51 protein-coding genes and 2 pseudogenes (1 of these 53 running past the window's edge) are annotated in these 54,592 nt (G+C 57.2%); 36 read left to right on the top strand and 17 right to left on the bottom strand.

Annotated elements, in window-relative coordinates; translation table 11 throughout:
• Positions 1-133 precede the first annotated feature (133 nt).
• Positions 134-1,192: an IS701 family transposase gene (locus tag ACUHMQ_RS02785; RefSeq protein WP_445293921.1), complete on the bottom strand. Its 1,059-nt coding sequence runs from the start codon at positions 1,190-1,192 to the stop codon at positions 134-136.
• Between the two features lie 74 nt (positions 1,193-1,266).
• On the opposite strand from ACUHMQ_RS02785, the pseudogene ACUHMQ_RS02780 reads away from it, so the two are divergent.
• The 5 genes and pseudogenes from ACUHMQ_RS02780 to ACUHMQ_RS02760 all read left to right on the top strand — a co-directional run.
• Positions 1,267-4,071, top strand: a pseudogene (locus ACUHMQ_RS02780) (Tn3 family transposase); the annotation flags it as partial.
• A 397-nt stretch (positions 4,072-4,468) separates the two neighbouring features.
• On the top strand, positions 4,469-5,902 hold the full coding sequence (locus tag ACUHMQ_RS02775; RefSeq protein WP_445293920.1) for a hypothetical protein: 1,434 nt from the start codon (positions 4,469-4,471) through the stop codon (positions 5,900-5,902).
• A gap of 9 nt (positions 5,903-5,911) precedes the next feature.
• Complete coding sequence (locus ACUHMQ_RS02770; protein WP_445293919.1) at positions 5,912-6,751, top strand: cbb3-type cytochrome c oxidase subunit I; 840 nt, start codon at positions 5,912-5,914, stop codon at positions 6,749-6,751.
• A gap of 113 nt (positions 6,752-6,864) precedes the next feature.
• Positions 6,865-7,314: an RrF2 family transcriptional regulator gene (locus ACUHMQ_RS02765; RefSeq protein ID WP_445293918.1), complete on the top strand. Its 450-nt coding sequence runs from the start codon at positions 6,865-6,867 to the stop codon at positions 7,312-7,314.
• Positions 7,315-7,350: 36 nt separating this feature from the next.
• Positions 7,351-7,806 carry a radical SAM protein gene (locus ACUHMQ_RS02760; protein ID WP_445293917.1) on the top strand — a complete coding sequence of 152 codons (456 nt, stop codon included), beginning with the start codon at positions 7,351-7,353 and terminating at the stop codon, positions 7,804-7,806.
• On the opposite strand, the gene ACUHMQ_RS02755 is transcribed toward ACUHMQ_RS02760, so the two are convergent.
• A protein-coding gene (locus tag ACUHMQ_RS02755; protein ID WP_445293916.1) for an IS5 family transposase occupies positions 7,803-8,592 on the bottom strand; the annotation gives its coding sequence in 2 pieces (ribosomal slippage) (positions 7,803-8,331 and positions 8,330-8,592; 792 coding nt in all). The two genes, ACUHMQ_RS02760 and ACUHMQ_RS02755, sit on opposite strands and share 4 nt — an antisense overlap.
• Here ACUHMQ_RS02755 and hemN point away from each other — a divergent pair.
• The 6 genes from hemN to ACUHMQ_RS02725 all read left to right on the top strand — a co-directional run bounded on the left by hemN (position 8,545) and on the right by ACUHMQ_RS02725 (position 13,915).
• Positions 8,545-9,645 carry an oxygen-independent coproporphyrinogen III oxidase gene (hemN, locus tag ACUHMQ_RS02750; RefSeq protein WP_445293915.1) on the top strand — a complete coding sequence of 367 codons (1,101 nt, stop codon included), beginning with the start codon at positions 8,545-8,547 and terminating at the stop codon, positions 9,643-9,645. The two genes, ACUHMQ_RS02755 and hemN, sit on opposite strands and share 48 nt — an antisense overlap.
• Positions 9,646-9,693: 48 nt before the next feature.
• Positions 9,694-10,023: a cupin domain-containing protein gene (locus tag ACUHMQ_RS02745; protein WP_445293914.1), complete on the top strand. Its 330-nt coding sequence runs from the start codon at positions 9,694-9,696 to the stop codon at positions 10,021-10,023.
• A gap of 128 nt (positions 10,024-10,151) precedes the next feature.
• Positions 10,152-12,140: a ribonucleoside triphosphate reductase gene (locus ACUHMQ_RS02740; RefSeq protein ID WP_445293913.1), complete on the top strand. Its 1,989-nt coding sequence runs from the start codon at positions 10,152-10,154 to the stop codon at positions 12,138-12,140.
• A 32-nt stretch (positions 12,141-12,172) separates the two neighbouring features.
• The gene (gene nrdD / locus ACUHMQ_RS02735; protein ID WP_445293912.1) at positions 12,173-12,355 is read left to right on the top strand and encodes an anaerobic ribonucleoside-triphosphate reductase; all 183 of its coding nucleotides are present in this window, start codon (positions 12,173-12,175) and stop codon (positions 12,353-12,355) included.
• Positions 12,318-13,088 carry an anaerobic ribonucleoside-triphosphate reductase activating protein gene (locus tag ACUHMQ_RS02730; RefSeq protein WP_445293911.1) on the top strand — a complete coding sequence of 257 codons (771 nt, stop codon included), beginning with the start codon at positions 12,318-12,320 and terminating at the stop codon, positions 13,086-13,088. The genes nrdD and ACUHMQ_RS02730 overlap by 38 nt, the downstream gene beginning before the upstream one ends.
• A 119-nt stretch (positions 13,089-13,207) precedes the next feature.
• The gene (locus tag ACUHMQ_RS02725; protein ID WP_445293910.1) at positions 13,208-13,915 is read left to right on the top strand and encodes a Crp/Fnr family transcriptional regulator; all 708 of its coding nucleotides are present in this window, start codon (positions 13,208-13,210) and stop codon (positions 13,913-13,915) included.
• A 130-nt stretch (positions 13,916-14,045) separates the two neighbouring features.
• On the opposite strand, the gene ACUHMQ_RS02720 is transcribed toward ACUHMQ_RS02725, so the two are convergent.
• The 7 genes and pseudogenes from ACUHMQ_RS02720 to ACUHMQ_RS02690 form a co-directional block, all read right to left on the bottom strand.
• Positions 14,046-14,606, bottom strand: coding sequence for a transposase (locus tag ACUHMQ_RS02720; protein WP_445293909.1), 561 nt, complete (start codon positions 14,604-14,606; stop codon positions 14,046-14,048).
• 56 nt (positions 14,607-14,662) lie between these two features.
• Positions 14,663-14,890: a DUF3079 domain-containing protein gene (locus ACUHMQ_RS02715; protein WP_445293908.1), complete on the bottom strand. Its 228-nt coding sequence runs from the start codon at positions 14,888-14,890 to the stop codon at positions 14,663-14,665.
• A gap of 16 nt (positions 14,891-14,906) precedes the next feature.
• Positions 14,907-16,118: an NnrS family protein gene (locus ACUHMQ_RS02710; RefSeq protein WP_445293907.1), complete on the bottom strand. Its 1,212-nt coding sequence runs from the start codon at positions 16,116-16,118 to the stop codon at positions 14,907-14,909.
• Complete coding sequence (locus ACUHMQ_RS02705; RefSeq protein ID WP_445293906.1) at positions 16,115-16,648, bottom strand: hemerythrin domain-containing protein; 534 nt, start codon at positions 16,646-16,648, stop codon at positions 16,115-16,117. Before ACUHMQ_RS02705 ends, ACUHMQ_RS02710 begins: the two co-directional genes overlap by 4 nt.
• 300 nt (positions 16,649-16,948) lie before the next feature.
• Positions 16,949-17,802 (bottom strand): annotated as a pseudogene (locus ACUHMQ_RS02700) (transposase).
• A gap of 238 nt (positions 17,803-18,040) precedes the next feature.
• Positions 18,041-18,280, bottom strand: coding sequence for a TOBE domain-containing protein (locus tag ACUHMQ_RS02695; RefSeq protein ID WP_445293905.1), 240 nt, complete (start codon positions 18,278-18,280; stop codon positions 18,041-18,043).
• A gap of 83 nt (positions 18,281-18,363) precedes the next feature.
• On the bottom strand, positions 18,364-18,753 hold the full coding sequence (locus tag ACUHMQ_RS02690) for a helix-turn-helix domain-containing protein (RefSeq protein ID WP_445293904.1): 390 nt from the start codon (positions 18,751-18,753) through the stop codon (positions 18,364-18,366).
• A gap of 173 nt (positions 18,754-18,926) precedes the next feature.
• Here ACUHMQ_RS02690 and ACUHMQ_RS02685 point away from each other — a divergent pair, with 173 nt between their 5' ends.
• The 15 genes from ACUHMQ_RS02685 (at position 18,927) to ACUHMQ_RS02615 (ending at position 34,776) form a co-directional block, all read left to right on the top strand.
• Positions 18,927-20,210, top strand: coding sequence for an MFS transporter (locus tag ACUHMQ_RS02685; protein ID WP_445293903.1), 1,284 nt, complete (start codon positions 18,927-18,929; stop codon positions 20,208-20,210).
• 48 nt (positions 20,211-20,258) lie between these two features.
• The gene (locus ACUHMQ_RS02680) at positions 20,259-21,641 is read left to right on the top strand and encodes a NarK family nitrate/nitrite MFS transporter (protein ID WP_445293902.1); all 1,383 of its coding nucleotides are present in this window, start codon (positions 20,259-20,261) and stop codon (positions 21,639-21,641) included.
• A gap of 148 nt (positions 21,642-21,789) precedes the next feature.
• The gene (locus ACUHMQ_RS02675) at positions 21,790-25,524 is read left to right on the top strand and encodes a nitrate reductase subunit alpha (protein ID WP_445293901.1); all 3,735 of its coding nucleotides are present in this window, start codon (positions 21,790-21,792) and stop codon (positions 25,522-25,524) included.
• Positions 25,521-27,089 carry a nitrate reductase subunit beta gene (narH, locus tag ACUHMQ_RS02670; RefSeq protein WP_445293900.1) on the top strand — a complete coding sequence of 523 codons (1,569 nt, stop codon included), beginning with the start codon at positions 25,521-25,523 and terminating at the stop codon, positions 27,087-27,089. Before ACUHMQ_RS02675 ends, narH begins: the two co-directional genes overlap by 4 nt.
• A 74-nt stretch (positions 27,090-27,163) precedes the next feature.
• A complete protein-coding gene (gene narJ, locus ACUHMQ_RS02665; protein WP_445293899.1) occupies positions 27,164-27,808 on the top strand; it encodes a nitrate reductase molybdenum cofactor assembly chaperone in 645 nt (214 codons plus the stop codon).
• 18 nt (positions 27,809-27,826) lie between these two features.
• Positions 27,827-28,510, top strand: a complete 684-nt coding sequence (narI, locus tag ACUHMQ_RS02660; protein ID WP_445293898.1) for a respiratory nitrate reductase subunit gamma — start codon at positions 27,827-27,829, stop codon at positions 28,508-28,510.
• Between the two features lie 73 nt (positions 28,511-28,583).
• Positions 28,584-29,078, top strand: coding sequence for a type IV pili methyl-accepting chemotaxis transducer N-terminal domain-containing protein (locus ACUHMQ_RS02655; RefSeq protein ID WP_445293897.1), 495 nt, complete (start codon positions 28,584-28,586; stop codon positions 29,076-29,078).
• 21 nt (positions 29,079-29,099) lie between these two features.
• Positions 29,100-29,372, top strand: a complete 273-nt coding sequence (locus tag ACUHMQ_RS02650; RefSeq protein ID WP_445293896.1) for a hypothetical protein — start codon at positions 29,100-29,102, stop codon at positions 29,370-29,372.
• 89 nt (positions 29,373-29,461) lie between these two features.
• A complete protein-coding gene (locus ACUHMQ_RS02645; protein WP_445293895.1) occupies positions 29,462-30,208 on the top strand; it encodes a peptidylprolyl isomerase in 747 nt (248 codons plus the stop codon).
• Between the two features lie 83 nt (positions 30,209-30,291).
• Positions 30,292-30,696, top strand: a complete 405-nt coding sequence (locus ACUHMQ_RS02640) for a ribonucleotide reductase subunit alpha (RefSeq protein WP_445293894.1) — start codon at positions 30,292-30,294, stop codon at positions 30,694-30,696.
• A 143-nt stretch (positions 30,697-30,839) separates the two neighbouring features.
• Complete coding sequence (gene trhP, locus ACUHMQ_RS02635) at positions 30,840-32,207, top strand: prephenate-dependent tRNA uridine(34) hydroxylase TrhP (RefSeq protein WP_445293893.1); 1,368 nt, start codon at positions 30,840-30,842, stop codon at positions 32,205-32,207.
• Positions 32,208-32,307: 100 nt separating this feature from the next.
• A complete protein-coding gene (gene moaA, locus ACUHMQ_RS02630; RefSeq protein ID WP_445293892.1) occupies positions 32,308-33,306 on the top strand; it encodes a GTP 3',8-cyclase MoaA in 999 nt (332 codons plus the stop codon).
• 11 nt (positions 33,307-33,317) lie between these two features.
• Positions 33,318-33,977, top strand: a complete 660-nt coding sequence (locus ACUHMQ_RS02625; RefSeq protein ID WP_445293891.1) for a carbonic anhydrase — start codon at positions 33,318-33,320, stop codon at positions 33,975-33,977.
• Positions 33,974-34,513: a molybdopterin-guanine dinucleotide biosynthesis protein B gene (gene mobB, locus ACUHMQ_RS02620; RefSeq protein WP_445293890.1), complete on the top strand. Its 540-nt coding sequence runs from the start codon at positions 33,974-33,976 to the stop codon at positions 34,511-34,513. Before ACUHMQ_RS02625 ends, mobB begins: the two co-directional genes overlap by 4 nt.
• Before the next feature lie 5 nt (positions 34,514-34,518).
• On the top strand, positions 34,519-34,776 hold the full coding sequence (locus tag ACUHMQ_RS02615; protein WP_445293889.1) for a MoaD/ThiS family protein: 258 nt from the start codon (positions 34,519-34,521) through the stop codon (positions 34,774-34,776).
• Positions 34,777-34,822: 46 nt separating this feature from the next.
• On the opposite strand, the gene ACUHMQ_RS02610 is transcribed toward ACUHMQ_RS02615, so the two are convergent.
• Positions 34,823-35,251, bottom strand: a complete 429-nt coding sequence (locus ACUHMQ_RS02610) for a SirB2 family protein (protein ID WP_445293888.1) — start codon at positions 35,249-35,251, stop codon at positions 34,823-34,825.
• A gap of 61 nt (positions 35,252-35,312) precedes the next feature.
• Here ACUHMQ_RS02610 and ACUHMQ_RS02605 point away from each other — a divergent pair, with 61 nt between their 5' ends.
• Positions 35,313-37,238, top strand: a complete 1,926-nt coding sequence (locus tag ACUHMQ_RS02605) for a type IV pili methyl-accepting chemotaxis transducer N-terminal domain-containing protein (RefSeq protein ID WP_445293887.1) — start codon at positions 35,313-35,315, stop codon at positions 37,236-37,238.
• A 21-nt stretch (positions 37,239-37,259) separates the two neighbouring features.
• Positions 37,260-37,928, top strand: a complete 669-nt coding sequence (locus ACUHMQ_RS02600) for a response regulator (protein ID WP_445293886.1) — start codon at positions 37,260-37,262, stop codon at positions 37,926-37,928.
• Between the two features lie 81 nt (positions 37,929-38,009).
• Here the strand turns inward: ACUHMQ_RS02600 and ACUHMQ_RS02595 are convergent, their stop codons facing one another.
• The 3 genes from ACUHMQ_RS02595 to ACUHMQ_RS02585 form a co-directional block, all read right to left on the bottom strand.
• The gene (locus tag ACUHMQ_RS02595; protein WP_445293885.1) at positions 38,010-39,068 is read right to left on the bottom strand and encodes an IS701 family transposase; all 1,059 of its coding nucleotides are present in this window, start codon (positions 39,066-39,068) and stop codon (positions 38,010-38,012) included.
• A gap of 192 nt (positions 39,069-39,260) precedes the next feature.
• Positions 39,261-40,193, bottom strand: a complete 933-nt coding sequence (locus ACUHMQ_RS02590) for a bacteriophage abortive infection AbiH family protein (protein WP_445293884.1) — start codon at positions 40,191-40,193, stop codon at positions 39,261-39,263.
• 35 nt (positions 40,194-40,228) lie between these two features.
• Complete coding sequence (locus ACUHMQ_RS02585; protein WP_445293883.1) at positions 40,229-40,849, bottom strand: recombinase family protein; 621 nt, start codon at positions 40,847-40,849, stop codon at positions 40,229-40,231.
• Positions 40,850-41,091: 242 nt separating this feature from the next.
• On the opposite strand from ACUHMQ_RS02585, the gene ACUHMQ_RS02580 reads away from it, so the two are divergent.
• The 4 genes from ACUHMQ_RS02580 to ACUHMQ_RS02565 all read left to right on the top strand — a co-directional run bounded on the left by ACUHMQ_RS02580 (position 41,092) and on the right by ACUHMQ_RS02565 (position 46,043).
• The gene (locus ACUHMQ_RS02580; RefSeq protein ID WP_445293882.1) at positions 41,092-41,292 is read left to right on the top strand and encodes an antitoxin Xre/MbcA/ParS toxin-binding domain-containing protein; all 201 of its coding nucleotides are present in this window, start codon (positions 41,092-41,094) and stop codon (positions 41,290-41,292) included.
• 338 nt (positions 41,293-41,630) lie between these two features.
• On the top strand, positions 41,631-44,195 hold the full coding sequence (gene mutS, locus ACUHMQ_RS02575) for a DNA mismatch repair protein MutS (RefSeq protein WP_445293881.1): 2,565 nt from the start codon (positions 41,631-41,633) through the stop codon (positions 44,193-44,195).
• Between the two features lie 265 nt (positions 44,196-44,460).
• Entirely contained in the window at positions 44,461-44,880 is a 420-nt protein-coding gene (locus ACUHMQ_RS02570; RefSeq protein ID WP_445293880.1) for a hypothetical protein, read from the top strand.
• Positions 44,881-45,035: 155 nt separating this feature from the next.
• Positions 45,036-46,043 (top strand): nucleoid-associated protein, encoded by a 1,008-nt coding sequence (locus tag ACUHMQ_RS02565; RefSeq protein ID WP_445293879.1) that lies wholly within the window; start codon positions 45,036-45,038, stop codon positions 46,041-46,043.
• A gap of 163 nt (positions 46,044-46,206) precedes the next feature.
• On the opposite strand, the gene ACUHMQ_RS02560 is transcribed toward ACUHMQ_RS02565, so the two are convergent.
• Positions 46,207-47,103 (bottom strand): LysR substrate-binding domain-containing protein, encoded by an 897-nt coding sequence (locus tag ACUHMQ_RS02560; protein WP_445293878.1) that lies wholly within the window; start codon positions 47,101-47,103, stop codon positions 46,207-46,209.
• A gap of 124 nt (positions 47,104-47,227) precedes the next feature.
• On the opposite strand from ACUHMQ_RS02560, the gene htpX reads away from it, so the two are divergent.
• Both htpX and ACUHMQ_RS02550 read left to right on the top strand, forming a co-directional pair.
• Positions 47,228-48,103 (top strand): protease HtpX, encoded by an 876-nt coding sequence (gene htpX, locus ACUHMQ_RS02555; RefSeq protein ID WP_445293877.1) that lies wholly within the window; start codon positions 47,228-47,230, stop codon positions 48,101-48,103.
• A gap of 196 nt (positions 48,104-48,299) precedes the next feature.
• Positions 48,300-49,232, top strand: a complete 933-nt coding sequence (locus ACUHMQ_RS02550) for a TerC family protein (RefSeq protein ID WP_445293923.1) — start codon at positions 48,300-48,302, stop codon at positions 49,230-49,232.
• Positions 49,233-49,304: 72 nt separating this feature from the next.
• On the opposite strand, the gene ACUHMQ_RS02545 is transcribed toward ACUHMQ_RS02550, so the two are convergent.
• Entirely contained in the window at positions 49,305-50,072 is a 768-nt protein-coding gene (locus tag ACUHMQ_RS02545; RefSeq protein ID WP_445293876.1) for a PEP-CTERM/exosortase system-associated acyltransferase, read from the bottom strand.
• A gap of 87 nt (positions 50,073-50,159) precedes the next feature.
• Here ACUHMQ_RS02545 and ACUHMQ_RS02540 point away from each other — a divergent pair, with 87 nt between their 5' ends.
• On the top strand, positions 50,160-51,044 hold the full coding sequence (locus ACUHMQ_RS02540; RefSeq protein WP_445293875.1) for a ThiF family adenylyltransferase: 885 nt from the start codon (positions 50,160-50,162) through the stop codon (positions 51,042-51,044).
• A 330-nt stretch (positions 51,045-51,374) separates the two neighbouring features.
• Entirely contained in the window at positions 51,375-52,241 is an 867-nt protein-coding gene (locus tag ACUHMQ_RS02535) for a PEP-CTERM sorting domain-containing protein (protein ID WP_445293874.1), read from the top strand.
• Between the two features lie 230 nt (positions 52,242-52,471).
• On the opposite strand, the gene ACUHMQ_RS02530 is transcribed toward ACUHMQ_RS02535, so the two are convergent.
• Positions 52,472-53,740, bottom strand: coding sequence for a hypothetical protein (locus ACUHMQ_RS02530; RefSeq protein ID WP_445293873.1), 1,269 nt, complete (start codon positions 53,738-53,740; stop codon positions 52,472-52,474).
• A gap of 135 nt (positions 53,741-53,875) precedes the next feature.
• On the bottom strand, positions 53,876-54,592 hold the 3' portion of the coding sequence (locus ACUHMQ_RS02525) for an N-acyl amino acid synthase FeeM domain-containing protein (protein WP_445293872.1). Its footprint extends 117 nt past the window's final position; 717 of the gene's 834 nt are visible here — the last part of the coding sequence; its start codon lies off the right edge, out of view; it ends in the stop codon at positions 53,876-53,878.

Raw genomic sequence — 54,592 nt, 5'->3', positions numbered from 1 at the left:
CATTCCGGAAAAATGTTCGACTAATTTTGCTCCCGGCATGCTTATCTCGAAAAGGTGGGGAGACGCCACCAATCGCATCAAGTTCCATGCTGGGCAGCTAACACATGTCACCAAGAACCTTAACTAACTGATGTTACGCAGCCGCTCGCATCTCCAGCAGCTCGTCATAGGCCAGTTTGATGGCTTTGATGTAAAGCCTAGAGCGCAAGGCGAAGTGGTTGAGTTTGTGCGTCATCTTCAAGCACTCCAACTTGAAGACGGCGTACATCGACATGAACACGTGGTTTTGCTGGGTTCGTACCCGACGTGTCGGTGACTTCGCCAAACCCGCATTGGACTTCAGCGATTTATGGAACTCCTCTACCTTCCACCGTTTCTGATGGAGTTGGGCGACCTGCTCGCCGTCGCACGTCAGATCACTGCACACCAGATTCAACTCACCGCTGCTGCCGTCCTTGTTTGTAAAGACGCGCCGGACAATCAAGACTTCTTCATCGAAACCCTTGAGCCAGCCACGCACCGTCTGCTTATCCGATAACACCAATGAATCCACCCGCACGAAGCGGCCCTGCTGTCGGTCAGCGGCGCTGAGCGCCACCAGCCGGTTGTCTTTCAATGCCGCGACAAAGTGCTTGCGTCTGGCACGAATCAAATCAAAGTTCTCCTTCGCCGAAAACCAGCTATCCATCAACACATAGCGGAACTTGAGCTGGTTGTTGACGCAGAGGTTGAACATCTTCTGCAGCAGTTCGTTCTTGGTCACGTCGCTACTGCGCTTCTCCTGCCGAGTGACGATATCGCAGAAGTGGTTCGGTTTACGGATGATCTCAAAAGCCACCGGCACCGAGATACCTTGTGCGTGATACAGCGCATTGAGGAGGTTGAGCCCCCTGACCATGCGCCCCTGGCAGTGATCGAAATGCCAGCACATGATGTCGTTCTCGTCGGTCCAATGCTTCTCCTGAATGGTGTCGTCAAAGATCAGTACGGCGTCGTCAGTTTCGATCTGGCGGACGGTTTTCTTCACGGCCAGCCATAGGTCGCGGGCAGTGTAGTCACGAGCAGACAGAAAGCGTGTCACAGCGTCGTGGCTGATGTCGCCGGATAACATGGCAGACAATCCCGTGGCGGTAGTCTGGCCAAAGCTGGTGATTAGGTAGTCCGTGTACAACTCAAGGTGCTGTTGGTTCATAGTTCATAGCATGCCGCATTGGGCGTGTTTGGGCTGCGTAACATCAGTTAACTAATATTTTCATGCGTAACCCCTGCTACCTGCGCTTTCCCGGCATCATCCTTGGCGTCGATGAGCAGCCGTTTCCGCCATTACTGAGACTGGTCGCCAACCAGCTCAAGGTCAGCGTCGAAAGCTGGGACGAATACGGGCAGCGGGAGCAGACCCGGCGCGAGCACCTGGTCGAGCTGCAAACGGTGTTCGGCTTCCAACCGTTCACCATGAGCCACTACCGGCAAGCCGTCCACACGCTGACCGAGCTGGCCATGCAAACCGACAAGGGCATTGTGCTGGCCAGCGCCTTGATCGAGCATCTGCGGCGGCAGTCGGTCATTCTGCCTGCCCTCAACGCCATCGAGCGGGCGAGCGCCGAGGCGATCACCCGCGCCAACCGGCGCATCTACGATGCCTTGGCCGAACCCCTGTCGGACCTGCATCGCCGCCGCCTCGACGATCTGCTCAAGCGCCGGGACAACGGCAAGACGACCCGGCTGGCCTGGCTACGCCAGTCCCCGGCCAAGCCGAACTCGCGGCACATGCTCGAACACATCGAGCGCCTCAAGGCGTGGCAGGTACTCGACCTGCCTTCCGGCATCGAGCGCCTGGTTCACCAGAACCGGCTGCTCAAGATCGCCCGCGAGGGCGGCCAGATGACGCCCGCCGACCTGGCCAAGTTCGAGGCGCAGCGGCGCTACGCGACCCTGGTGGCACTCGCCATCGAGGGTATGGCCACCGTCACCGACGAAATCATCGACCTGCACGACCGCATCCTGGGCAAGCTGTTCAACGCCGCCAAGAACAAGCATAAGCAGCAGTTCCAGGCCTCCGGCAAAGCGATCAACGCCAAGGTGCGGCTGTTCGGCCGAATCGGCCAGGCGCTGATCGAGGCCAAGCAGGCGGGCCGCGATCCGTTCGCCGCCATCGAGGCCGTCATGTCCTGGGATGCCTTCGCCGAGAGCGTCACCGAAGCGCAGAAGCTTGCGCAGCCCGAGGACTTCGATTTCCTGTACCGCATCGGCGAGAGCTACGCCACGCTGCGCCGCTACGCGCCGGAATTTCTCGCCGTACTCAAGCTGCGGGCCGCGCCCGCCGCCAAGGACGTGCTCGACGCCATCGAGGTGCTGCGCGGCATGAACAGCGACAACGCCCGCAAGGTGCCAGCCGATGCGCCGACCGACTTCATCAAGCCGCGCTGGCAGAAGCTGGTGATGACCGACACCGGCATCGACCGGCGCTACTACGAACTGTGTGCGCTGTCGGAGATGAAGAACGCGCTGCGCTCGGGCGATATCTGGGTGCAAGGCTCACGCCAGTTCAAGGATTTTGAGGACTACCTGGTGCCGCCAGCGAAATTCGCCAGCCTCAAGCTGGCCAGCGAATTGCCGCTGGACGTGGCCACCGACTGCGATCAATACCTGCATGAGCGGCTGACGCTGTTGGAAACGCAGCTCGCCACTGTCAACCGCATGGCGCTGGCCAACGCGCTGCCTGACGCCATCATCACCGAGTCGGGCTTGAAGATCACCCCGCTCGATGCGGCGGTGCCTGATACCGCGCAAGCGCTGATTGACCAGACCGCAACGATCCTTCCGCACGTCAAGATCACCGAATTGCTGCTGGAGGTGGACGAATGGACAGGCTTCACCCGGCACTTCGCGCACCTGAAATCGGGCGACTTGGCCAAGGACAAGAACCTCTTGCTGACCACAATCCTCGCCGACGCGATCAACCTGGGCCTGACCAAAATGGCCGAGTCCTGCCCCGGAACGACCTACGCCAAGCTGGCTTGGCTGCAAGCCTGGCACATCCGCGACGAAACCTACGGGGCGGCGCTGGCCGATCTGGTCAACGCGCAGTACCGGCATCCCTTCGCCGAGCATTGGGGCGACGGCACCACGTCGTCGTCGGATGGCCAGAACTTCCGCACCGGCAGCAAGGCCGAGAGCACGGGCCACATCAACCCGAAGTACGGCAGCAGTCCAGGCCGGACGTTCTACACTCACATCTCCGACCAGTACGCGCCGTTCCACACCAAGGTCGTGAACGTCGGCGTGCGCGACTCGACCTACGTGCTCGACGGCCTGCTGTACCACGAATCCGACCTGCGCATCGAGGAGCACTACACCGACACGGCGGGCTTCACCGATCACGTCTTCGCCCTTATGCATCTCTTGGGCTTCCGCTTCGCGCCGCGCATCCGCGACCTGGGCGACACCAAACTCTACATTCCGAAGGGCGAAGCCACCTATGAAGCGCTCAAACCGATGGTCAGCAATGACAGGCTGAACATCAAGCAGATTCGCTCCCATTGGAACGAAATCCTGCGGCTGGCCACCTCGATCAAGCAAGGCACCGTAACAGCTTCGCTGATGCTCAGGAAGCTCGGCAGCTACCCGCGCCAGAACGGCTTGGCCGTCGCGCTGCGCGAGCTGGGCCGCATCGAGCGCACGCTGTTCATCCTGGACTGGCTGCAAAGCGTCGAGCTGCGCCGCCGCGTACATGCCGGACTGAACAAGGGCGAAGCGCGCAACGCGCTGGCCCGCGCCGTGTTCTTCAACCGCCTGGGGGAAATCCGCGACCGCAGTTTCGAGCAGCAGCGCTACCGCGCTTCCGGTCTCAACCTGGTGACAGCCGCCATCGTGCTGTGGAACACGGTCTATCTTGAGCGGGCGGCACACGGACTGCGTGGCAACGGCCATGCCGTCGATGATGCGCTGTTGCAGTACCTGTCGCCGCTGGGCTGGGAGCACATCAACCTGACCGGCGATTACCTCTGGCGCAGCAGCACCAAGATCGGCGAGGGCAAGTTCAGGCCGCTACGGCCACTGCAACCGGCTTAACGTGCTTTATTTTCCGTTTTCTGAGACGCCCCCAAGAAGCTGGGTGCGAGCGAAGGAGACGCGAAGCGGATCGCCGGCAATTCTAGACGCTGGTGGCGTAACGGCTGTGGCGTTCTGAACCGGGTGTTGCCGATTGCCTACTTCGACCGCCTTGGTGTACCAAGACTCGCCTAACCTCAACTTCTCGAACCGCCCGGTGCGGACCCGCATGCCGGGTGGTGTGGCAGGGGTCGGTCAGATAATCTGACCGACCCTATGCCGATCGTTTCGAACCCTTCGGCGGATGGGCCGCGCAATAACATGCGTATTTTTTGCATCTTTTAATAAGATTCACTTAAAACGCATCTTATTGCGCAATCCAATCACCCGATCTGCAACGCAACCGAAGGAGACCATCGTGGGAAACTCACACCGACTATGGCGAATTCTCGCCGTTATCTTTCTACTGTCATTCGTCGTACTCGGCTATATCGGCCGGGAAATTTACCTCTCAGCGCCCCCCATCCCCACACGCATCGTCAGCGAGTCTGGCGCGCCGATCTTTAGCGGCGAGCAAATGCAGCGTGGCCAATCGGCATGGCTGGCCGCAGGTGGCCAGCAAGTAGGCTCGGTTTGGGGCCATGGCAGCTATGTGGCGCCGGACTGGTCGGCCGACTGGCTGCATCGTGAAGCAATTGCCCTGCGTGAAGCGCTGGCGCAAGCCGAATATCACCAAGCGTTCTCGGCGCTGAACAACGATCAGCAAGCCGTTATCAGCGCCCGCCTCAAGCAAGAGATGCGTAGCAACCGCTATTCGGCTGACCAGCAAACCCTCACGGTCAGCCCACTACGCGCTACGGTCATTCATGATCTGGCCCAGCACTACATGAGCCTGTATGGCAAAGACCCGGCGCAGGACAAGCTGCGTGAGCAATACGCCATGACCAGCGGCTCTATCGAGAATGCTGACGACCTGCGTGCGCTGCCAGCGTTCTTCTTCTGGAGTGCCTGGTCGGCCGCCACCGACCGTCCCGGCCAAACCGGTCTTTCCTATACCAGCAACTGGCCGCACGAGCCTCTGATCGACAACGTGCCCACCACCAGCAACGGCATGTGGTCGGTAGCCAGCATCATCCTGCTGATTGCCGGTATTGCTGCGATGGTGTGGTTCCACATGGCATCGCATGAAGAAGCCGATCCGACACCCCCAGCGTACGACCCGCTGTTTGAACTGAAGCCGACGGCTTCCATGCGCGCCACGTGCAAGTATTTCTACGTGGTGATCGGGCTGCTGCTAGCCCAGGTGGGCATGGGCATCATCTCGGCGCATTACTCGGTGGAGGGGCAAAGCTTCTTTGGCTTACCGCTGGCCGAAGTACTGCCATTCGTGGTCAGCCGTACCATCCATACCCAACTTGGCGTGTTGTGGGTCGCGACAGCCTGGCTGGCAACCGGCCTGTATATCTCGCCAGCCCTATCCGGGCATGAACCGCCCCTGCAAAAGCTGGGGGTGAACGTGCTGTTCTACGCCCTGCTGCTGATCGTGGTGGGTTCGCTGGCTTGCGGCTGGGTAGGCACGCAACAGAAGCTCGGTACCGACTTCGCGTTCTGGCTGGGTAACCAGGGTCTGGAATACACCAGCATGGGTCGCGTCTGGCAGTACCTGCTGTTTGTTGGTCTGTTGAGCTGGCTGCTGCTGATGGGCCGCGCCCTATGGCCCGCCATCCGCCGCCCTAGCGAAAGCCGTGGTTTGATCGCGATGGTGTTTCTCTCGGCAGCCTGTATCGGCGGTTTCTATGCTAGCTCGCTGATGTGGGGGCAAAAGAGCCATTACGCCATGATCGAATACTAGCGCTGGTGGTTGGTACACCTGTGGGTCGAGGGCTTCTTTGAAGTGTTCGCCACCGCCATCATCGCCCTGATCTTTACCCGGCTGGGCTTGATCCACGCCAAAACGGCCAACTCAGCCATCGTGCTGGAAACCATCGTCTTCCTGTTCGGCGGCATCCTAGGCACCCTGCACCATCTGTACTTCACCGGTACACCCACCTCGGTGATTACCGTGGGGGCCATGTTCTCGGCGCTCGAAGTGGTACCGCTGGCGCTGGTCGGCCTGGAGGGTTATCGCAACCTGCAACGCGCCAATGCAGCGCCTTGGGTAGCCAGCTATCGCTGGCCCATTCTGTGCTTTGTGGCGGTTGGCTTCTGGAATACCGTGGGTGCCGGGCTGTTGGGCTTTGCCATTAACCCACCCATCGCGCTGTACTACCTGCAGGGCTTGAACATGACTGCCGCCCACGGCCACGCCGCGCTGTTTGGCGTATACGGCATGCTGGGGATAGGCTTGTTGCTGTTCTGTCTACGCGGCCTGTCGCCACGGGAGCACTGGCAAGACAAGTTGCTTAAGCCCGCGTTCTGGGCCATGAATATCGGCCTGGGCATGATGGTGTTCTTGTCGTTGCTGCCAGCAGGTATCTATCAAGCCTGGGCCAGCGTCAGCCAAGGTCTGTGGTATGCCCGTTCACCGGAGATCATCCACTCGGCTGTCATGACCGCCCTGGTCTGGTTGCGCGTACCTGGTGACACGGTGTTCTCGGTCGGTGTAGTGCTGCTGGCGCTGTTTGCCTGGCGCCTGCTACGCCGCCCCACCGCAGTGCAAGCCGCAACTGCCAGCGGCAAACTGGCCATGGCCCGGCGTTAATACCCAGTGAGGCGGCAGGGTGCGCTGACTGCGCCCGGCCGCCTTGGGATTGATCCCCACGGGTATAGACTTCGGTAACGCCACCCAAAGAGGCCTACGTTCGAGGCAATTGCATGAGACTCACCAGCTTTAGTGATTACACCCTGCGCGTACTGATGTACCTGGCCGTACATCCGGATGAACTTGTCACCATCCAGCAAATTGCCGAGGCCTACGACATCTCCGCTAACAACCTGATGAAGGTGGTGAACCACCTGGTCAAACAGGGCGATGTGGCTGCCTTGCGTGGCAAGGGCGGCGGTATCCGGCTGGCTCGCCCGGCCCAGCAGATTCGTATCGGCCAGGTGCTACGCAGCGCCGAAGGCGACGGTGCCATCGTGGAATGCTTTTCGCCCAACAACCAATGCCGCATCAGCGCCGATTGCAAATTGGCCGGTGTGCTGCGGCACGCGTTTGAAACCCTCTATGCCACCCTGGATCAAACCACCCTGGCAGATCTGGTCGTCAGCCCGGCACCATTGCTGGCTCAGCTGCATTTTTACCCGGCCGCCAGCGCGCGCTAAGTGCGCAACGCCGGGTATTCCTTAGGACCTATCGCTATGTCGAACACCGCTCCCCACTCCTCCAGCCCAGCCACTGACGATGCATTTTCGGTGCATGGCCTGCAGTTTGATAAAGCCTTGATTGCCCGCATGGCGAGCAATGGCCCGCGCTATACCTCGTATCCAACTGCCGACCGCTTTCATGCCGGCTTCGATGAGACGAGCTACCGCGATCAGGTCGCACGCGCTTTCCCGGCCGGGCAGCAGACACCGCTCTCGCTGTATGTGCATATCCCTTTCTGCAACACCATCTGCTACTACTGCGGCTGCAACAAGATCATCACCAAGAACCGTGGCCATGCCGAGGTCTATCTGGACTATCTGGATAAGGAAATCGCCCTGCAAGCACCGCTGTTTGCCGGCAAGGCACGGGTAGAGCAGCTGCATTTTGGCGGCGGTACGCCAACCTTTCTGTCCGATGCGCAGCTAAGCCGGCTGTTAGAACCTGTCTAAAGTCTTTTGAGCAGTACCGAGAGGAAAGCCAAATGGACGAACTGTAAGCTCGTGTTGAGTTCTCGCTCGCAGTTCTTCCACAACCGTCGGCACTTCTCCAGCCACGCAAAGCTACGCTCCACCACCCAACGTTGTGGCATCACCGCGAACGTGTGCAGCTCGCTACGCTTGGCAATCTGTACCGTCGCGCCAATCAACTCATTGACCGCCTCTGCAAACGGCTTCCCCACATAGCCGCTATCCGCCAAAACGCTGTGTACCTGCTGCAGATTGCCACGCCACTGCATCATTGCCTGCAGTATCCCCTTACGGTCCGTTACTTCAGCCGTGGTAACCGCTATTGCATGCGGTAGACCCTGAGTATCCACCGCAATGTGACGCTTGATACCCGACACTTTCTTGCCGGCGTCGTAACCCTTGTGCCTAGCGTTATCGGTGTTCTTCACGCTCTGCGCGTCGACGATCAAGAACGTCGTATTGGCGCTCCGCCCCAGTTTGATACGGGCCGCGCCAACCTGATTTTTTAAGCGCCTGTTGTAGCAGGCTGGCTCCATCTTCTTGCACCTCGCGCCAGATGGAGAAGTACGCATACACGGTACGCCATTTGGGGAACTCGGCAGGCAGCATGCGCCACTGGCAGCCGGTTTTGAGGAGGTAGAGGACGGCGCAAAACACCTCGTACAAGTCGATTCGGCGAGGGCTGGTCTTTTTGCGGGCGCTTTCGAGCAGTGGGCGGATGTGTTCGAACTGTTCGCGACTGATATCGCTGGGGTAAGGGGTTCTCATCCGGCAAGGATCAAGCATCTCGTTGGATTAGGAAAGACTTTAGACAGGTTCTTAGGCACCCTGCGCAAGCACTTTGAATTTGCCCCTAAAGATGAGGGCGAATACTCGATCGAGATCGACCCGCGTAAGGTTGAGCCCGCCACCATCGCGCTGCTGGGTGAGCTTGGTTTTAACCGCATGAGCCTGGGCGTGCAGGATTTCGACCCGGCGGTGCAACAGGCGGTCAATCGCATCCAGAGCGAGGAAGAGACACTGCGAGTCATCAATGCGGCTCGGGACAACCAGTTCAAATCGGTGTCCATCGACCTGATCTACGGTCTGCCCCTGCAAACACTACCGGGTTTTGGCGCAACGCTGGACAAGGTCATCGCCTCGCGGCCGGATCGGCTATCAATCTACAACTACGCCCACCTGCCACACCTGTTTAAAACCCAGCGGCAGATCAACGAAGCTGACCTGCCCAGCCAGGACACCAAGCTGGAGCTACTCAGCCTGGCCATCGCCAAATTAGCCGATGCCGGCTATGTGTATATCGGCATGGATCACTTTGCCCTGCCCGATGACGAGCTGGCGCGCGCCCAGCGTAGCGGCACCCTGCACCGCAACTTCCAGGGCTATTCAACCCACGACGATATCGACCTGCTGGCGCTGGGGGTTTCCGGCATCGGCAAGATAGGTCCCAGCTACAACCAGAATGTCCGCGGCACTGATGACTACTATGCGCAACTGGACGCCGGGCGGCTGCCCTTGTTCCGCGGCATCAGTCTGGGCCGCGACGACGAGTTGCGCCGTCATCTTATTCAACAGCTGATGTGTGAATTCCGCATCGAGCTGGCCGACTTTGCCGCGCAATGGCAAATCCATTTCAGGGATTACTTCCAGGCCGAAATGTCCAAGCTACAAGCGCTGATCGATGACGGGCTGATCAACATGGACGCAAATCAGTTGCAGGTCTTGCCCCGAGGCCGTTTGCTGGTACGCAATGTTGCGATGGTGTTTGATCGCTACCTGCAGACCGGTCAGCCGCTGGTGCGCTATTCAAAAACCATCTGAGCAAGTAAAGCAACACCACGGCCGGGTGGCACGACCAGGAGTCCGTACATGGCCCAAACCCACGCAAAATCTGGCGATCTGGTCTGGATATCCGCCCCGCTCGCCAACACGCCGGCCTCCAATGAAGTACTGGTGCGTGATGCGCATATCGAGATTTTCCGCCTGAGCCTGCCTGCCGGCGCGCAGATGCAATCGCACAAGGCGGCAGGTGCTATGAGCGTGCAATGCCTGAGCGGCGAAGTGCGCTTCAGCTGCCACGACCAGACCCATCAGCTCACCGCCGGTGCACTGGTTTATCTGCAAGATGCCGAGCCCCATGCATTGGTATGCGTGCAGGATGCGGTACTGCTGATCACCCTGTTTCTACATCGGTGCTGAACTCCTTTCCCACGCTTTTTTCGCAAACTTGACCTCGGTCAAACCTTTACAAACCACCGCCCACCACCCGCCCTAAAACACTATATCTAGTGCTAGTCTTCACCAATAAATACTAGATGGAGTGTTTTATGCATCCGCAGCAAGTATTGAAGCGTGACGGCACACTGGCCGCCTTCGACCCAAGCAAAATCCAGCAAGCCCTGGCTGCCGCTGGCCGCGCCACCGGCGAATTCGACCCCATTGTCGCCGGCCTGCTGACCGAGCGTATGCTGGCCAGCCTGGCCGACCAACCCTGCCCTGGCATCGAGACCATCCAGAACCGGGCCGAGGAAATCCTGGTCGCCGCCGGTTGCTGGCGCACCGCCCGCGCCTACATTGTCTACCGCGAGCAGCACGCCCGCCTGCGCGATCTCAAACACACCCTGGTGGATGTGGAAAGCGCGATGGAGGAGTACCTGGACCAACGCGACTGGCGGGTCAACGCCAATGCCAATCAGGGTTACAGCCTGGGCGGGTTGATCCTGAACGTGGCGGGCAAGGTCACCGCCAATTACTGGCTCAGCCATGTACTCAGCCCCGAAGCCGGCCGGGCCCACCGCGAGGGCGATATCCATATCCACGATCTGGACATGCTCAGCGGCTACTGCGCTGGCTGGTCGCTACGCCAACTGCTCACCGAGGGCTTTAACGGCGTACCCGGCAAGGTGGAAGCGACACCGCCCAAGCACATGTCGGCCGCCATCGGCCAGATCGTCAACTTCCTTGGTACCCTGCAGAACGAATGGGCCGGCGCCCAGGCGTTCAGCTCTTTCGATACCTATATGGCGCCCTTTATCCGCCACGATGGCATGAGCTATCGCGAGGTGAAACAGGCCATGCAGGAGCTGATCTACAACCTGAACGTGCCCAGCCGCTGGGGTACCCAGACGCCGTTCACCAACCTGACCTTCGACTGGACTTGCCCCGCCGACCTGGCCGAGCAGATTCCCTATATCGGTGGTGAGGAGATGCCGTTCAGCTACGGCGAGTTGCAGGTCGAGATGGACCTGATCAACCGGGCCTATATCGAGGTGATGATGGCCGGCGACGCCAAGGGCCGCGCTTTCACCTTCCCGATCCCCACCTACAACATCACGCCGGACTTTGACTGGAATCACCCGAACACCGAGCTGCTGTTCGAAATGACCGCAAAGTATGGATTACCGTACTTCCAGAACTTCCTCAATTCCGACCTGGAGCCGCAGATGGTGCGGTCGATGTGCTGCCGGCTGCAGCTGGATTTACGAGAATTGCTGAAGCGCGGCAATGGCCTGTTCGGCTCGGCCGAGCAAACCGGCTCGGTCGGGGTAGTCACCGTCAACTGTGCCCGGCTGGGCTATCTGCATCGGGATGACGAGGCCGGCCTGCTGGCGGCGCTGGACCGGTTGCTGGACCTGGGCCGCGACGTGCTGGAAGTGAAGCGCAAGGTGGTGCAGCGCTATATCGACCAGGGTCTATACCCTTACACCAAGCGCTATCTGGGCACCCTGCGCAATCATTTCAGCACCCTGGGCGTGAACGGCATCAACGAAATGGTGCGCAACCTCAGCCGGGACACCTACGACATCACCGCGCCGGAAGGCCATGCCATGGCAGTGCGGCTGCTAGACCATGTGCGGGCACGGATGACCGAGTTCCAGGAAAGTACCGGCCACCTGTACAACCTGGAAGCCACACCAGCCGAGGGCACCACCTACCGCTTTGCCCGCGAAGACAACAAGCGCTGGCCTGACATCCTGCAGGCTGGCAGCGCCGAGCAACCGTACTACACCAACTCCAGCCAGCTACCGGTCGGCTACACCGACGACCCGTTCGAGGCGCTGACCCTGCAGGCAGAACTGCAGGGCAAGTACACCGGCGGCACCGTGCTGCATCTGTATATGAACGAAGCCATCAGCAGCAGCGAGGCCTGCAAGCAGCTGGTACGCCGCGCGCTGAGCAATTTCCGCCTGCCCTATATCACCGTCACACCCACCTTCTCGATCTGCCCCAAGCACGGCTACCTGAGCGGGCACCACCCCTACTGCCCCAAGTGTGATGCCGAGCTGCTGGCCCGTGAACCGGCTTGCTGCAATTAACCCACCACCTACTCCAACCAGGAAACCACACCATGATCGCAGCCGTCGTCACCCCCGTCCCCACCACCGCTCGCCAGCTTGATAACGCTCAGCGCACCCGCTGCGAAGTCTGGACCCGCGTCATGGGCTACCACCGCCCGGTCTCCTCCTTCAACACCGGCAAGCAAGGAGAATTCAATGAGCGCCGCTTCTTCACCGAACAGCATCATGTCTGAAATATCGCCGCTGGCTGACTGGCACATTCCGCTGCGCCTGCTGGCAGCAGAGCCGGCGCAGCTTGGTCCCGATGAGCCTGCGTTGGCAGGGTTAGTCCCGTTCTCCAGCGTGGATTGGCCCGGCCATCTGGCCGCCGTGCTGTTCATCGGCGGCTGTCCATGGCGCTGCCACTACTGCCATAACCCGCATCTGCAGGAGCGAGCCTGCCGCTATTCATGGGCCGCCATGTGCAACTGGCTGCAGAGCCGCCGTGGGCTGTTGGATGGGGTGGTGTTCTCGGGCGGCGAGCCTTTGAGTGAAGCCGCCCTGCCCGAGATGATCAAGACAGTGAAAACCATGGGCTTCAAAGTGGCGCTGCACAGTGCCGGCATCTACCCCAATCGCCTGGCCGCTGTTTTGGCTTATCTCGACTGGGTGGGGCTTGACATCAAAACCGACCCGGAAGGATACGACGCGTTGACTGGCCGCCCGCGTAGTCGCGGGCCCACCGGTATTTGTCTGGAAATGCTACTGGCAGCCGGTAGCAAGTTTGAGTGCCGTACTACCTGGAGCCCAGCTTGGCTCAGCGAAGCACGTCTGCTCAAGCTCGCCAAAGGTCTGGCCGAAAGCGGCGTGCGCCACTATGCGGTACAGCGCTACCGCAGCAGCCCCGATGTACCGCCGGATGCGGTGCTGAGCATCCGGGCCCAAAGCCAATTGGCCGAGTGGTTTGAGCAATTTGAATACCGATAGAGGAGCACTCACCAGCACCTACCGAACCTGCCGATGTATCTAGCCCACTCGGTGAATATCCAGCGCCATTGTCAGCGCCTAGCATCGACCCATCTTTCTCGCACCTGAGGCACACGTCCATGGCCCATAAACTAGATGTGGATTCCTTACTGCTACGCCTGCCACTGTTCCGTAACCTGGACGCCGATCAACTAGCGCTGATGGCCCGCGCCAGTCAGCAGGTGCGGGTGGCCAAGCATCAGTTCGTGTTTCACCGGGGTGATCCGGCCAACGGGCTATATGTGGTGGCGGTTGGCGGCATCAAGCTGGCCATACCCTCCCCCAGCGGGCAGGAGAAAGTGATCGAGTTCTTCAGCCCCGGCCAAGCCTTTGGCGAGGCGGTCATGTTTCTCGACAAGCCGTATATGGTGCAGGCGCAGGCCCTGGAAGACACCTTGCTGATCTGGATCGACAAGCAGGACATCTACGCCGCCATTGACCACGATACGTCCTTTGCCCGCCGCATGCTGGCCGGCTTGTCCCTGCGCCTGCATGCCCTGGTGCAAGACATCGAAACCATCAATCTGCAGAACGCCTCACAGCGGGTGATCAGTTTTCTGCTCAAGCAGCCACGAGAAAACGGCCAGGTGCATTTCCCGTTCTATAAGAATGTGATCGCCTCCAAGCTGGGCCTGACGCCGGAAACCCTGTCGCGGCTGCTGCACCAGCTCAGCGTTAAGGGTTTGATCCAGGTAGATAAGCGTGACGTACAGATTCCAGACCCTGACGCCCTGGAAGCCCTGCTGTATGGCGGCCAGTCAATCAACAATCAAGTTATTGATTTTTAAATACTTTATCCTGAACTAGCCAGGCTTGATGCCGCTCAAGGAAAGCCTACTCGTAAGCGCCTAGGCTGTCAAACAGCGCCCAATAGTTACCAGGTAACAGCGTCCAATTCTTTCCAATTACTCACTGATGTTACGCAGCCGCTCGCATCTCCAGCAGCTCGTCATAGGCCAGTTTGATGGCTTTGATGTAAAGCCTGGAGCGCAAGGCGAAGTGGTTGAGTTTGTGCGTCATCTTCAAGCACTCCAACTTGAAGACGGCGTACATCGACATGAACACGTGGTTTTGCTGGGTCCGTACCCGACGTGTCGGTGACTTCGCCAAACCCGCATTGGACTTCAGCGATTTATGGAACTCCTCTACCTTCCACCGTTTCTGATGGAGTTGGGCGACCTGCTCGCCGTCGCACGTCAGATCACTGCACACCAGATTCAACTCACCGCTGCTGCCGTCTTTGTTTGTAAAGACGCGCCGGACAATCAAGACTTCTTCATCGAAACCCTTGAGCCAGCCACGCACCGTCTGCTTATCCGATAACACCAATGAATCCACCCGCACGAAGCGGCCCTGCTGTCGGTCAGCGGCGCTGAGCGCCACCAGCCGGTTGTCTTTCAATGCCGCGACAAAGTGCTTGCGTCTGGCACGAATCAAATCAAAGTTCTCCTTCGCCGAAAACCAGCTATCCATCAACACATAGCGGAACTTGAGCTGGTTGTTGACGCAGAGGTCGGGATAGACATGTCAGGGCATCAAAGTGAGGCGAACGGGGGCTCATCTTGGCTTGGGCCAGGCAGTTCGGCAGTGTCTGGTGCGGCGTCCTGCCCCCATTCCTGCCAGTCGTCGCCCCAGAATTCCACCGGGTGCTGGGTGCGGTCGGTGCCGTTGCCGCAATTGAGTGAATCGGCCGGGCAGTACTTATCGCAACCCCAGCAGATGCGCTCGGGGTGCTTGGGGTGGCTGGGAAATTTCTTGGCCATGGTGTGCGCTCCGTTTTCAGCCCGGCTTGCCGTCAAAGCGCGGCTGCCAGTAGATGGGTAGGACGCGCGCGGCCCAAATCAGCATAAGCAACAGCCAACCGGCCGATGCCAGATGCAGGTAAGCCGCCGGCCCACCGAACAAAGCCAAACCTACCCGCAGCAGGGCAATCCCATGCAGGCCCAGGTAAATAGCCCAGTAACCGTTATCCGCCACCAGATCACGGCCACCGTGGCCGAGGGTGACGCGAGTGACAAATCCAACCAGCATGGTGCAACAAAAGCCCAAGCCCAAAGCGTGAGCTGGCGCTGCACCCACCGACACGCCAGCACTTTGCAAACCTTGCAATAGCAGGGCCGGCGCCAACCAGGCAAAGCTAAGGTGCAGCATGGCCAATAGCCGGTTTTGCAAGCTGGCTACCAGCCCCCATCGCCAGCTGGTAAAGCCCAGGCTAGCCGCCAATGCCAAGGCAGCGCTGCTGGCAATGAAATTCTGGCCCAGTGCATCGGCCACAATCAGCACGGCGCAACCGGCCAGCCAGGTATCCAGCAGCCAATTGGGCCGCCAGCTGGTATGGCTAGGCAGGGCGGATTGAGTAAAGAACGGCACCATGCGGTGCGAGACGGTGACAAACACCGGCAGCAACAAGCCCCAGAAGGTCAGTTGCCGGGCAAACCACCACAGTAGGCCATCCCCCGACTGTACCCACAGGACCGCGACCATCAGCGCCATGGCGCCCACCGTCATGGCGATCAGGATGCGCAGGGCATGGCGTTTGTCCGGTACGGTGCTTAGTTGATAGATACGCAGCCAGCGCAGCGTGGCGAAGGTCCAGCTGATCTGCATCAGCAACAGGCCGGTGGTGGGCCAACGGCCACCGTAGCTGAAGCCTGCCAGCGCAAGCCAGAGCCCCAGCAGATAGAGCAGCGCGAGCGGCAGATGGTGGCTGGCCTGGCCGGGATCGCTGACGTTGAGCCAGCGTGGCCCGGCCGTAAAGATGAAACCCAACATGAACAGCGGAAATACCCCCAGCGGCGTCAGCAAGCCGTGTACCTGCAAGGCCGGGTAGCTGCCAACAAGCGGCTGCGCAATGGCCACCGCCCACCATAGGGCCAGGCTGAGAATCGCAATGACACCTGCGCCAAAATAAGCTCGGTGGGGGACCGCAAACAGTCGCTGCAAACCGGTGCCAGGGTCGGCGGCGGGTGCGTCGAAGAGGGTGAGGCTCATCGCGTAACTCCGCGGCGTTGGCTCATATTGCGGCCTATGCGCGCCAGGGGGTCTGCTGGCAGGCGTTGGGCGGCCGGGTAGAGCAGGGCTTCTTCACGGGCGGCGTGGGCCGGGTAGTCATGGGCGAAAGCGGCAAGCGAGGCGGGCCGTACCGGTGCGGCACGGTCTGCAATGGCCTGCATCCAGGGGCGTACGTCACTCCAGAGTCGGGCCAGCTCGGCGTGCTCGGCCTCAATCTGTTTCAGATCAGCGCTGAGTTTCGGATCATCCAGTGCCCGCAGGGACGGAAACAAATCGTCTTCCTCATCAGCGTGATGCAGCGGCGCGGCATTATCGAAGTAACGCAGGATATTGCTCGCCGCTGTGGCGGCTTCTTCGTCCACGCCCTGCTGGCTTATATGGGTGTCCAGCTTGAGGCTCAGTGCACAGAAGCGGCGGACATTGTCGTGACAGGCGGTAAGCAGGCCGACCGGGTCATCAAAGCTGGGTGCCTGGCTGATGGGGGCCTTGGTTGAAGTGGTTATCCACATGAGAAGCTCGCTTGCGGGGCAACGGTGCCAGCATGCCTTGCCAGGGCGGGGATCACCCTGTCGTGCGTCAAGGTTTTGGCGTAATACAGCGTGTCATACGGTGCAGGGCGGGGCCATAGGCATAAGGAACTAGCCCGGATATTTCACCCTCATGTCGCATCATGATGGCAGCCGCGCTGGTTCATTGAACCAGCATTCAGGACGATCAGGATGAGCGGGAATGGGTCGCCGTGCCAGTTTCTGGACGGCGCTTCCCCTACCCCCGAAGTGTCAACATGTCGGGGACGCACTGGGAAGTTACTACGGAGAGGCCAGAGCGCGATACGCCGTAAAGAACAGATCCCGCAAAGGGTGGTGGGAGGCAAGCAGGATGCGGATGCGCCGACTGTTGCGAATCACGACGGCACCGATCTTGAGCAGCCGCCCGCGAATGCTGGCGGCGGTGGCCTTGGCCAATTCGGCCCCTGCCAGCGCCACCTCGCGCAAGCGCTGCATCAGCGTATAAGCCAGCGCAGCGAATAGAATCCGCAGCCAATTGGCCAGGAAACGGTGGCAACTGGCACGGGTGCCAAACAGATCGAGCTGGGTTTCCTTGATCCGGTTTTCTGCCTCACCACGCTGGCAGTAGAGGTCGTCATACAAGGATTCGGCTGGCCGATCCAGATTGGTGACGATGAACCGCGGGTTGATCCCCTGGCTGCCGAACTCCAGACGGGTCACGATCCGCCGCTTGCAGTCCCAACTGTCGGCGGCATAGTGAAATTCGTGGATTGCACGTTGCTTCACCTGGGTCTGAGCGTAGCGCCGTTCCAAGTCGGCCTCCCAGGCTGCCACGCTGCATTGCTGGAACCGACCGCGGTCTGCATCAGCGGGTCGTGGCGCAACACGGCGTGATCATTCAAATCCTCGTAACCACAACATAGGCCATATAAGCGCTGAGCGACGAGATCGCGTAGCGCATGGGTGACGAGGTCCTGATTGCGCGGATCGTGCAGTGCCCGGGCTACGGCGGTCGAGAGCCCGATGCGACGATCCATCTGCTGCAGTAGGAGCAAACCGCCATCTGAGCTGATCGGTCCCCCCTCGAAGTTGGCTTCAATCAGGCGGCGCCCCAGGCGCCCAAATTCCATCCGGTCTGCGGTACACTTTGGCATCGGCGAAGTTGCATGAGTATTGGTTTGAGAAGCTTATTCTATGCGGCCTCCGGCCCTTCGCCGACCCCTCTTCGTGAAATATCCGGGCTAGACAAGCTCATCCAAACGGCTAGGCTGTGACGAGCTTGCAGGGGACGGCGCGCCGCGTGGGCAGCTAACGCCAGGTGTAAAGCACAGGCCGGCTAGATGCCCGGAACAGTCAGACTGAGCATCTGACTCGCCAGGCTTCGGGTGGGAATTAAGCTGGTACGCCTAAGATAACGCTGGATGCCTTGAACATGGCCGAGGCTAGCTTGCCAACCGCCAATGCCAAGTTTTCTACACTGTCGTTGGTAATGATGGCGGCGATGCTCCCGCCGGCGCTCAAGTCGATCACGACTTCGGTGTTGACCCCCCCCGGCTGCAAGCGTGAGACCTGGCCGGCCAGCCGGTTGCGGGCAGAGAAGCGGGCGCCTTCGTCATCGGTCAGTACGATCACGGAGGATGACTTGATCAGCGCGAAAGCATCGGCACCTACGGCTAAACCCAGGCTGTTGCTGCTCTCATGTGTGACAACGGCGATCAGGCGCAGGCCGCCATTGATTTCTCCAGCTCCACTTCATCGTTGACCGCGCCACGGCGCAGCTGCGCCGCGCGCGTCCACAACGCAAATTCCAGCTTGAGTTGCTCGGGGCGGTTCTTGCAGATCAAACGCTGGATGTGTAGTTCCTGATTGGCGCTCAGGCACCGCTGCTGGCCCAGCGAGCGCCCTGTGGGTTGAGGGGCTAGCGCCTTGAGGCCCCCGGCATCGGCCGACTTGACTGCGCTGCGCACAGTTCCCTCCGCCACGCCCAGGCTGGCCGCCACTTCCTTGATGGGCATGCCACGCCGATGCAGCCTCACAGCTTGCTTGCGCCTTTCGTGCTGTTCTTGCCGCGACAGCTTGCGTCCGTCTTCTTTGTCCATTTGCATCAGTTGGGGGCGGGTACCAGAAAATCAACCCTTAGTTGCCGGGTGAATGGTGCTATAGGCTGCTAGAACTAGTTCCATTGCGCTGGGCCTGCTGGTCTAGTGGCGAATGGTGGCAGGCTGCCGTGATCCCTAAGCTTGCTCTCACAAATCCTTGAAAGATCGAGAGAGCCATCGTGACGACCGCGCAAGACAAAGCTCCTCCAGGCGCGATTCCTGTTCTGGTCTCCAGCACCTTCGCCTTCACCATCTGTTTTGCCATATGGATGATGTTTGCGGTGCTCGGCATACCTATCAAAAAGCAGCTGGGTTTGTCCGAAACCCAGTTTGGCCTGTTGGCAGCCATGCCGGTGTTGACTGGCTCGCTGGTGCGTGTACCGCTGGGTATATGGACCGACCGCTTCGGTGGCCGCATCGTGCTGTTCCTGCTGATGCTCTCCACCGTGATTCCGATCTGGTTGATGAGCTATGCCACCGAATACTGGCACTTCCTGGTGCTGGCGCTGTTCGTGGGTCTGGCCGGCGGTTCGTTCTCGGTGGGTACGCCCTATGTCGCGCGCTGGTTTCCCAAGAGCCATCAGGGCTTTGCCATGGGGGTGTTCGGTGCCGGTAACTCGGGCTCGGCGCTCACCAAGTTCGTTGCGCCGGCGCTGATTGCCGCGGCCGGTGGTGCCTGGATGATCGTGCCGCAGGTGTACTCGGTGGCCATGCTGATCACCGCCATCCTGTTCTGGTTTGGCTCCAGGACCAACCCAGCGCACAACGTGCCGTCCACGGTCAACTTTGTCGAGCAGATGAAAATGCTGCGCGACCCGCGCGTATGGCGCTACTGCCAGTACTACTCGGTGGTGTTCGGTGGCTATGTGGGCCTCGCGCTGTGGATGACCAAGTACTACATCGGCGAATACGGCTTCGACCTGAAGCTTGCCGCCTTGCTGGCTGCCTGCTTCTCCCTGCCCGGTGGCGTGCTGCGCGCGATCGGCGGCTGGATCGCCGACAAGCAGGGTGCCTACAAGACCACCTGGTGGGTGATGTGGGTGTGCTGGGTGTGCTTCTTCCTGCTCAGTTACCCGCAAACCGACTTCACGGTGCTCACCGTGAACGGCCCGCAAACCTTCCATATCGGCCTTGGCCCTTGGGCGTTCACCTTCCTGCTGTTCGTGGTCGGTGTGGCCACCGCCATCGGCAAGGCCTCGGTGTTCAAGTTCATCTCGGATGACTTCCCCACCAATATCGGTGTCGTATCCGGTGTAGTGGGCCTCGCTGGTGGCCTGGGCGGATTCCTGCTGCCCATCTTGTTTGGTCTGGTGCTGGACCTGACCGGCGTGCGCTCCAGCTGCTTCATGCTGCTCTACGGCACCGTCTGCGTCAGCCTCGTGTGGATGCACTTCAGCTTCCGCGCCGAAAGCGTGGCCGAGGGCCAGAAGGCCCTCGCCGGCAAGGTTGCGCCCACTCACTGATTCATCACCGGGGGCGGCGGCGCCGCCTCCGCTTTCTGGAGAAACACCATGTCCTCCCATGTACTTGAACGCTGGGACCCGGAAAACCCGATTTTCTGGAACAAGTCCGGCTCGCGCATTGCCAACCGTAATCTATGGATCTCCATCCCCGCCCTGATGCTGGCTTTCAGTGTCTGGATGCTGTGGAGCGTGGTGGTGGTGAACCTCGACAAAGCAGGCTTCCAGCTCAGCAAGAACCAGATGTTCTGGCTCACCGCGCTGCCGGCACTGTCGGGCGCCACGCTGCGTATCTTCTACAGTTTTCTGGTGCCGATTTTCGGTGGCCGCAAATGGACCGCCATTTCCACCGCCAGCCTGCTGATTCCCGCACTGGGCATGGGCTTCGCGCTGCGAGATCCCACTACCAGCTTTCCCACTCTGCTGATCCTGGCCCTGCTATGCGGCTTGGGCGGCGGCAACTTCAGTTCCAGCATGGCCAATATCAGCTTCTTCTTTCCCAAGTCGAAGAAGGGATTGGCCACCGGGCTTAACGCGGGCATCGGCAATCTGGGCGTGAGTCTGGTGCAGTTCGTGGTGCCGCTGGTGATTGCTGGCGCCTTTCTCGGCGGTATCGCGGGTGATGGCCATAGCTATGTGAAGGATGGCGTGGAGAAGAGCATCTGGCTGCAGAACGCCGGCTTCATCTGGGTGCCCTTCATTGCCGTGGCCGCGCTGGCGGCCTGGTTCGGTATGGATGACATTGCCGATGCCAAGGCCTCGTTTGCCGAGCAGGCGGTGATCTTCAAGCGCAAGCACAACTGGCTGATGTGCTGGTTGTATATCGGCACCTTCGGTTCGTTTATCGGCTTTTCGGCTGGCCTGGCCATGCTGACCAAGTCGCAATTCCCTGATGTGAACCCCACCCAATACGCCTTCCTCGGCCCATTGGTTGGCGCTTTGGCGCGCCCCTTGGGTGGCTGGGTGTCGGACAGGCTCGGCGGTGCGCTGGTTACGCTGCTGACTTTTGCCGCGATGACGGCGGCGGTGTTCGGTGTCATTCACTTTCTACCACGCGGCGGTGTAGGTGGCGACTTCTACGGCTTCCTGGCCATGTTCATCGTGCTGTTCGCGCTGACTGGCATCGGTAACGGCTCCACCTTCCGCATGATTCCGGTGATCTTCCTCACCGAACGTCAGCGTGCCGCCGGCAGCAGCATGGCCGAACAAAAGCAGGCCGTGCAGGACGGCAACAAGGAAGCCGCCGCCGTACTCGGCTTCTCGGGTGCCATTGGTGCTTATGGCGGCTTCTTCATCCCCAAGAGCTTCGGCACTGCGCTGGATATGACCGGCAGCGTGGATGCGGCGCTCTATGTCTTTGTCGTTTTCTACCTGAGCTGCATGGTGATCACCTGGTGGTTCTACGCGCGCAAGGGCGCGGAAATGCCTTGCTGAATGGGTATCCGGGCGCGCTGCTACGCCAGAAGAACTAGTTCGAGCGCAGCGCCCACCCCCTTCCACCGATGAATGTTCCGCGCGGTGGCAGACGGCGACACTGATCCCATCTTGCCGCTCGCCTCGTGGCCAATAACGGAGAAACACCATGAGCCATTTTCTGGACAGACTGAAATTCCTATCCAGGGTCAAATCCACGTTTGCCGATGGCCATGGTGCCGTTGTCGATGAAGACCGCAAGTGGGAAGACGCCTACCGTTCGCGCTGGCAGCACGACAAGATCGTGCGTTCCACCCACGGCGTGAACTGCACCGGCTCGTGTAGCTGGAAGGTTTACGTGAAGAACGGCCTGATCACCTGGGAAACCCAGCAGACCGACTACCCGCGCACCCGGCCAGACCTGCCCAATCACGAACCGCGCGGCTGCCCGCGTGGCGCGTCGTATAGCTGGTATGTGTATTCGGCCCAGCGCGTGAAGTACCCGATGATTCGCGGCCGCCTGATCGAGATGTGGCGTGAGGCGCGCAAGACCATGGATCCGATTGCGGCCTGGGAATCCATCAGCCAGAACCCGGAAAAAGCCAAACGCTACAAGAGCGTGCGCGGGCAGGGCGGCTTTGTGCGCGCTGACTGGGATACGGCGACCGAGATCATTGCCGCAGCCAATGCGCTCACCATCAAGAAATACGGCCCGGACCGCGTGGTCGGTTTCTCGCCGATTCCGGCGATGAGTATGGTCAGCTACGCCGCCGGTGCGCGTTATCTGAGCCTGATCGGCGGCGGCTGCCTGAGTTTTTACGACTGGTATTGCGATCTGCCGCCCGCCAGCCCGCAAATCTGGGGTGAGCAGACCGATGTGCCCGAGTCGGCCGACTGGTACAACTCGACCTACCTGATGGTGTGGGGCTCGAACGTGCCGATGACGCGCACGCCCGATGCCCACTTCTATACCGAGGTGCGCTACAAGGGCACCAAGACGGTGGCCGTTTCCAGCGATTTTGGCGAAATGGTCAAGTTCGGCGATATATGGCTGGCGCCCAAGCAGGGCACCGATGCCGCGCTGGCCATGGCCATGGGTCATGTGGTGCTGAAGGAATTCCACCACGGCGGCAAATCGGAATATTTCAGCAGCTACGCCAAGCAATACACCGACATGCCGATGCTGGTGCTGCTTAAGGAGCGCAACGGCTGCCTGGTGCCCGATCACTTCCTGCGTGCCGCCCACCTGGCTGGCAACCACGGCGAAGCGAACAATCCCGAGTGGAAGACGCTGGAAATCGACGCCAGGACGGGCGATATCGTGGTGCCGAACGGCGCCATCGGTTTCCGCTGGGGCGAAGGCAAGGTGAATGACGGCGAGAAGGTGGGGCGCTGGAATCTGGAACAGAAGGATGGCGGCAGTGGCCGCGAGGTCGATCCGCTCTTGAGCCTGATCGACAGCCGCGACGATGTGGCCGGCGTGGGTTTCCCTTACTTTGGTGGCGAGCACGACGAGCTGCTGGTGCGCAATGTGCCGGTCAAGCGCATTACCCTGGCCGACGGCAGCAGCGCGCTGGTGGCTACCGTGTATGACTTGCAGATGGCCAATTACGGTGTGGACCGTGGTCTGGGCGGCGCCAATGTGGCCAGCAGCTACAACCAGGACGTGCCCTACACCCCGGCATGGCAGGAAAAGCACACCAGTGTGAAGCCGGAACTGGTGATCCAGGTGGCGCGCGAATTTGCGCAGAACGCGCACGATACGCATGGCAAGAGCATGGTGATTGTCGGTGCCGCGCTCAACCACTGGTATCACATGGACATGACCTACCGCGGCATCATCAACCTGCTGATGATGTGCGGCTGCGTGGGTCAGAGCGGTGGCGGCTGGGCGCACTATGTGGGCCAGGAAAAGCTGCGCCCGCAGTTCGGCTGGGCGCCGCTGGCCTTTGCCAGCGACTGGTCGCGCCCACCGCGCCAGATGAACGGCACCAGTTTCTTCTACGCGCACACCAGCCAGTGGCGGCATGAAAAGCTGCATGTGGATGAAATCCTCGCACCGACAGCCGACCGTGCCAAGTATGACCGCATGAGCATACTCGACCTGAACGCCAAGTCCGAGCGCATGGGCTGGTTGCCATCCTGCCCGCAGTTGCAGACCAACCCGCTGGATGTGGTGGATGCAGCTGAAGCGGCTGGCCAAGACCCGGTTACGTTCGCTGCCAGCAAGCTCAAATCGGGCGGTCTGCAGATGAGCTGCGACGACCCGGACAACCCCGCCAACTTCCCTCGTAACATGTTTGTGTGGCGCTCCAACATCCTCGGTTCCAGCGGTAAGGGCCATGAATATTTCCTCAAGTACCTGCTGGGCACTCAGAACGCGATGTTTGGCGATGAAGCAGATGCCATCAAGCCCTCCGAGGTTAAGTTCCATGATCAGGCAGCCGAGGGCAAGCTGGATCTGTTGACCGTGCTGGATTTCCGTATGAGCACCACCTGCTTGTACGGCGATATCGTGTTGCCAACCGCCACTTGGTACGAAAAGGACGATTTGAATACGTCTGACATGCACCCCTTCATTCACCCACTGAGTGAAGCCGTGCAGCCACTGTGGGAAAGCAAAACCGACTGGGAGATTTATAAGCTGCTAGCCAAGAAGTTCAGCGAGATCGGCGGCCCCTATCTGGGTACCCGTAAAGACCTCGTGCTGACCCCGCTGATGCATGACACCCCAGGGGAATTGGGTCAGCCGCTGGAACCGAAGGACTGGAAGCACGGCGAGTGCGATCTGATTCCGGGCAAGACGGCACCGAACATGACGGTGGTAGAACGTAACTACAACGACATCTACAAAAAGTTCACCTCCATCGGCCCGCTGCTCGACAAGCTGGGCAACGGTGGCAAAGGCATCAACTGGGATACCAAGCACGAAGTACATGAGATCGCTGGCCTGATCAAAACGGTGGCAGAGGAAGGTGTCAGCAAGGGGCGTCCACGTCTGGATAGTGCCATTGACGCCTCCGAGATGATCCTGACCTTTGCGCCAGAAACCAACGGCCATGTCTCGGTGAAGGCCTGGGATGCGCTCTCCAGGATCACAGGGCGCGACCATACCCATCTGGCGGTAGGTCGTGAACACGACAAGATTCGCTTCCGCGATGTGCAGGCGCAGCCCCGCAAGATCATCTCGGCGCCAACCTGGTCGGGTCTGGAATCGGAAGAAGTCAGCTACAACGCCGGCTACACCAATGTCCACGAGCTGATCCCCTGGCGCACGCTGACCGGCCGCCAGCAGTTCTATCAGGATCACCGCTGGATGCTGGATTTTGGCGAGGGCTTCTGTGTATACAAGCCGGCTATCGATACCAAAACCATCAAGCCTATGTTGGGTCGCCACCCGAATGGTGAGAAAGAACTGGTGCTGAACTTTATTACCCCACACCAGAAGTGGGGAATTCACAGCACCTATTCAGATAATTTGCGCATGCTTACGCTCAGCCGTGGCGGCCCACATATTTGGGTGTCGGAAAAGGATGCCAAGGCAGCCGGCCTTGTCGACAACGACTGGGTGGAGGTGTTCAACGTCAACGGTACCTTGACGGCGCGACTGGTGGTTAGCCAACGGGTGCCGGTAGGTATGACGATGATGTATCACGCTCAGGAGAAGATCGTTAACGTGCCCGGCACAGAAACCAGTGGCAAGCGCGGCGGCATCCATAACTCAGTGACCCGCACGGTGCTCAAGCCTACCCACATGATCGGCGGCTATGCCCAGCAGGCGTATGGTTTCAACTACTACGGCACCGTAGGCAGCAACCGCGATGAATTCGTGGTGATGCGCAAGATGAAGAAGGTGGATTGGCTGGAAGGTCCGCGTGTTGAGGAAGAAGGAGTCGCCAAATGAAAATCCGCGCCCAAGTCGGTATGGTGCTGAATCTGGACAAATGCATCGGCTGCCATACCTGTTCCGTTACCTGCAAGAACGTCTGGACCAGCCGCGATGGCGTGGAATACGCCTGGTTCAACAATGTGGAAACCAAGCCCGGCATCGGTTACCCCAAGGAATGGGAAAACCAGGGCAAGTGGCATGGCGGCTGGCAGCGCAATGCCAATGGCAAGCTGCAACCGCGCCAGGGCGGCAAGCTGAAGATTCTGGCTAATCTGTTTGCCAACCCGAACCTGCCGGCGATTGACGACTATTACGAGCCGTTTACCTACGATTACGAGCATCTGAAGAACGCGCCACTGAGCCAGACACCGCCCACCGCGCGGCCGGTATCGGTGATTACCGGCAAGAAGATGGACAAGATCGAATGGGGCCCGAACTGGGAAGACGATCTGGGTGGCGAGTTCAGCTCCCGTTCCCGCGATGCGCTGTTTGAAGGCGTGCAGAAGGAGCTGTACTCGACCTTCGAGTCCACCTTCATGATGTATCTGCCGCGCCTGTGCGAGCACTGCCTGAACCCGACCTGTGTCGCTTCCTGCCCGTCGGGCTCGATCTACAAGCGGGAAGACGATGGCATCGTTTTGGTGGATCAAGACAAGTGCCGTGGCTGGCGGATGTGTATCTCCGGCTGCCCGTACAAGAAGATTTACTACAACTGGCAATCCGGCAAGGCCGAGAAGTGCACGTTCTGCTTCCCACGTATTGAGGCGGGTCAGCCGACCGTCTGCTCGGAGACCTGCGTAGGACGTATCCGTTATCTGGGCGTGCTGCTGTACGACGCCGACATGATCGAATCTGCGGCATCCGCACCGAACGAGCAGGATCTGTATGAAGAGCAACTTAAGGTTTTCCTTGATCCGCACTCGCCGGCCGTGATCGCCGAAGCCCGCAAGCAAGGTATCCCGGAGAGTTGGCTGGAAGCCGCCCGCAAGAGCCCGGTCTACAAGATGGCCTGTGAGTGGAAGGTGGCCTTCCCGCTGCATCCCGAGTACCGCACGCTGCCCATGGTTTGGTACATCCCGCCGCTCTCGCCCATTCAGGGCGCGGCAGAGGCTGGTCGTATGCCGCACAGCACCGTGGGCAACACCATCATTCCAGACGTGAAGAGCCTGCGTATTCCGGTGCGCTATCTGGCCAACCTGTTGACTGCTGGCAAGGAACAGCCGGTGGTTACCGCGCTGGAACGCATGATCGCCATGCGCGCTTACAAGCGTAGCGAAGTGGTATACGGCCGCGCCGAGACCAGCCTGATCAGCAAGGTCGGTCTGGATGCCGCCACGGTGGAAGACATGTACCAGATTATGGCGATTGCCAATTACGAAGACCGCTTCGTGATTCCGACTAGCCATAAGGAAATGGTCGAGGACAGCTTCAACGACAAGGGCAGCTGCGGCTTTACCTTTGGAAATGGTTGCTCGGGCGGCACTTCGGAAGGCTCGCTGTTCGGCAAAAAGCCGCAGGGTAGCGTGATCTTTGTCGACATGCCCAAGTCGCGCAAAAAGCCAGTGACAACGGAGGAGTAAACGACAGGGGAGGGAGCGCAGCCTTCCGGGACGTTGTGCTGCGCGGTCTTCCCCCATCGTTTCAGGAGCACACCATGAGTCTTTACCGCATTCTTTCCGCCTTGCTCAGCTACCCAGAGCAAGACCTTATCGACGCGCTGTCGGAAATCGATGATGCGCTCGATGCTTATCCCGATGCCTGGGAAGCCTTGAGCCTGCTGACTGACTACTTCAAACAGAGCGAGCTGATCGCGCTGCAGGAAAACTATGTTGGCACCTTTGATCGCAGCCCGGCACATTCGCTGCACCTGTTCGAGCACGTACACGGCGAAAGCCGTGATCGTGGCCAGGCCATGGTTGATCTGCTGCATGAATACCAGCAGCACGGCTTTGAGCCAGATGACGCCGAGCTGCCCGATCACGTACCGCTGTTCCTTGAGTATCTGAGTCTAGTTGAGCCATCCCAGGCCGAAGCATTGCTGGGCGAGGCAATTCACGTATTGGCCGCCATCGGTCGGCGCCTGGGCCGTAACGACAGCCCCTACGCCACCGTGTTTGCCGTGCTCTGCACGCTGACCGATGTCGTGCCGCTGGAGCAGACCGACCCACCAGTGCGCGATATGGACGAAGCGATGGAAACCTTCGGCCCCGGTGCCGATGGTGTCGAACCTTTGCTCAAACCCAGCATGAACGGTACGCACACTGTGCAGTTCTATCCACGCGCTGCCAGCGCACATTGATTTCTAGGGAGCACCATCATGAGCTACCTGCACCAATTTTTTTTCGGCATCTACCCATATATTGCCTTTGCCGTCTTTATCTTTGGCAGTCTGGCGCGTTTCGAGCGCGAGCAATACACTTGGAAGAGCGATAGCTCGCAGATGCTGCATCGTGGCAATCTGCGCTTAGGCAATATTCTTTTCCACATCGGTATCATCGGCCTATTCTTTGGCCATCTGGTTGGCTTGCTTATGCCGGTGGCAGTGTGGGATGCGCTTGGGGTAACCCATGGCTTCAAGCAGCTCGTTGCTATGGTGGCGGGTGGCATCATGGGGACAATCTGCCTGCTGGGCCTGGTCATTCTGCTACACCGCCGCCTGAGCGACCCACGCATCGCGGCCGTTACCAAACCGGGCGACAAGGTGCTGCTGGTTTGGATTCTGGCCACACTACTCTTGGGTCTCGCCACCATCTTTGTTTCCGCCCAGCATAGAGATGGGTATGAAATGGTGCTGCTGATGACTTGGGCACAGCATATCGTCACCTTCAAGGGCGATGCGGCGGCCTATATCGTTGGCGCCCACACCCTGTTCAAGCTGCATCTGTTTATGGGCATGAGTTTGTTCGTGATCTTTCCGTTCACCCGGCTGGTGCATGTCTGGAGCGGGTTTGCTTCAGTCACCTACTTGGGCCGTGCCTGGCAACTGGTACGTCCTCGTTAAGCGCCCCTAAGTCTCACCGTTACCCTGGCCGGTGCAAAGCATCGGCCGGTTTCCCCCTCGACTTAAACCCATCATGCCTATCCGTTTCATCAAGTTGCTCGTCGCCGCCAGCCTTGTGCTGGCTCCCACGGTATTACCCTGTGTTGCCGCCAATATGCCGTCGGCCGCCGCGCTGGATGCGGTCAACCTAGCCGGCCGGCAACGCATGCTCAGCCAGCGTATCGTCAAGAACTACACCCAGTTGGGCCTGGGCGTCCTGAGCGAGGCGGCTGACCGTCAATTGCGCGAATCCATCTTCCGTTTTGATGCCAGCCAAACCCAGCTGCACCAGCAGGTCTCGCTCAAGTCAGCCAGCAATACCGATCTTGAAATGCTGGGTACCGAATGGCACAAACTCAAGCCATTGCTGGCTTTCCGCCCTAATCGCGATACCGCCTTGCAGGTGGAGAAGCAGGCCGAGCTGATCCTGGCCGCCAGCCACCAGCTGACCTTGAGCCTGCAGGAAGCCAGCGGCAGCGATAGCGGCCGCTGGGTCAACCTGGCGGGCCGCACCCGGATGCTGAGCTAGCGGCTGGCCAAGTACGCATTGATGCAAAGACTGGGTGTGGATGGTGCCGCCCAGCGCGATGCGACCGAGCAAGCCCGCACCGAACTCGGTGGGGCTTTGGCCAGCCTGGAGAAAGCACCGGTCAACAGCGTTGCCATCCGCCGGCAGTTGGAATTGGCTGACCAGCAATGGCATTTTCTGGAAAACGCCCTGAACCAGCCGCAGGGTGATCCCGCCCATATCGCCACCACCAGTGAGCGATTGGTGGAAGTGATGGATGAGGTGACCCGGCTGTATACCGCCGTGCCCAAATAAGCCCTTTGCTTGGGCTGTTACGCCAGCCGGCCGCAGGCAGGCTGGTATGAACGTCAGGCCGACAGCTGTCGGCAACAGGAGCGCAAATCATGGCAATCGTTATCAATGGCTACGAAATCGAAGACAGCGAAGTCGAGCGTGAACTGCCGCAACATCAAGACGCATCCAACCCGCTCCAGCGTGCGGTGACCACGCTGGCTTTGCGGCGCATCTTGCTGGATGAAGCAACCCGGCTCGGCTTGCCGACCGGGAGTGACGAGGCTGTCATTGAGGTACTGTTGACCGCGGAAGTGAATATCCCCACGCCCGATGAAGCGAGCTGTCGCCGCCATTACGAGCAGCACCCGCAACACTTTACGGTGGGTGAGCTGGTCGAGGTCGATCACATCCTGTTCCAGGTAACCCCCAGGGTGCCGCTGGAGGCATTGCGCGTGTTGGCTGAACAGACCCTGCAGGATTTGCTGGCTGCCCCCGATACCTTTGTCGATGTGGCCCGTGCGGTATCGAACTGCCCATCGGCCGAAGTCGGTGGCAATCTCGGCCAATTGAGCCGGGGGGATACGGTGCCGGAATTTGAGCGGATGGTGTTTGCCATGAACCCGGGTGAAATTCTGCCGCGCTTGTTGGAAACCCGTTTTGGCCTGCATATCGTGCGGGTTGCCCGCCGCTTGGACGGCCGCTTGCTACCCTATGAACAGGTAGCCGACAGCATTGCCCATGCATTGCAAACCGCCAGCCGCGACGCTGCCTGGCGCCAATATCTGCAATTGCTGGTGGGGCGCGCCCGGATTGAAGGCATCGAACTGGAAGGCGCCGACAATCCCTTGGTGCAATGAAACCAGATAGCACCAGCTTGCCCGTGGGCGATCAAACCGCCTCATTCGAAATTTGAAGCACCCCTGCACCTAGGACTACCGTTATGCAGCTTTCCTCCTTTGCCGATTTGCTGAATGCCGCCCACGCGCAGGATCAACCGCAGCGGCTGTTGTTTGTCTTTGTTACGGCGGAACTACCTAGCGACGCCAGCCCGGAGCAGCGCGCCCGTTTTGAAGCGGGCCAGGGCGGTACCTTGGCGCCATTGATGTGCGCCGACAAACTGCCGGCCGAGCTGAGTGATTTCGCCAGCCTGCAGGCGGAAGCAGCCATGATGGGGCCGACCTGGCAGCTGATGTTTGCCGCCAGTCTGTCCGGCCGCGCTGGCCAGCCACCTAGTGCAGCAGAAGCAGAACCCCACCTGAACCGCATGCTTGACGTGATCAAGCAGGGCAGGGTGCAGCACTTACTGGCATTTAATGCAGGTGGCGAAGTGGTTTCGTTGCACTAGCTGGAGGGCAGATACCGATCTTTCGGCTGGCTTTCTACAGGCCGGGGTGGCGAGCTCAAATCGAACCATTGAACTGGCCCTAAGCCTCTGCGATCGGTTGCAAACCAGTCGTAGGGCACAGTCTTTTCTCCCCCAATATCTCCATGTCACAGACCAAGCCAGAATTACTTTTGCCAGTCGGCGACCTTGACCGTATGCGTACAGCCTTCGATTTTGGCGCCGATGCGGTTTACGCTGGTCAGCCGCGCTACTCCCTGCGCGCCCGCAACAATGACTTCAAGCTGGAAAACCTCTGTACCGGCATTGCCGAAGCCCATAGGCGCGGCAAGCAGTTCTTTGTGGCCTCCAACCTGCTGCCGCACAACGCCAAGGTCAAAACCTATCTGGCCGACATGGCGCCCGTGATCGATATGCGGCCTGATGCGTTGATCATGGCCGACCCAGGCCTGATCATGCTGGTGCATGAGAAATGGCCGGAGATGCCGATTCATCTGAGCGTACAGGCCAATACCGTCAACTATGCCGCGGTGAAATTCTGGCAGGCACTAGGCCTCACCCGCATCATCCTCTCGCGTGAATTGTCGATTGATGAAGTGGCAGAAATTCGCCAATTGTGTCCAGACATGGAGCTGGAGGTATTCGTGCATGGCGCATTGTGTATCGCGTATTCGGGCCGATGCTTGCTGTCAGGGTATTTCAACCACCGCGACCCCAATCAAGGCACCTGTACCAATGCCTGCCGTTGGGATTACAAATTGCATAACGGCTGTGAGGACAGTGCGGGTCAAATACAAAAGATTGGGTTCGATTTTGGCCAGGCGCAGGAGGATGCCAATCAGTCCTTTGCCAGCGCGGGGTCGGTACCACGCCATCTGCTGACTGACCGGGCCTACCTGATCGAAGAGGGTGGCAGACCCGGAGAATTGATGGAGATCAGTGAGGATGAACACGGCACCTACATCATGAACAGCAAGGATCTACGGGCGCTACACCACGTGGAGCGGCTGGTTAAGATCGGAGTGGATTCGCTTAAGATTGAAGGCCGCACCAAATCACGCTACTACGTGGCGCGTACCGCCCAAACTTACCGGCGTGCGATTGATGACGCGCTGGCCGGCCAGCCTTTCAACCCAGCGCTGCTGGCCGAGCTGGACGGCCTATCCAACCGTGGTTACACCGATTACTTCTACCAACGCCACCCCAGCCAGGAGGCACAAAACTACCTGCATGGTCATTCGCGCTTGGCGCGTAGCCAGTATGTGGGCGATGTACTTCGAGTAACCGATGGCTGGGCTGAAGTGGCAGTAAAGAACAAGTTTCGGGTAGGCGAGCGATTGGAGTTGATCCAGCCGCAGGGCAATCAGCAGATGCGGTTATTCGCCTTGCAGAGTCTGGATGGCATTGCACTTAGCGAAGCGCCAGGTGACGGACATACCGTACGCCTGCAATGGCCTGCAGCCCAGGCCGGCGCTTTGTTGGCACGATTCTGTGCCGAGAGTGAATTGGCCTGAGTGGCTAATCACCCCACCAAAGTGACTAGTTCCACCAGCGAATGGCGAGTAACTACCGCTTTGCGCACAATGGCAGCCAGACTCCCCAAGGGCTGTTGCCATGCATGCCGACCCCGCACCACCCGTTCTGATCGACCCGTTCCAGCGCCGTATCGACTACCTGCGGGTATCGGTCACTGATCGCTGCGACCTACGCTGTACTTACTGTTTGCCCAAGGGTTTCAAAGGCTTTGAAGAGCCCGCCAACTGGTTGAGCCATGCCGAGATGAGCCGGCTGGTGGGGCTGTTTGTGCAATTAGGGGTAGGCAAGGTACGCCTCACCGGCGGTGAACCGCTGCTGCGGCGCGGCATCAGCGAGCTGGCCGGCAAGCTGGCGGCGCTGCCTGGCTTGCGTGATCTGTCGCTGTCCAGCAATGGTACCCAGCTGGCCCAGCACGCCCAGGCACTGAAGGCTGCCGGGGTGCAGCGCTTAAATATCAGCCTCGATAGCCTGGACGACGCCTGCTTTGCCCGCGTTACCGGCCGCGACTGCCTGGGCGACGTGCTGGCTGGCCTGCAAGCCGCCCAGGCGGCAGGCTTTGCACCGATCAAGCTCAATATGGTTGTGCAGGCCGGCGTCAACGATGCCGATGTGGCGCGGATGGTGGATTTTTCGCTGCAGCACGGCTTTGTGCTGCGGTTGATCGAGCCGATGCCGATAGGTGACACCGGCCGCCAGACCCAGGGCCTGGATCTGAGCCGGCTAGGCCAGCAATTGGCCAGACAGTTCGGGCTGGTGCCCGAGATCAAGGGCCAGGGTGCCGGCCCAGCCCGCTACTGGACCAGTGCCAATGGTCAGTCGAGCCTGGGGGTGATCACCCCCATGTCGCAACACTTTTGCGCCGCCTGCAACCGGGTGCGGCTGGGGGTGGATGGCACGCTGTACCTGTGTCTGGGCCAGGACGACCAGGTGCCGCTGGGTCGTCTGCTGCGCGCTGGCGCCAGCGACGACGAGCTGATCGCTGCCATCCACGCCGGTATCGCCAGCAAGCCAGAGCGCCACGAATTCAACGATCAACCCGCCAAGATCATTCGCTTCATGTCGCAAACAGGTGGCTGAAGGAGCTGGCCATGCACGACCTCGAACGCTTCATCGACGGCTTCCAGCGCTTCCAGCAACAGTATTTTGACGACAAGCCTGGTCTATACCGCGAGCTGCAGGCCGGCCAGCACCCCAGCACCTTGCTGATAGGTTGCTGCGATTCGCGGGTCGACCCGGCGCTGCTGCTGGGCTGCGACCCCGGCGACATCTTTACTGTGCGCAATGTGGCCAATCTGGTGCCGCCGTGCGATCCCAACCAGCACTTTGCCGGGGTGACCTCGGCCGTTCAGTTTGCTATCGAGCAGCTGCAGGTGGCCCGCATCATTGTCATGGGCCACGCCCAATGTGGCGGCATCCGGGCGCTGGTGGAGCAACGTTTTAGCGGCGAGGCACCGATGGATTACATCGGCCGCTGGATACGCATCGCTGAGCCGGCCCGCGCGCGGGTGATGCAGCAACTGCCGCACGCCAGCAATGCCGAACGGCGCCGCGCCTGCGAGCTGGCGGCTATCCTGGTGTCGCTGGGTAATCTGGAAAGTTATCCCTGGATCAAGACCCGCCTCGATGCCGGCACGCTGACCCTGCATGGCTGGTACTTTGATCTGGATACCGGTTCGCTACTGGCCTACTCACCCCGCGCCGATGCCTTTCTGCCCTTGGTCTGCCCGTTGGTACCGGAGGGCGCATGAATAAGGCGTTCGCGCTGGTTGGCCGTTCCGGCAGTGGCAAGACCACCTTGATCGAAGCCCTGCTGCCGATTTTCGCAGCGGCCGGATTACGGGTAAATGTGATCAAGCACAGCCACCACGACGTGCAGTTCGAGCCGCCGAGCAAGGACAGTGCACGTTTTCGGGCTGCGGGTGCTGCCGAAGTCTTGCTGGCTACGCCCTATAGGTTTGCGATTTTCCACGAGCTGCAAGATCAGGCAGAGCCTGATCTTGCAGCTCAGCTGGCTCAGCTGGCTCGGCTGGCGCCAGCCGATCTGACCTTGGTGGAGGGCTTCAAGGCTTTTCACGTTCCTCGGTTGGAGGTATTTCGCCCTTCGCTTGGCCAAGCACCCTTGTTTCGAGAACTAAGTGGTTTGTGTGCGGTGGCTAGTGATCAGCACGTGGATTGCTCCTTGCCGCTGCTGGATCTTAATCAACCGATGCGGGTTGCTGCTTTTATCCTCGAACATTTGGGTAGTCGGTTGCCCAAACCGGACAACATCCGCCGGAAAGGCTGAATTCAATGAATATTCAGGTACTGTATTTTGCCCGCTTGCGCGAAGTGTTCGGGCTAAGCATCGAGTCAGTGAATCTATCCGGTAGTGGCCTGACAGTAGCTGATTTACTGGCCGGCCTTCGTGGCCGTGGCGGCGTTTGGGCTGAGGAACTGGCGACTGATAAGGTATTTAGAGTGGCGGTAGATCAAAACATTGCCGACAGTGACACGCCAATACCTGACGGCGTGGAGGTGGCGATCTTTCCGCCTGTGACCGGTGGTTGAGGTCCCGAATGATTCCATATTCCATAAGAACTCATTAGCATTTGAATCAAACCTCTTGAAGACTAGTTCCGATGCTAGTGCCCAGCCAGGCACTACGTGTATGAGCAACGCCAAGGATATAGCCAACGCACAGCAGTGCAGCCACGAACCAGCAAGCGTGTTGCCTGCATGGCAAGACGCTACGCAAGGCTAGTTTGCCCAAGCCGATGTAGGCCAGCAGCGCCAATACTTTTGCAGTAAGCCAACTTTGCTGGATGGGGTACTGGCCGCTCCAGTACGCCAGGCTAATAGCGGCTAGTAATAATACGGTATCGTTGACGTGAGGCAGCCAACGCAAAGGCTTCCAGCGTCGCCAATCTTGCCCTGTTAAGGCAAGGCCACCTCGTAGGGTGAACATGGTAATGCTGAGTAGGGCGGCACCAATATGTAGGTGCCTCAAGGCAAGGTAGGTCACGATGGATTTACTCAGTACCATGAAGAAACTGGCTCAGGATAACGCGCCAGGCAACTACTGTGAAATGTACTAGGTCAAGACCATGCCAAATGCTCCATCTGCCATTGTGGCCGTTGAACAACCCTTGTTACGGGATAGCTTGTCGACTCGCATTATTGCCAGTGCCTTGACCGCGCTCGTGATCGTGTTAAGTATGATCGGCTGGACACTATGGCTCTCATGGCAGCTGGAGGGTGCCGGCGCTGCGATCAATGACACCGGCAGCCTGCGTATGCGGGCTAACAGGATTGGCATTGAACTGCTACAAGCCCTCCCTGAGCACGCCACAAAAGCGAGGTACGAGCTACAAGCACAGCTCGATACGATGGCTCGCCTGCAGCGCGGGGTACCTTCTCGCCCCCTCTTTTTGCCAAGTGATGCTGCCATTCGTAGCCAGATGCGATTGGTAGAGCAAACCTGGCTGGGACAAATGCAGCCAGCAGCTGAATTGGCATTGAGCGGCGGAGACAAGACGCGCTACCTAGAAGCGCTAGGCGTATTTGTGCACGAAGCTGATCAGCTAGTGCAGATGATAGAAACGGATAACGCTGACAAGACCACCTTATTGCGGCTCTCGCAAGCAGTACTTCTGGGGATAGGGTGTGTAGGTACTTTAGCGATGATTTATCTACTTTATCTTTGGATCATCTCGCCAGTGCTGCAGCTGCAGGATGGTTTGCGGCGCATGGCGGGGCACGAATTTGGCGTTCGGCTCCCGGTAGAAAGCAAGGATGAGTTCGGGGTGCTTGCGCAGGGTTTCAATCGGATGGCTGACGAGCTGGAAGGGCTATATCGTCAGCTGGAAGAGCGCGTACAGATTAAGACTGCGCAACTAGCTCACCAGAATCGAGAACTTGGCGCGCTATATGACATGGCGGCATTCCTAAACCAGCCCAACGAAATTGAGGCGCTGTGCCACGGATTTCTGCAGCGGGTTATGCAGCAGTTCAGAGCAGATGGCGGCAGCATCAGGGTGATCGATCCCCAAGGTGAAAAGCTGCATATTGTGGTATCTGAAGGTCTGTCCGAAGAGCTGGAAGATACCGAGCACTGCATGAAGGTTGATGCCTGCTTTTGCGGCACAGCAACCCAGCAAGGGGTAGTGGTGATACGCGACTTTCGTAAACTGCCAAAGCCAGAGGATTTCCATTGCGCCAAAGAAGGTTTCAAAGGCTTGGCGGTGTTTCGAGTTGTGACCGGGGATGATGTGTTGGGCTCGTTCTCACTCCATTACAGAGACACACACGAGGTCCCTGCCGCAGAGGCACAGCTGCTGGAAACACTGGGGCAACATCTAGGAGTGGCGCTGGATAATCGTCGCCTTAGCGCCAAGGCTCGCCAGCTAGCAGTGGCAGAAGAGCGCAATTTAGTTGCTCAAGGACTGCATGACAGCATTGCACAAGGGTTGAACTTCCTTAATCTGCAGGTTCAGATGCTTGATTCAGCTATGCATCGTGGTGATCTGGCAGAGGCACTTGAGATTGTGCCTTTGTTGCGTACCGGTGTAGATGAAAGCTATCAGGATGTGCGCGAGCTATTGGTGAATTTCCGCAGCAAGCTAGGGCAGGGGGAATTACTTGCCGCTGTAGAGGACACCGTTATCCGCTTCCGTCGCCAGTCTGGCATTGAGGTGATATTGCAGATCGACGAACGAGAAGGGGCACCACTGCCACCTGAGCAACAGCTGCAAGTGTTGTTCATTCTGCAAGAAGCATTGTCCAATGTTCGTAAGCACGCCCACGCCAGCAGGGTAGAGGTCAAAGTAAGCAATCATCGAGACTTTAAACTGTTGATCCAGGACAACGGCGAGGGTTACGAGCCGGCCGAAGTCGCCGAGCGCCATTTGGGCTTGCATATCATGCAAGAACGAGCTGTCCGCTTGCACGCTCAGCTAAAGCTCGATAGTCAGCCCGGTGCAGGCACTAGCGTCCAACTTACCTTGCCGCGCGCTGAACGACAGGCTGCGTAGAACGTCCATTTGGAACCCTTTATGACTATTCGTATTTTGCTGATTGATGACCACAGTTTATTTCGCTCTGGCGTGCGCCAACTTTTACAACGTGAGCCAGATATGGAGATTGTTGCGGAGGCAGCTGATGGCGTTGAGGGCATCAAACGGGCTAAAGAGCATCGGCCGGACGTAATCCTGCTGGATTTGAACATGCCGGGCTTGTCGGGCCTGGAGACCCTGCAGCTACTGGTGCAGGACTTGCCTAGCGCCGCTGTTATTATCCTCACCGTGTCGGAAGAAGCCGATGAGTTGGGTGTGGCGCTACGCGATGGCGCACGCGGCTACCTGATCAAGAATATCGAGGCTGAGGCGCTGACCGCTGCCATACGTCGCGCCCAAAAGGGGGAGCCGGTCATTGCAGACAGCATGACGGCGAAACTGGTCGCCCAATTTCGTGCACAACCGGTTACTAGTGCAACCACTGCGCCCCAACCGCCTGAGCGTGACCGGCTGACTGCCCGTGAGCGGGAAATTGTGCAATGCCTGACCCGCGGTGAGAGCAACAAGGAAATCGCCCGCCATCTGGATGTGGCGGAGAGCACGGTCAAGATCCACGTGCAGAACATACTCAAGAAGCTCAACCTGAGTAGTAGGGTGCAGGTAGCGGTGTATGCCGTCGAACATGGGTTGAGTGGCGAGCAAAACTGACTGGGTAATAACTCGATACAGGCTTGAGTTGAGGCCCAGCCGGTATGGCTTGATCTGGATCAAGTTGGTTAATTACTGATGTTACGCAGCCGCTCGCATCTCCAGCAGCTCGTCATAGGCCAGTTTGATGGCTTTGATGTAAAGCCTGGAGCGCAAGGCGAAGTGGTTGAGTTTGTGCGTCATCTTCAAGCACTCCAACTTGAAGACCGCGTACATCGACATGAACACGTGGTTTTGCTGGGTTCGTACCCGACGTGTCGGTGACTTCGCCAAACCCGCATTGGACTTCAGCGATTTATGGAACTCCTCTACCTTCCACCGTTTCTGATGGAGTTGGGCGACCTGCTCGCCGTCGCACGTCAGATCACTGCACACCAGATTCAACTCACCGCTGCTGCCGTCTTTGTTTGTAAAGACGCGCCGGACAATCAAGACTTCTTCATCGAAACCCTTGAGCCAGCCACGCACCGTCTGCTTATCCGATAACACCAATGAATCCACCCGCACGAAGCGGCCCTGCTGTCGGTCAGCGGCGCTGAGCGCCACCAGCCGGTTGTCTTTCAATGCCGCGACAAAGTGCTTGCGTCTGCCACGAATCAAATCAAAGTTCTCCTTCGCCGAAAACCAGCTATCCATCAACACATAGCGGAACTTGAGCTGGTTGTTGACGCAGAGGTTGAACATCTTCTGCAGCAGTTCGTTCTTGGTCACGTCGCTACTGCGCTTCTCCTGCCGAGTGACGATATCGCAGAAGTGGTTCGGTTTACGGATGATCTCAAAAGCCACCGGCACCGAAACGCCTTGGGCGTGATACAGCGCATTGAGGAGGTTGAGCCCCCTGACCATGCGACCCTGGCAGTGATCGAAATGCCAGCACATGATGTCGTTCTCGTCGGTCCAATGCTTCTCCTGAATGGTGTCGTCAAAGATCAGTACGGCGTCGTCAGTTTCGATCTGGCGGACGGTTTTCTTCACGGCCAGCCACAAGTCGCGGGCGGTGTAGTCGCGAGCAGACAGAAAGCGTGTCACAGCGTCGTGGCTGATGTCGCCGGATAACATGGCAGACAATCCCGTGGCGGTAGTCTGGCCAAAGCTGGTGATTAGGTAGTCCGTGTACAACTCAAGGTGCTGTTGGTTCATAGTTCATAGCATGCCGCATTGGGCGTGTTTGGGCTGCGTAACATCAGTTAATTATGCAAATGAATACGATTCTCAATAACATCTTATTGAGAAAGCCAGCATGCCTATCCCGCTGTCATTTTCAAAAGACGAGTGCACAAGATGTCAGAACGCAAATGCACTGGTCGTACTTGGAAGCTGTTTACGTTGTTCTTACTCTGCCGAAAAATTATCACTCCACTGATCAATGTCATTCATGCGCGCAAATGTTGCGAGAGATTCATCGACGTTAAGCTTGGCGAATTTATTCTGTGCTTCAGTTGGATCTTCGTGATAACTGATCTTCCAAGTCACGGTGGATTTATCGATTTTTTCGATGATCTCTGAGAGATATGGAAAATCCACCTCGGAAAGTGAATGGCCCATCACAAAAATTTGTCGTACCGACCGCAAGCTCCTAAAGAACGGTTGCTGATCCTCGATGATCTTGTTAGTTGGCTTGAAGGTTGAGGAGAAATAGCCATTGACAATCTGATAACCTTCCAAAATACGCGTGTCTGCTTCTTCTGGATCAATACCATGGCCGGGTAGTTCGTGCGGTTTAGGTATCCAGCCGTGACCAAGAATGAGCTTATTAGTTGGATTGCTCGCATTTCCGTGTATGTGGAGAATCTGCTGGTCAGGAATGCGGTAGGTTTGTTGCAGGGTCTGCGTATAGTTGAAATTGAGGTAGCAAGCATGCGGACTAAGTGGTAGCAAATCTCCGTTGAAGTGTTCAACTTCCGGGATGGGGAGTTGCTGAATCCAGTCGGCAAAATGATTTCGCATTGTTCCGCTAATCGCGGTTACTACACGATCCAATTCGTACTGGTAGTCATGATGCCCTGAGTCGCTCCAGTCTTCTGCGCCATATGGCATGAGATACGTCATGGCACCATCAATGGCAGTGTCTGCATCGAAGTTTGCTAGGTTCTCTTCAAACTGCCACCAAAACTTATCATCGACACCGAAGTAATTTTCGATCTCTCTGTAAGTGTTAGAGTCAACGGTTTTTAAGTAACCGCCAAAATCACTGTAATTAGAAGGAATATTATGGTGGCGATCAAAACCATTGCCGATGATGTATAGGGTTTGTGATAATTTCATTTGCTTGCTCCGCTCCGATATTTAAATCTGGAAAGTTACATTCGGGTTCGTTCAAGTAATTTCACGCCATCAGAGCGTAGCTCGCCTTTCGGGGAGATATGTCGATACAGGGTCTGCCGTGTAATGCCAAGTTCCTGGCAAAGATCGCTGACCTTGGTTTCTGGTTGCCCCATTGCCGCCATCGCCAGTCGCAGTTTGGCGGCGGTCATCTTGAATGGCCGGCCGCCCTTCCTGCCGCGTGCGCGCGCAGAAGCCAAGCCTGCGACGGTGCGCTCTGTAATCAACTCACGCTCGAACTCGGCCAGCGCGGCGAAGATGCTAAAGACCAGCTTACCGGCGGCGGTCGTGGTGTCGATGGCTACCCCGTGGCCGGTCAGTACTTTCAGGCCGATGCCACGCCCGGTCAGGTCATGCACGGTGTTGATCAAATGCCGCAAATCGCGCCCGAGTCGGTCCAGCTTCCACACAACCAGCGTGTCGCCGGCCCGTAGCGCCTTCAGGCAGCTCGTCAAGCCGGGGCGGTCCTCACGCTTGCCGGACGCATGGTCCTCGTAGAGATGTGCCGGATTGATCCCGGCAGCGATCAGCGCATCGCGCTGCAGGTCGGTGGCTTGGGAGCCGTCCGCCTTAGATACCCGCATGTAGCCAACCAGCATGTCGCACCTGTCACATATACGTTCGATTACGTGACAGTATGGATCTGAACTGGTGGGACATCAATATATGTCACTTAACCCGTCATTTTTTCTAAGACTTGCAAATGGTTAGCCAGCCACCTAATGTGACAAAATTCGGAGGGTATCTGGTTCGTTTTGACCCTCGTCCCGAGTCGCTCCCGGCATAGCGCACGCGTTACGTTGCTCTGACCGAACTAGCTTGCGACAGCAAGGAGACTGATATGAGTATCCAGGTCAAGAACGTCGCTGACCTTGAAGCCTATGCCGTGAAGGTTTTTGGTGATTCCGAGCGAGCCAGGCAATGGTTACAGAGCCCGCATCGGCTGCTTGATGGTTCGCCAGCACATTGCGCAATCCAACCGGATGGGTTGGAAAAGGTTGTGGCTATTCTGGTGAAGATTGAACATGGTCTGCCGGTCTAGCGTCTTAGCCAGGCAGAAATGAGATGGCCCCGATCACTCGGGGCCAATTCGAACCTAGCGTCGTTCACCAGTATGTGCTGGGAGAGGACATAGCCTAGGGCTGCGATAGAGAGTCTACCAAACTGGCGAGCCGGTAGGCAGATTGTTCGACCAACTCACTCTCTCAGCCGCTAGGACACAACCCAATGTCAGCATCCAGCGCAGCGGTAGTGCTAGTAATGCTCGATGTGGGCGGGTACTAGCGATCCTCATAAGGTGCATCTGAGGCAAAATGGCGCCTTATAATCGCAAGCCCGGCCAGTTTGGCTGGGCTTTTTCATTTTCCTGCGCCAATTCCTATGACGACACCCACCCATACCCCGATGATGCAGCAATTTCTGGCGCTGAAGGCCCAGCATCCAGACAAACTGCTTATTTATCGGATGGGTGATTTCTACGAGCTGTTTTTCGATGACGCGGTCAAGGCAGCACGCTTGCTTGACATCACCTTGACCAGCCGTGGCCAGACTGCGGGCGTGCCAATCAAGATGGCAGGCATTCCCTATCATGCTGCCGAGGGATATCTCGCCAAGCTGGTGAAGCTTGGTGAGTCCGTGGCGATTGCCGAGCAGATCGGTGATCCTGCTACCAGCAAGGGCCCGGTGGAGCGGCGAGTAGTACGCATTCTTACCCCAGGTACCTTGACTGATGCTGCACTGCTGGATGACAAGCGCGAAAATCTGTTGCTGGCTGTGAACGCGATGAAGGGCCGGTTGGGGTTGGCGTGGTTGTCGTTGGCGTCGGGTGAATTCCGTCTGCTCGAAACAGCGCCGGAAGCTTTGGCGAGTGAGCTGGAGCGCCTGAAGCCTGCTGAAGTGTTGCTGCCAGAGGACTTGGCACTCGAATTCCCCGCTGCGGCAGGGTATTCGGTCAAGCGAATCGCCAGCTGGCAGTTCGATGTGGAAACAGCCGCACGTAACCTCGCCCGGCAATTTCAGACGCAAGACTTGAGCGGCTTCGGCGTGGACGAGCCGGGTGTGGCCGTCGGCACGGCAGGTGCATTGCTCGAATATGCCCGGCAGACGCAATGCGGGGCGTTGCCGCATGTAAATACCCTGGCGGTAGAGCAGGCTGGCCAGTACTTGACGCTGGATGCGGCTACCCGGCGCAATCTGGAGCTGACTGAAACAATACGCGGTGAAGCGTCGCCAACCTTGTTTTCGCTCCTGGATACCTGTGCGACAGCCATGGGCAGCCGCTTGCTACGGCATTGGTTGCATCACCCGTTGCGCAACCAGACCAAAGTGGCGCGCCGGCGCGATGCGGTTGCGGCATTGACAGAAATGCAGTCGCTGGATAGCTTGCGTGAACAGCTGGCGAACATCCACGACATCGAGCGTATCGCTGCCCGGGTCGCCTTGCGCTCAGCTCGTCCGCGCGATCTATCGGCTTTGCGTGACAGCTTGCGCACTTTGCCTACCTTGCTGCCGCTGATGCCTGCCAATGCATTGCTCGAAGAGATTGGCCGTCAGCTGACGCCCCCGGAGTCGGTGGTGGATTTGCTCATCCGAGCGGTGATGGATGAACCCTCGGTGGTGATTCGCGATGGTGGGGTGATCCGAGACGGCTTTCATGCAGAGCTTGATGAGCTGCGCGCTATTCAGACCAATCATGGCGATTTCCTGTTGGCGCTGGAGGTGCGAGAACGTGAGCGCACCGGTATTCCCAACCTGAAGGTGGAATACAACCGGGTACATGGTTTCTATATCGAGATCACCAACTCGCATGGCGACAAGATCCCGGACGATTACCGCCGTCGGCAGACGTTGAAGAATGCGGAACGCTACATCACACCTGAACTCAAGACGTTTGAAGACAAAGCGCTGTCGGCGCAGGAGCGGTCGCTGGCATTGGAGAAGTCCTTGTATGAAGGATTGCTCGATATGCTGGTGCCTGCTGTCATCAACCTGCAATTGGTGGCGCAGGCCGTGGCGGGGTTGGATGTATTGTGCTGCTTGGCAGACCGGGCTGTTACGCTTGATTGGGTGGCACCAGGTTTTCGCGATGACACGGTACTGAGCATTACTGCTGGCCGGCACCCGGTGGTGGAGCAGCAGTTGCGCGATGCCTCAGGCGAAGCCTTCATCGCGAACGATTTGCGGTTCGATGCCGGCCGCAAACTGCTATTGATCACCGGCCCGAATATGGGTGGTAAGTCGACCTATATGCGGCAGGCCGCGTTGATTGTGCTGCTGGCGCAGATAGGCAGCTTTGTGCCAGCCAAGGAGGCTGTCATCGGCCGGCTTGATCGTATCTTCACCCGTATCGGGGCAAGCGACGATTTGGCGGGTGGTCGTTCGACCTTTATGGTTGAAATGACTGAGACGGCCAATATCCTTAACAACGCAGGCGAGCACGCCCTGGTGTTGATGGATGAGGTGGGGCGCGGTACCTCCACGTTTGATGGCCTGGCTCTGGCTTGGGCGATTGCCCGTGCGCTGATTGAGAAAAACCGCAGCTACACGCTATTTGCTACCCATTACTTTGAGTTGACGCGACTGGCGGTTGATTACCAACAGGTTGCCAATGTGCATCTCGATGCCGTTGAGCACAAAGACAAGATCGTCTTTTTGCATAGTGTTGAGGAGGGGCCGGCCAGCCAGAGTTATGGTTTACAGGTGGCGCAGCTGGCGGGTGTGCCCAGGGATACGATACGTCAGGCCAAGCGTTATCTGACTGAGCTGGAAAACCAGCGGGCTGGCCAATCCGGGCAGGGAGATCTGTTTGCAGTGCCCGCAGTGGAAGCTGCCGAGCCGGAACCCCATCCGTTACTTGAGCGGTTGTTGGCCGTTGACCCGGATAGTTTGACGCCGCGGTCTGCTTTGGAACTTATTTATGAACTAAATCGACTAGCCAAGGACTAAGCATCTCGCCGCGCTCTATTTAGTGAACCTATTCATGAGTTTGTGCTGCTGTGAACGGGCTCGAAGAAAGCGGTTTGCTTACAGGCGGTCTGTGCAGCTGTTACTACGATTCATGCGCTGTTTGCGACTGTTTGTAAGTTGGCGCCAAGCGCCATCGAAAAATTCAATTGGAGCCCGTTCTCAATCCCGCTATAACAGTAGAGAATGATGAACGGGGTTGGTGTGAGTCTTGCGCCGACAAATTCTTACTTCAGGAGCAAAGCGAATGGATGCAGTGAAGGACAGTCGGCTGGATGAAGGCCTGGCTCGTATTTTCGGCATTGCACCGGATAAGGCTGGCGTACATCTGGATGCGATCCGCACAAAGGCTGCTGTCAGCCTGGCGGCTTATGGCAAGTTGCTTGCCGAGCTGTTTGCCCGGCAGAAGTTACCTGTGCCGCCACCGGTTCAATTGCAATGGTGGGGTGAAGGCAGCCGTATCAAGGTTGTGGGCAACCATCCGGACAAGCTGCGCATTGAAGTATTGCTCAATGGCGATGGCGATCTGGTAGAGGAGTTCAAAGAGCTGGAATTGCTGCATGAAATTGTGCGCAATGCTGAGCAGATGGGGCAGCTTACAAGTCCAAACCAGCACTTCAACCTTGGCATTACCAGTACAGGCCCATTGGCGTTTTATACAGAGTAGTGGTTTGGGCGGTAAACCTAGACGATGTGCAAAAAACAAAGCCGGCTTATGCCGGTTTTGTTTTTATATCAAGCAAGGTAATGCGTGCAAAGTCCCACGCATTCGCTGTCTGATGGGAAAATGCGTCCCCTATTTTCGTTTGCTTGATCACTGCTATGACCGCGCCGCTCAATACCATACGTAATCTTGTTATTCATCACTTACAAAAAGATGCGCATGGCCCCGCAACGATTGCGTTGCGTGCCGGCCAACTGCCGATCACGGCAAGTGCTCAACGGCTGGTTGATAAGCTTTGCAAGCAGTACGGCGAAAGAGTTGGCAAGGGTTATGGCCGGTTTGAGGAAGACGAAGACAATTTTCCCATGCCGCGGTTTGTGCGCCAGCATGTCGTGGAGGAGGCCATCGACTTTATTACCCTGGCGCAGTTGATGATGCAGCATTTGCTGACCAGGGTAGAGCAGGAACAGTTGGCTAATGGCGGACATGTGTTGATAGCAAGGGTGGACAATGGGGCCGCCGATTTTCTGTTGGTTGCTATCATCTCTGAGGCAGTAGGCACCTCTATGACCGAAGACCTCGATATCATCGAAACAATTCATCTTGATCTGACCAATCTACGCGTTGCGGGCCGCATTGATCTGGATGCTTGGCGACGTGGTGCTGAACGTTACATCAGCTTCTTAAAGGGTAGGGGAGAGGTTGCCAATTACTTCAAATTGTTCCTGGGTTGTAACGATGTTGTGGTAGCCCTGCGCGAAACCCAGAAGCTTGTGCAAGGGCTGGCGCAATTTGCAGAAAGCCAAGCGCTACCACCCACTCAGCGCGATCAGCTTTTTGAACGCGCACATGTGTTTCTGGATGAGTTGGGCGACGAGGGGTTACCACTGAGCCTGGACCAGATTGCCAATAAGGCTTGGCCTGATGCGCCAGAGCGTTTGCAAAACCAACTCGCCGATCAGGACTTGGCATTGTCGAGTGGTTTTATCCCCGATAAACGCGCCATTAAACCCCTGGTGCGCTTCAAGGCTAACGCCCCGCAATGGAAGCTGGAATTCGACCGCAGCAGTTTACGGTCCGGCGCGGTGATTTACGACAAGCACAGCGATACGCTGGTGTTGTCGAATATTCCGGAGCATTTGCGGCAGGCGCTGTTAAGTTCCTGAGAATCTGTTCAAAGTCTGCTGCGCATCAGCAATCCGGCGTTGAAAACACCCTCGGAATGCTCATTTACCATGAGTAAACTCCGCTTCCTCGAGTGTTTTCGCCTTATCTCGCTCTAGCTCGCGAAATTTTGAACAGGTTCTTGCAGTGAGGTTATAAACCGATTCAAAGCGATGCAGACTGCAAAAGCCGGGCGACATGCAGGTTGGGCAGGCGGGAAGGTAGGCTGATGGCGTAATAGCCCTCGCTGACATCGCTAAGCTCAATGACCAGCTCGGTATCGTATTGGCGTGACAGCATCTCAGTCAGCACTGTTGCGGCGGGAAAGTAACCTGCGCCGTTTCCACCGAATGTAGTCAGGAGCGCGCTATCGTCAAATTCTCCGACAACGTTGGGTCTGAGGCCTTCGGCTTCCATCCAGGCATCAAGTCGTGCGCGCATGCTGGTTCGTTTGCTGGGCAACAGCATGGGTGCATGGCTGAATTCGGCAATGCTGCGCGCTGCCCCAGGTTTGGCCAGCAAACTTCTGGCAGCGTAAATACCAATAGGGCAGGTAGCTAGCCGGCGTGCTACCAGACGGCGTTGCTGAGCTTGGCCCAGGTCGCGGTCGGACAGCACAATATCGAGCTTGTGGCGCGAGAGGGCAGACGTGAGTTCGTCAAACTCGCCTTCATGGCAGACCAAGCGTAACTGTGGGGCAGCTTCCACTACTGGGGCTAGCAATTGATAGGCGACGAGTTTGGGCACCGAGTCAGCAATGCCGACGGTAAGCCGGCTGGCTTGACCTAATGCAGGTTCATCAAGCGCTTCGCGCAATCGTTCGCCCAGCAGGAAGATTTCATCTGCATAGCGCAACGCTTCACGGCCCGCCTCGGTCAGTTCAAGGCGACGGCCAACCTGATTGAATAGTGTACGTCCGATATCACGTTCCAGCTTGCTCAATTGCCCGCTGATGGTTTGTGGGCTGACTCCCAGACGTTCCGCCGCGCGCGCCACGCCGCCTTCTTTAGCTACCGTCCAGAAGTAGTGGAGGTGCTTATAGTTCAATTCCGGCTTGCTCATATTATTAAACCAATCGAAAAAACCGAAGACTAAGTAAGAATATACTCGATTCTTTCGTGGCTGAATGGGTCGTACACTTCGCCAGTCTAGATTTAATGGGCGTAAGCCCCCAAGGAGACTTCCCATGAAACGCATGTTGTTATTTCTTGCCACAAATATTGCGGTGATGCTGGTGCTGTCTGTCAGCGCCCGCTTGCTGGGGGTAGACCGCTACCTGACTGCCAATGGTATGAACTTTGGTATGTTGTTGGCGTTTTCTGCCCTGATTGGTTTTGGTGGCTCGTTCATTTCGCTGATGATGTCCAAGATGATGGCGAAATGGAGTACTGGGGCACATGTTATCGAACAACCGCGTAATGACGATGAAGCCTGGTTGGTCAGTACAGTGAAAACGCTTTCCGAACGTGCGGGCCTGCCTATGCCTGAGGTGGCGATTTACGAAGGTGCGCCAAACGCGTTTGCGACCGGCCCGAGTAAATCCAACTCGCTGGTGGCTGTGTCGACAGGGCTCTTGCAAACCATGCGCCGGCGTGAGGTCGAGGCAGTGCTTGCTCATGAGGTTGCCCATATCGCCAATGGTGATATGGTGACCCTGACCTTGATCCAGGGGGTAGTGAACACCTTTGTCGTCTTCCTCTCACGTGTAGCGGGCTATCTGGTCGACAGTTTCCTGCGTCGTAATGATGAGGAAAGTAGTGGCCCTGGTATCGGCTACATGATTGCAAGCTTCGTGTTCGAGATCCTCTTCGGCATTCTGGCGAGCATCGTGGTCATGTATTTCTCGCGTCAGCGTGAATACCGGGCTGATGCAGGTGCTGCACACTTGTTGGGCAGCAAAGCGCCGATGATCGATGCCCTGCAGGTGTTGGGTGGCCGTGAGGCGGGCGATTTGCCGAAGAATATGGCAGCGTCGGGTATCAATGGTCGTGGCTTGAGCAGCCTGTTCAGTAGCCACCCACCTATTGAGTCTCGTATCGAAGCGCTTAAACAGTTGGCTTAGAACCTATTCACGATCTGCCGTAGTGTGAGGTAGAGCCTATATAGATTAGCGGCAGTATCGAGAACAGGGCAATAAAGCACGATGTGGTTGGGAGAGAGCGGGTGATCTGCGTCTCTCCCAATATTAATTAAGCAAACCGGTCTGGTCTGTTTGAAGTCGGATTGGATGGAGAAAAACTGTGGATTATCCACTTTGGATGTGGGGCACATTCGCGGTCGTTGTCGTGGTCCTGTTGGTGCTGGACCTGGGCGTCCTGAATAAGAAGGATCATGAGATCAGCGTAAAGGAAAGCCTGAAACTATCTGCTTTTTATATCAGTGCAGGGCTGCTCTTTGGCGGTTGGGTTTGGTATACGTTGGGCGACAAAGCCGGTATGGATTATTTCACTGGATTCCTGGTGGAAAAAAGCCTGTCGATGGACAACGTCTTCGTCATCAGTCTGATTTTCACTTATTTCGCTGTCCCTCGGGTCTACCAGCACCGCGTGCTGTTCTGGGGGATTTTGGGTGCGATTGTCATGCGAGGTGTGATGATTGGCCTGGGTGCTGCATTGATTCATCAATTCAGCTGGATCATGTACCTTTTCGGCATATTCCTGGTAGTTACGGGCGTCAAGATGCTGTTTATGAAAGACGACGAAACCGATGTGGCAAGCAACCCGTTGCTGAAATGGTTGAAGGGGCACTTTCGTTTCACCGAGACATTGGACGGTAACCGGTTCTTTGTAAAAGCGCCCGATAAGAAGGACCCGAGCAAGATGGTGTTATGGGCCACGCCGCTTTTCCTGACACTGATTATGGTGGAGCTCACCGACCTAGTGTTTGCGGTGGATAGTGTGCCGGCGATATTTGCGATTACGACAGACACATTTATCGTATTCACTTCCAATATCTTCGCTATCTTGGGTTTGCGTGCGCTGTACTTTGCCTTGGCTGCCATGGTGCACCGCTTCCATTATCTGAAGTATGCATTGGCGGTTGTGCTTGTTTTCATTGGCGTGAAGATATTTCTGGTTAATTTCGCCATCAAGATTCCGTCTCCGGTTTCCCTGGGCGTTACCTTTGGGTTGTTGGCGGCAGGCGTGGCTTATTCGCTTTGGAAAACCCGCAACGAACCTATCCCGGAGTGAAGTGGTTGCCTCCGGTTGACGCAAATAAAAAGCCCGGCTTGCCGGGCTTTTTTGCTGAAACACAGCAGGCTCTTAACGTTTATTCAGCGCGGCAGCCTCAAAGCCATGGTCAATCGCTGTTTTGACCACTTCATAAAGCGGGCGAAGCATAGGCTTCAGGTTTTGCTCGATCACTGCTGGGCTCAGATGCGATGGCACCCGCAAACCCCGGTGTTCTATTGCATCGCCAATCTGACGTATGTCAAAACCGATCTTGGAAAAGTGCTTAGCCAGCCTGGGCTCAGTGAGAACGAATAAATGATCTATGCCAACCCGTAATGAGATGACCACGCAGGCAAGGTAAAGGCTGACCGGTATAAATGGAAAGCGTGATGCACCACCGACCTGGTCGAAATCCTGCTCGCTTATGGAAATAGGCCGCTCCTGTTCTTCCTTACGGCGGCGGAAGTCGGAGACGACAGCAAGTCTTGAAACTTCGGCTATCCGACGCCTATCCAGACTGGCAGGGTCTATCAGGCTGCGGTCCAGCGTAGTTGTGCAGTGATGCTCGAATGGCAATTCCTCAGCAGGATGTGCCGGATTAGTGAGAATCATCCGACAACAACCTACCGGTTTGGCGTTGCTGCCTCGCGTACGAAGCAGGCACAGGATAGAGTGTGCATCGTAATCATCGCTTTCCTCGCCATCTTCCCGTTCGCTTTCAAAATGAAGATCGCTGCAGTACACCGAATGGCGTACACGGAATACTTCTTTCCGCGATGCTTCGTTCAACGCGGGTACGATTTCAAAGTAGCTATTGAAGCTAGCGCCAAGATTGTCTACAGAAGGAGAGTTGCTCATAGAGAACCACCGCATCAGTTAACAACAAGTTAGTCGAGCTAGACGGGGCAACCGCCCTTGCCGGATGGATAACCAGGAGAAAATGGCATGAGTACAATAACCGAGGGCGCATTCCCCTACGACAACGCATTCTCCCGCAACTTGGGTTGGGTAACCGAAGCGGAACAACAGAAGCTGCGTAAGGCCAGAATAGCGGTTGCAGGCCTGGGTGGCGTTGGTGGTTTTCACGTTACGACACTGGCTCGCTTTGGTATCGGCGCTTTCTCTATAGCCGACTTTGATAACTTCGATTTCCCCAATTTCAACCGTCAGGCTGGCGCGATGGTTAGTTCGGTTGGGCGACCGAAGTCTGAAGTCATCGGTGCGATGGTCAAGGACATCAACCCCGATATCGATCTTCAAATTTTCCCTAAAGGAGTGGATGAGTCGAATATCGATGAGTTCCTCAAAGGGGCGACTGTTTATGTGGATGGGCTGGACTTCTTCGCATTCAAAGCCCGCCAGCTGGCTTTTGCTGCATGCCACCGCTTGGGAATTCCTGCTGTTACGGCCGCCCCACTTGGCATGGGGACCTCAGTGTTGGTTTTTTTGCCAGGCCAGATGAGCTTTGAAGAGTATTTTGGTTTCGAGGGGTGCAACGACACCGAGAAAGCACTTCGTTTCTTATTGGGCTTGACCCCAAAACGTTTACATAACAGTTATCTGGTTGAGCCGGACCGCATCAATCTGCAGGAAAAGCGAGGCCCTTCTACAGTAGCTGGCTGCATGCTGTGCGCCGGTGTGGCTGCGACCGAGACGGTAAAGCTGATCATCGGCCGGGGTGAAATCAGAGCCGCGCCCTGGAGTTACCAAGTGGATGCATTTCGCCATCAGGCTGCGTGGAGCTGGCGTCCCATGGGCTATCGGAATCCTTTACAGCGGTTGGGCTTCAAGCTGGGCATGGCCATGTTGTCGCAGGGGACATCGAAGTAATAAGCGCCTGTTCAGATCTTACTGCGTAGCTGTGATCAGAGCTTACGTGCTGCTCGAATCCATTTGTGCCCAAGTACATACCGGTTTCTGCGCTGCACTTTGCTGACAGCTGCTCGGTACAGCTCGTAAACAGGCTCTAAGGCATGTCGGAATAATTTACGGAGGTACGGGTTGTAAGCGTCAAACTTGAATTAAATGTGTTTAAAAACAGTATGTTATTTGTTTGGCATGTGCGTTGCTTAATAAGCCCTGCAGCAGATTTGTAGGGCTCGGGGCAACGCCAAGTGCGGCATACCGATGGAACACATGCAAGTTCAAAGGAGATTAGCGATGCAATTCAAAAAGCTTATTACGGCGCTCGCTCTAGCTGGTGTAACTGCTATGGGGTCGGCCGCGCATGCCATGGTAGTTCAAGATGCCTGGACTATGGATGCTGGGGGTACAACCACCACTAATATTGGTCACTTAGGCCTAAATGGCGGTGATGCAACGGTATTACAGCAGCTAGGCATTGGCGGTACACCCTTCGTTGGCGCACAGTTTGTAGAGTTTGGTCAGATTTTTTCGCTTAACTATGTAACTGAGAACTCCCCCGGCTTTGGTGATTTTGGCTTCCCTATGAGCTTTGCCCAACCACTCGATGGCCTTCGCTTTGTGTTTAGTGGATTGTCCGGTGTGGTGACGGCGTACAACTCAATAACGGGCGCGATCAATTACAGTTTTACCCCTGGTGTTGGTACTATCAAACTGCAAGCTACCAGCGATAGTGCAGCAACATGGGTCGATATGGCGGACTTGTCCATGCGTGCGCCTTCCGGCGGTGACCTGGCCGACTTTAATGGGGCTAATCAAACGCTGGGTCAATCTACCCTCCTGGTACAGTTTGATACCTTCCTGAATGGATTCTCGCTTGACTTGGATGGCCCTGGGTTAGGCTATTCCTCGCCAACTGATCTCTTTATGCAGGTTCAGACGACCAACAAGATTTCCAACCCGTTCACATTTGCCGGTCCGTGTCCTTTCAATGAAGGTACTGCGTTCTGTGCCAGAGGCAGGGTAACCAGTGATGGCAGTGCTGACCTCTTGAGGGTGCCGGAACCAGGCTCAGTTGCTTTGATTGCACTTGGTTTGTTGGGTATCGGTGCCATTAGCCGTCGTCGCATCACTCAGACCTTGGTTCAGCAGCAACCGTGCTAGTAAAGTATGTATGCCTGGGTCTGGGCGTTTCACAAGACCAAATGAAAAGGAGGGGATGCATCCCCTCCTTTTCATTCATTTAATAAATACTAGATAGGTTCTTTGTATTGATCGTTGCTCAATATTAATCCGGCAATCAAACAGATCATAAACTTGCACCGGATAATATTTGCAAGCAACTGATTTTAAATGATATTTCAGGATGTTGTGCGCCCTGTTTAATTGCCACCTTAATAGCTACCAGGTGTATACATCAAGTCATTCAGATCACGGCGAATAGAACGTGAAGTTGGCGGTGCCGAGAATCCTACCCGGCAAAAGAAACTGAAAGGTTGACTCGCGTCGACCCCAGCCAATTTCTCAAAATCCGCTGTACCTTTGGCCGCTTCAGCATTCAATGTTGGTGGTTCCTGAACAATGGATTTACCTGCATTGGTATACCAGCGGAAAATGACGGGTATCATTTCCGGTTGAAGATACAGGCCTAATGAGCTGACTGTTAACCATAGTCTTTGCATTGCGATACCGGCTTCTACATAGTCCTGTAAATCAACCAACGGATTTTTGGGTTTAATTAAGATATGACTGGAACAGAATATGGCTGGCAGAAAATATAATTCCAGTTTTGGTACGAGCGTACCGAACATATACTTATTAAAGAAATTAACACGCTTCCAACTTTTCATTACCCACGTCATGAATACTGAAGTGAGTGGGTCTGTAGGTATAGCATTCTGTGGAATGCGAGTCTTACTGTATTGGGTGCCCCATTCGACGGCCGCGTAGTGGATTTTATAGGTCGCTTCACATGTCAAGATAGCTTCAGCATTGTCCCAAATCAGATTGGCGACATTTCTTCTATCCTGGCTGGACTCGAAAAATTGGAGAGTATATTGATCTCCCACCGATTCAATAAGGGATTTTTTCTGCTCTGCGCTTAAAGGCCTACGTGACATCAACTTACGTTGAACACAGCGTGCTTCAATAAAGTTGGCTAAGGGACTTGGGTCGACTTTGGCATCATCGAAGAACACATCATAAATAGGTGCATCTTCTTTGCAATTATCCCGAATCTGCCATGCCATTGCGACATTGAACCGGCTTGCTGCAATACGCATTGTTTCCAGTAAAGCACCATGTGCGATATGACTCGAATGACCATCGTAGTCATAAATGACAGGTACTGAATTCGTGGGTTCTTTACTACCGATATCTACATGCTTTCGGGTATCAAAACCATGAATTGCTACATGAACTGGAGAAACGATCTCAAATCGGTAGGGTTGATGATTATCCCCACTGGGTGCCCAGCGAGCGAGGTCCAGAATCTGCATTAGCGTTTCACGTTGCATTTCACCTACTCCAGGCTCGCCAAGTCGTGAGGGAGTATAGGCTTCCTTATTGGCTGATTCCAGCGTCGAGTAGTTCCGTGGGGATTCCGGTGAATCGTACTTCACCATTGAGGGGTTCTCTAATTCTTTTTCTGAGAACCTATTCATGGATAATCATCAGCAGGGTACAGCGCAGTGCAGAAATCGAAATGTACCTTTGTACATAAAGCTTTCGCTCTGTACTTGGTTCCCGACTACTGTTGTGCAGTGAAATATTGAATAGGGTTTAAATGAGAGAGATTGTTACAGCGAACCCAGCAAGGTTTGTTCAATTACTTTGCTTTCAGCCAATGAGAAACAATAAGGAAAGACGGAGATTCGGCCGCTACGGCGGCCGCCTTGTTCGCTTATCTGTTCCTGTACTTTTTTCAAATCCAGCTGCATGAGTACCGCAGGTGCATCAACGCGCAGGCAGTGGCGTTGTTCGCCAATCACAGTAAATCCAAAGGCGCGTCGGTAAAAAGCGACGTGTCGCGGATTAACCTCAATCAGGGCATGAGTGGCCGCATTTCTCTGATGAGTGAAAATGACGGTCAGATGTAGTAATGGCCCCATGATTTCCAGCGGCTTACTGCTGTTATTGATCGCCAGCTGGCCGAATTCAGCAAGGCGATGCCCTTGTGCACGTTTTGTATCGACGATATCTGGATATAGGGCTTCGCAATTCATCGGCGTATCGCCGTCCAACCGGCTTGTAACAGTACCGACAAGTTGCCCGCTTTGTGTCGCAATAAATGTCATTTGGGTTGCCTGGACAGGATTCAGCAGTGCTTTTCCACAGGCTTCGCCATAACCGCGCCATCGATAACGTTGTGAAACCAGCGTTGCGGCACAGGCTCTGCTGACGGTTTCCTTGGCGACTGCAAAGCGGTAGGGGCTGTCATCAAGGGCTACCTGCTGGCTGCCCAGGGCAATTTCATCAATGAATGTATTGCCAGACGAGGGGAATGACCATGGCAA

The sequence above is a fragment of the Chitinimonas violaceus genome (assembly GCF_052601015.1).
The sequence above is the reverse complement of the archived record's forward strand: the minus strand, read 5'-3'. Positions and strand labels throughout refer to the sequence as shown.

What these genes read in the sequence shown, in the direction of transcription:
- ACUHMQ_RS02605 (WP_445293887.1), top strand. Translation starts at nt 35,313, where the DNA reads ATGCCAAATGCTCCATCTGCCATTGTGGCCGTTGAACAACCCTTGTTA.
- mutS (WP_445293881.1), top strand. Translation starts at nt 41,631, where the DNA reads ATGACGACACCCACCCATACCCCGATGATGCAGCAATTTCTGGCGCTG.
- htpX (WP_445293877.1), top strand. Translation starts at nt 47,228, where the DNA reads ATGAAACGCATGTTGTTATTTCTTGCCACAAATATTGCGGTGATGCTG.
- ACUHMQ_RS02590 (WP_445293884.1), bottom strand. Translation starts at nt 40,193, where the DNA reads ATGAAATTATCACAAACCCTATACATCATCGGCAATGGTTTTGATCGC.
- ACUHMQ_RS02595 (WP_445293885.1), bottom strand. Translation starts at nt 39,068, where the DNA reads ATGAACCAACAGCACCTTGAGTTGTACACGGACTACCTAATCACCAGC.
- ACUHMQ_RS02760 (WP_445293917.1), top strand. Translation starts at nt 7,351, where the DNA reads ATGTCGAACACCGCTCCCCACTCCTCCAGCCCAGCCACTGACGATGCA.
- ACUHMQ_RS02785 (WP_445293921.1), bottom strand. Translation starts at nt 1,192, where the DNA reads ATGAACCAACAGCACCTTGAGTTGTACACGGACTACCTAATCACCAGC.
- ACUHMQ_RS02690 (WP_445293904.1), bottom strand. Translation starts at nt 18,753, where the DNA reads ATGCAAATGGACAAAGAAGACGGACGCAAGCTGTCGCGGCAAGAACAG.
- ACUHMQ_RS02600 (WP_445293886.1), top strand. Translation starts at nt 37,260, where the DNA reads ATGACTATTCGTATTTTGCTGATTGATGACCACAGTTTATTTCGCTCT.
- ACUHMQ_RS02625 (WP_445293891.1), top strand. Translation starts at nt 33,318, where the DNA reads ATGCACGACCTCGAACGCTTCATCGACGGCTTCCAGCGCTTCCAGCAA.
- ACUHMQ_RS02550 (WP_445293923.1), top strand. Translation starts at nt 48,300, where the DNA reads ATGTGGGGCACATTCGCGGTCGTTGTCGTGGTCCTGTTGGTGCTGGAC.
- narI (WP_445293898.1), top strand. Translation starts at nt 27,827, where the DNA reads ATGAGCTACCTGCACCAATTTTTTTTCGGCATCTACCCATATATTGCC.
- moaA (WP_445293892.1), top strand. Translation starts at nt 32,308, where the DNA reads ATGCATGCCGACCCCGCACCACCCGTTCTGATCGACCCGTTCCAGCGC.
- ACUHMQ_RS02540 (WP_445293875.1), top strand. Translation starts at nt 50,160, where the DNA reads ATGAGTACAATAACCGAGGGCGCATTCCCCTACGACAACGCATTCTCC.
- ACUHMQ_RS02710 (WP_445293907.1), bottom strand. Translation starts at nt 16,118, where the DNA reads ATGAGCCTCACCCTCTTCGACGCACCCGCCGCCGACCCTGGCACCGGT.
- ACUHMQ_RS02645 (WP_445293895.1), top strand. Translation starts at nt 29,462, where the DNA reads ATGGCAATCGTTATCAATGGCTACGAAATCGAAGACAGCGAAGTCGAG.
- ACUHMQ_RS02545 (WP_445293876.1), bottom strand. Translation starts at nt 50,072, where the DNA reads ATGAGCAACTCTCCTTCTGTAGACAATCTTGGCGCTAGCTTCAATAGC.
- ACUHMQ_RS02680 (WP_445293902.1), top strand. Translation starts at nt 20,259, where the DNA reads ATGTCCTCCCATGTACTTGAACGCTGGGACCCGGAAAACCCGATTTTC.
- ACUHMQ_RS02560 (WP_445293878.1), bottom strand. Translation starts at nt 47,103, where the DNA reads ATGAGCAAGCCGGAATTGAACTATAAGCACCTCCACTACTTCTGGACG.
- ACUHMQ_RS02765 (WP_445293918.1), top strand. Translation starts at nt 6,865, where the DNA reads ATGAGACTCACCAGCTTTAGTGATTACACCCTGCGCGTACTGATGTAC.
- ACUHMQ_RS02745 (WP_445293914.1), top strand. Translation starts at nt 9,694, where the DNA reads ATGGCCCAAACCCACGCAAAATCTGGCGATCTGGTCTGGATATCCGCC.
- ACUHMQ_RS02615 (WP_445293889.1), top strand. Translation starts at nt 34,519, where the DNA reads ATGAATATTCAGGTACTGTATTTTGCCCGCTTGCGCGAAGTGTTCGGG.
- ACUHMQ_RS02640 (WP_445293894.1), top strand. Translation starts at nt 30,292, where the DNA reads ATGCAGCTTTCCTCCTTTGCCGATTTGCTGAATGCCGCCCACGCGCAG.
- ACUHMQ_RS02740 (WP_445293913.1), top strand. Translation starts at nt 10,152, where the DNA reads ATGCATCCGCAGCAAGTATTGAAGCGTGACGGCACACTGGCCGCCTTC.
- trhP (WP_445293893.1), top strand. Translation starts at nt 30,840, where the DNA reads ATGTCACAGACCAAGCCAGAATTACTTTTGCCAGTCGGCGACCTTGAC.
- nrdD (WP_445293912.1), top strand. Translation starts at nt 12,173, where the DNA reads ATGATCGCAGCCGTCGTCACCCCCGTCCCCACCACCGCTCGCCAGCTT.
- ACUHMQ_RS02705 (WP_445293906.1), bottom strand. Translation starts at nt 16,648, where the DNA reads ATGTGGATAACCACTTCAACCAAGGCCCCCATCAGCCAGGCACCCAGC.
- ACUHMQ_RS02610 (WP_445293888.1), bottom strand. Translation starts at nt 35,251, where the DNA reads ATGGTACTGAGTAAATCCATCGTGACCTACCTTGCCTTGAGGCACCTA.
- ACUHMQ_RS02580 (WP_445293882.1), top strand. Translation starts at nt 41,092, where the DNA reads ATGAGTATCCAGGTCAAGAACGTCGCTGACCTTGAAGCCTATGCCGTG.
- ACUHMQ_RS02730 (WP_445293911.1), top strand. Translation starts at nt 12,318, where the DNA reads ATGAGCGCCGCTTCTTCACCGAACAGCATCATGTCTGAAATATCGCCG.
- ACUHMQ_RS02530 (WP_445293873.1), bottom strand. Translation starts at nt 53,740, where the DNA reads ATGAATAGGTTCTCAGAAAAAGAATTAGAGAACCCCTCAATGGTGAAG.
- narJ (WP_445293899.1), top strand. Translation starts at nt 27,164, where the DNA reads ATGAGTCTTTACCGCATTCTTTCCGCCTTGCTCAGCTACCCAGAGCAA.
- ACUHMQ_RS02565 (WP_445293879.1), top strand. Translation starts at nt 45,036, where the DNA reads ATGACCGCGCCGCTCAATACCATACGTAATCTTGTTATTCATCACTTA.
- ACUHMQ_RS02650 (WP_445293896.1), top strand. Translation starts at nt 29,100, where the DNA reads ATGCAAAGACTGGGTGTGGATGGTGCCGCCCAGCGCGATGCGACCGAG.
- ACUHMQ_RS02535 (WP_445293874.1), top strand. Translation starts at nt 51,375, where the DNA reads ATGCAATTCAAAAAGCTTATTACGGCGCTCGCTCTAGCTGGTGTAACT.
- narH (WP_445293900.1), top strand. Translation starts at nt 25,521, where the DNA reads ATGAAAATCCGCGCCCAAGTCGGTATGGTGCTGAATCTGGACAAATGC.
- ACUHMQ_RS02655 (WP_445293897.1), top strand. Translation starts at nt 28,584, where the DNA reads ATGCCTATCCGTTTCATCAAGTTGCTCGTCGCCGCCAGCCTTGTGCTG.
- ACUHMQ_RS02585 (WP_445293883.1), bottom strand. Translation starts at nt 40,849, where the DNA reads ATGCTGGTTGGCTACATGCGGGTATCTAAGGCGGACGGCTCCCAAGCC.
- ACUHMQ_RS02725 (WP_445293910.1), top strand. Translation starts at nt 13,208, where the DNA reads ATGGCCCATAAACTAGATGTGGATTCCTTACTGCTACGCCTGCCACTG.
- ACUHMQ_RS02570 (WP_445293880.1), top strand. Translation starts at nt 44,461, where the DNA reads ATGGATGCAGTGAAGGACAGTCGGCTGGATGAAGGCCTGGCTCGTATT.
- mobB (WP_445293890.1), top strand. Translation starts at nt 33,974, where the DNA reads ATGAATAAGGCGTTCGCGCTGGTTGGCCGTTCCGGCAGTGGCAAGACC.
- ACUHMQ_RS02715 (WP_445293908.1), bottom strand. Translation starts at nt 14,890, where the DNA reads ATGGCCAAGAAATTTCCCAGCCACCCCAAGCACCCCGAGCGCATCTGC.
- ACUHMQ_RS02675 (WP_445293901.1), top strand. Translation starts at nt 21,790, where the DNA reads ATGAGCCATTTTCTGGACAGACTGAAATTCCTATCCAGGGTCAAATCC.